This is a genomic window from Hymenobacter frigidus, from assembly GCF_014640435.1.
Lineage (GTDB): Bacteria > Bacteroidota > Bacteroidia > Cytophagales > Hymenobacteraceae > Hymenobacter > Hymenobacter frigidus.
The window spans coordinates 1-57,336 of sequence record NZ_BMGY01000006.1 but is presented as its reverse complement, the minus strand read 5'-3'; the positions used below and the strand labels follow the sequence as shown (position 1 = coordinate 57,336).

Below are 57,336 nucleotides of genomic sequence, written 5' to 3'. Positions count from 1 at the left end.
AAGTAGACCTGGCAAAGGGCTAAACAGGCTAGTCGGTTCATGCCCTCAGCGCTCAGTGTCCAGCGTCGACGGGAGCCTCGCCGGTGCTCAGGCCCAGCCTCCTGACCAGCGGCCCGATGCTCAGGCCCTGCACGATGATGCTGAAAATCACCACCACGTAGGTGACGCCCACAATCAGGTCGCGGGGCATGGACTCGGGCAAGAACAAGGCCAGGGCCACCGAAATGCCGCCCCGCAGCCCGCCCCAGGTCAGCGCCCGCAGGGTTTGGCGGTCGAAGGGGTAGCGGCGCTGGAGCAGCACCAGCGGCAGGCCCACCGACACCCAACGGGCCACGAGCACCAGCACAATGACCACCAGGCCCACCAGCTTTTTGAGCTTGTCGCGGCCCTGCAAGGGGGTGCTGCGCAGGGCAAAGCCACGCCCTTTTAAGTTCTGAAAACACACCTTAATCGTCCAGCGCTTGCGGTACAATTGGCTTAAAAACGCGGGCGTGGCCGTGCCGAAAAAACCAAGCGGTGAACCAGGAACAAAAAGGTGGCCCGTAACAGGCCGCCTTTTATGTCAGCTTTCAACCAGTTGATTAGCTGGCGGCCTTGGTTAGTGCTTGAGCAGCAGGTGTGGCAATGCGCCTGGCAGCTTCGAATTACGGGCTATTCAAGCCATGACGCGGGCGCGGCTCGTGATACTTGGTGGCTTGGAGCAACAGCGCCGCCGGCCCTGGTTAGAAAATTGGGCGTTGTTTAACAACTAAGGTTAAATCTCCAAGTCAGGCGTGCTCGTGATTGGGTTTGCAAATTAATGTATTGTAAAACAATGTGTTATGTGACAAATAGATAAAAAAATAGTGGCGTAATCTTTTGCTTGTGCTAATCCCTTTCAGCTGCCTCAAGGAAAGTGTAAGAATACCTTCTGACGATGCTTTGGCGGGGGTATAAGCACCTCACTACGAGCAGTCAAGTCGATTGGCTACAAAGTCGGAGGTTATCTCCTACTGTTCAATGATTTCCAACTTTAAAGTAGTCCCCCCGTTAAGCGAACTCATTCGTTGGAGTTGTGTAGCCTCCGCGCAGACCAGGCGATTGCCGCGGCCCGCGCCTGTTTTTTCATTTTTAACCGAAAATACCATGAGCTTTCTCTCCCCGCACACCCCGCTGGCCCTTGCCCCGCCGCCCGCCGCCCTGCTGCGCCGCTCCTTCCTCAAGTTTACCGGGCTCGGCTTCGCGGGGGTGGCGCTGGCTGCGGCCGGTTGCCGCATCAACAAAGACGAGGAGACGGACAGCGTGGAGGTGGGTAAGCATGATTTGGCCATCCTGAACTATGCCTATGCCCTGGAGCAGCTGGAAGGGGCCTACTATGAAAAGGTGGTGGCTGGGTTTTACACTGGGGCCACGGAAATGGAAAAAGACCTGCTCACCGACATCCGCAACGACGAAATCGCCCACCGCGAATGGTTTCGTCAGGTGCTGGTCTTGAAAAAGGTACCCAAGCTGGAGTTCGATTTTTCCTCCATCAATTTCACGGACCGCCGCAGCGTGCTCACCACGGCCCGCACGTTTGAAGACCTCGGGGTGTCGGCCTACAACGGAGCGGGCCAGCTGCTGGCCCTTTCGCCGTTTCTCAACCACGCCGGCAAGATTGTGTCGGTCGAAGCCCGCCACGCGGCCACCATCCGCAACCTGCTCGCCTTCGGCAGCTTCGCCGACAGCGACGTGGTGGATGCCAACGGCCTGGACGTGGTACGTACGCCGCCGCAAGTAATGGCCTTGGCCGATAAATACTTCGTGACCAAAGTAAAGGTTGACGAACTCCCCACCCACTAGTAGCCTCCAAACGCCATGAACCTGACCAATCTATTCGACGAAATTGCCCGCGTGGACCCCGAGGTGTACGACCGGGTGGATGCCCGCCGTGGTGTCATCAACCGCTTTGCTCGCGTGGGCTCGCGCCTGGCTGCCGCCGCCGTGCCCGTGGCCCTCGGGGGCTTGTTTAACAAAGCCTACGGCCAGAAGCTGCCCACCGACGTGTTGGAGGTACTTAATTTTGCCCTGACCCTGGAACATTTGGAAAGCCGGTTTTACCAAACCGCCGTGGGCACGCCCGGCCTATTGCCGGCCAAGGATAAAATCAACGTCATCCGCGACCACGAGATGAAACACGTGAAGTTTTTGCAGCAGGCCATTACCTCGGCCGGCGGCACGCCCGTAGCCGAAGGCAAGTACGATTTCACCGGCAAGGGCACCTTCCCGAACGTGTTCAGCGACTACAAGCAATTCCTGCAGGTGGCCCAAGCATTCGAAGATACCGGCGTGGGCGCTTACAAAGGCCAGGCCAGCGCGTTGAAGTCCTCGAACGCGATACTCACCTACGCCCTGCAGGTGCATTCCGTCGAAGCCCGCCACGCGGCCCATATCCGGTTTATCCGCATGGTGAACGGCTACGCCAAGGTGAAGCCTTGGATTGTGGGCGACGACAACACGAAAGGCACGCCAACGGAGCGCATCTACCAGCGCGAGTCTGACCACCGCCAGGTGCTCATCAACATTGAGGGCATTGGGGGCTACAATGTGGGCGATGCCGCCACCTCCAGCTTTGATGAGCCCCTGCACAAAGACGAAGTGCTGGCGATTATCAAACCCTTCTTGGCGTAACCCGGCGGGGTGGCCCGAGAAGTAGCACCGTCTGACAGGTTTGCATGGGTGCCCCCCCGGAAGCGGATGCCTCTCCCGGTACCGCGTCACCGACGGGAAATGAGCGAATGAAAATCCACACTGGAATGGCCAATCACCGGCAGCTAGCTCGCGATTGGCCATTTTTGTGCGAAGGAAATACGGCGTTCACGCGGACTTGCGATGAGTTATTTTAGCATCAGAATTATTCGTACTAAGGCATTCCGGTACCCACTATGAAAACCCAAGCGCAGGCGGCGCTTTGAGTGCTGGCGGGGCTGACACGCGCTGGGCCGTCGGCGCTGTTGATGGGTAGGTAGCGCTTGAGCCGGCGGGTGCCGGGGATGGTGGAATAATAAAAAGTCCGGGCCGTGCGAGCGGTTCGGCGCTACTGGAGAGGCCCCAGCGGCACCGGTGTCGGTGAAGCTTTCGAAGACTTGGGAGCCGGCGCGGGACGTGTTTCTATTTTGCTGCTACACGGGCTTGCGCTACTTTGTGAGCCCCCTGGTGCAGATGGACGCCACCGTGGGCCAGGGCTCGGCGGGGCGTGTGCCGGGGCGCATCATCGCCACTCGGTTCAGAAAGCTGGAAATTCCGCGTTAACGACCTTCGGCCACCCCGCTCCCGTGACCGAATAACTCTTGGCCCGGCAAGCCGGCCCTTTTACCTGGCTCGACATCGCCAACCCGAAAGTGGGCGAGCTACAGGCCGCGGCCACGCAGTATAACCTGCCCGACGCACTGGTGCGCGACTACCTGGAGGCCCACGTACCTGCCCAATTTTGAGGCCACCAACGGCCTGGACTTCGTAATTTTGCGGGTGTACGCCACGCCCCAAACGGCCGAAGCCGACACCATCCAAAAGCTAACTACCAAAATTGCGGTGTTTTACGCCGCTAAGTGCTTGTTCTAAATTAACTGTGCAATCAGAACGTCATGTTGAGCTTGTCGAAACATCTCTACCGCTTCGTCAGGGTCGTTCAACGAAGCGGTAGAGATGCTTCGACAAGCTCAGCATGACGCCCTAATACCTCGTTTAATTTTGTGCAGACACTTAACTACCTAATTACGTTGCACCGACGGGCGCCGAATCCACCACTTGGCTGCCGACCCGTTGATGGGCAAGCCTGTTTTATTAATCTAACCGCCCCCACCGTGAATCCCAATTCCCCTTCCGCCGCCCCCATCACCAACGCCGAGCGGGCCGCGCGCGGGCAAGCCTCCACGCTGCTGGGCATCGGGGCCAACGTGGCCCTGGTGCTGGGCAAGGGCACCGCCGGTGTGCTGGGCAACTCCTACGCCCTGATTGCCGACGCCATTGAGTCGGCCACCGACATCGTGAGTTCCGGCATCGTGTGGCTGGGGCTGCGCACCGCCGCCCGCGAGCCCGACGACAATCACCCCTACGGCCACGGCAAGGCCGAGCCCCTGGCGGCCCTGCTGGTGGCGGGCGCCCTGATGGCGGCCGCGGCCTACATTGCCTACGAGAGCCTGGTGCGCATCCAAACCCCGCACTCGTTGCCGGCTAAGTTTACGCTGGCGGTGCTGGCCGTCATCATTGCCCTCAAGGAAACACTCTACCGCCGGGTGCTGCGCGTGGGCAACGAGGTGGACAGCAGCGCCGTGAAGGCCGACGCCTGGCACCACCGCGCCGACGCCATCACCTCGGCCACCGCGTTTGTGGGCATCAGCATCGCCCTCATCGGTGGGCCTGGCTACGAGAGCGCCGACGATTGGGCCGCGCTGGTGGCCTGCGGCTTCATCCTCTACAACGCCTGGCACATCTTCCGGCCGGCTTTCGGCGAAATCATGGACGAAGCCCCGGGCGGTACTTGGGTGGCAGACATCCGCGCCCTGGCCGAAGCCGTGCCCGGCGTGGTGGCCACGGAGAAGTGCTTCGTGCGCAAGATGGGCTTTGAGTTCTTCGCTGACCTGCACATCGTGGTAGACGGCACCATCAGCGTGCGCGAAGGCCACGCCATTGCAGGGGCCGTGAAAGCCGCCATAAAGCGGGCCCGGCCGGCCGTGTACAACGTGCTGGTGCACGTGGAGCCCCATGACTAAGTGCTTGTTCTAAATTAGTTATGCAATCAGAACGTCATGCTCATCTGGCGTCCGCGGAATCGAAGTATCTCTCCCGCTTCGTTGCACCGGCTCAAGCGAAACGGTAGAGATGCTTCGACAAGCGGACGCCAGATGAGCATGACCGTTTCAGAATGATTTTAGCTAACCCAAACAGGAGCTTCTAAGCCTGACTCAGGCTGATTTCGGCCACTGCGGCGGTGCTGCCGCCCGCGTCGTCATCCGTCACCAGCACCAGCTCGAAGCGCCCGGGCGCCAAGTGTTGCCGCACGGCCAAGCCCTCCACCTTGCCCAGGTAAGCGCGGCCATCGGCCCAGGCCAGGCGGGCAAAATTGGCGGTGCCGGCCGGCACGTCCAGCACCCCCACGAACGAGCCGAGCACCTCGCCGTCGAGCACGGCATCGGCGGTGTTTTCCACCGATGCCGACACGAACAGGCAATTATCGACAAACGTGGCCCCGGAAAATCCCGCCGGACAGCCGTCAATCAGCGGAAGTTCAAAAACTAATTGGTGCGCAGCTGGCACCGGCGCATTTCCTTGCAAAAAGTCCAGCACCGCCGCCAGCGGCAGCACAAAGAGTAGCGCCGCATCGGCTCGCCCCACCGTGCGCTGAAACAGCAGCAGCTCGGTAGCAGTGGTGGCCGCAGCCTCCAGATTGAGGACGACGCAGCTGGGCAGCTGGGCTCGCAAGGCATCGTAGAGCGCCGTGAGGTCCACGGCCTCGGGCACCTGGGGGCTCTCGGTGGGCACGAACCAGCCGCGGGCGCGAGTGGGCAGGCTGCCCGAGCCGAGCAGCAGCAAGCCGGGCCGGCCATCGGGCCAGGTAAGGGCGACCAGGCACTCCAGGTCGGGTTTTTCGGGCTTGGGAATGCGGCCGGTGGCAAAGCCAGTGGCATCGAACAACGGCACCCGACCGGTGGACGCCAGCGTGGTCGCGTCGAGCTGGTAGAGGTAGGGCGAGTCGTCGCCGATGACGTAAGCAGTGTCGCCAATAATTTCGATTCCGGAGGCGGACGACAGGCCAGGCAGGATGATTTCGGAATGGATAGTAGCCATCATAGAAGAATGGGTAGGGCGGTTTTTTGTAATGCCCCGGCCGGGGCCGGCGATTCATCGCCAAAGCTCCGGACAAATAACAACCCGCTCTGCCAACTATCTTGCCGCCGCGCTCGTCCTGCGCTCCTTTCCCATGCCTCCTTACTCCCCCGGCCTGCACATTCTGGCCACGTTCACGGCTCCGCCCCTCTCCCTGTGCGACGCCGAAGCCTGCCGCGCCTTTTTCGATACCCAGGTAGTCGCCTTCGGGCTGGAAAAAGTGGGCGAAGCCTACCACTCCTTCCCAGCCGATACCAGTGGCGCGGGCGGCTTCACGGCCGTACTGGCCCTCACCGAGTCGCACCTGAGCATTCATACCTGGCCTGAGCACGGGCTGGCCACATTCGACGTGTTTCTATCGAATTTCCGACGGGATAACGCGGCTACCGTACGCGGCATTTACGCGGCTACGCTGGCGTTTTTCGGTGGCACCGAGCAAGCCAAAACCGAAGTGCGCCGATGAGTGACACCGCTACTCCCCGGCCCGAATCGGCCCAGCTGGCTTGCCCCGAATGCGGCACGCTCATCACCTATTACGATGTGGAAGGCAGCGAATACTACGCCTGTGCGAGCTGCCACGCCTATTTCAAGTACTCGGGTGAAAGCAAGCCCAAGGTGCTGGGCAACTACAAAAGCGTACCGCCCCCCGAGCTTGGCCTGCTGCCGATTGGTACCACGGGCACGTTGGCCGGTCAGCCCTGCCGGGTGGTGGGCCTGGTGGAGCGCGCCGAACTGGCCCGCAACGGCAAGCTGCAGTACCGCTGGCTCGAATATCAGATTTACCAGCCTGTCACTGACGACTACGCCCAACTGGCGGTGTTCAAGGGCCACTGGACGGTTATCCGGCCCGCCAAGCAGACTTTTAAAGTAAAATCGCCCAGCACCAGGCACGCGCGTGTCGAGGTTTCTGGAGAAACTTATAAAATCTACAACCGCTACCAGTCGCGGGTGGTGTGGGCCGTGGGCGAGTTCGACTGGAACATCGAAGGCGACGACCAACTCCGCTTCGCTGAGTACATCAGCCCGCCGACCATGCTCATTCAGGAGCGCAATAAGGACCGAGAAACCTGGTACCGAGCCGAGCATATTGAACCGCGTGCGGTGGCCGCTGCCTTCAACGTTAAACCGGGCGATATGCCCGCGCAAGACGGCGTGGGCGCAGTGCAGCCCGACGCCGTGCGCGCCACCATTCCGGCCCTGACCTTGCTTACTGGGCTGGCCCTGGGCTTGCTGCTGCTGGCGCAGGTACTGCTCATCAATCGGCATCCGCCCACGACGCTGCTATCGGAAAACCTGCAGGTGGTGGCCGACACGGCCGCCGCCCCCGGCACGGGCCGGGTTCTGGTGTCGCCCTCCTTCACCCTCGGCCACCAGGCCGCGCTGGAAATTGACCTGACCGCCACCCTCAGCAACCAGTGGCTGGAGCTGCCGGTGAGCCTCGTGAACGAGCAAACCGGCCAAGGCTTCGAATTCACTAAAAACATTGAATTCTACAGCGGAGTGGAGAGCGGCGAAAACTGGAGCGAAGGCAGCCGCGACGCTGATGCGGTGCTCGCCCAAGTACCCGCCGGCCGCTACCACCTCAACTTCTACCCCTTCACCGAGGCCGGACCTGCCGCCCCCGCCATTGTCGTGCGGGTGGTGGCCGACCCGGCGCTGTGGTCAAACTTTTTCGTTGTGTTTTGCCTGCTGCTGCTCTATCCCTTATACCAATACATCCGGCGCGCCAGCCACGAAACCCAGCGTTGGAATGAGAGCGACTACGGCCCCATCAACGCATAACTCTTCACGCTATGCTCGAACAACTCTGGAATTTCCTGCGCCCGGTGCGCCTCTACGCGCTGCTGCTGCTTTTGCCGCTGGGCTGGTTTGCCTGGGGGGCCACTACTAGCCGCCGCCTGCTCGGCGACGACAACGAAAGCACCGAAACCCTGAACGCTTCGTCGCCGGGGCACCGGGGCGGCGGCCATGCCCGTTTTTACCACAAGTAACCCTTTCGCTTTTGCTCATTCGGCCCGCGCGCGGCCTCTTTTCTTTCCGCTCATGGAATACCTCAACCCCAAAGCCTTCGCGGCTTCCATCGTGTACTCGCTGCTCGGCATCGTCATTCTGGTGGTCAGCTTTTACCTGTTTAATAAGCTGACGCCCGGCACCTTACGCAAGGAAATTATCGAAGACCACAACAACGCCCTGGCTATTCTCGGCGCGGCGTTCATGCTCTCGATGGCCCTCATTATCAGCGCCGCCATTCATGGCTGAGTTGCTGGAAGCCGGACCGGCACCGTCGCTCACCGCCGCGCCCGGCCCGCCCGCGCCCGATGCCCGGCTGCCCGGCCTGCTGCTGGCGGCGGTGGCCGTCATCGCCACCTGCGGGCTGATTTACGAGCTGATTGCCGGCACCCTGGCCTCCTACCTACTGGGCGATTCGGTGACGCAGTTCTCGACCATCATCGGGGCCTACCTCTTCGCGATGGGCATCGGCTCGTGGCTGTCCAAGTTTCTGGACGGGCCGCTGCTGCGCTGGTTTATCCGGCTCGAAATTCTGGTAGGCATCGTGGGCGGCTGCATGGCTCCGCTGTTGTTTCTGAGCTTCGAGTACGTGGCCTCGTTCCGGCTGTTGCTCTACACGCTGGTGGGCCTCACGGGCATTTTGGTGGGGCTCGAAATCCCGCTGCTGATGCGCATTCTGGAGCACCGCTACCCGTTTAAGGACCTGGTGGCGCGGGTATTCACCTTCGACTACATCGGGGCGCTGCTGGCTTCGCTGATTTTCCCGCTGGTGCTGGTGCCGCAGCTGGGGCTCATTCGCACTTCCCTGGTTTTCGGGGCCTTGAACCTGGCCGTGGCCGCCGTGGTGCTGGTCCGCTTTCCCGAAACGCGGCCTTACCGGCGGCGCTTCGGCGCGGGCATTGCGGCGGCGCTGCTGGGGCTGGGAGTGCTGTTTGTGTTCGCCAATAAGCTGCTGGCCTACACCGAAACCCTGGCGTTTCAGGGCCAGGTTATCTACTCGAAATCGACGCCTTACCAGCGCATTGTGCTCACCCGCAACCCGCGCGAGCTGCGCCTCTTTCTCAACGGCAACCTGCAGTTCAGCTCCGCCGACGAGTACCGCTACCACGAGGCCCTGGTGCACCCGCTATTGCAGGCGCTGCCCCAGGCCCGCCGCGTGCTGGTACTGGGCGGCGGCGACGGCTTGGCCGTGCGCGAGCTGCTGAAATACAAGCAATTGCAAAGCATTCGCCTGGTCGACCTCGACCCCGGTATGACCGAGCTGTTCCAGCACAACGAGTTACTACTAGCCCTGAACAAAGGCTCCTTGAACAACCCCAAAGTGCAGGTCCTCAACGCCGACGCCTACCAGTGGGTACGCCAGGACACCACGCGCTACGACGCCATCATCGTCGATTTTCCCGACCCTGGCAACTACTCCATTGGCAAGTTGTATTCGGCCGCGTTCTACACGGCGCTGGCCAAGCGGCTGGTTCCCGGCGGGCGCATGGTGGTGCAAAGCACCTCGCCCTATCTGGCCCGGCAGTCGTTTTGGTGCGTGGCGCATACGCTGGCGGCGGTGGGCCTGCACACCATTCCTTACCATTTATACGTGCCTTCCTTCGGCGAGTGGGGCTACGTGCTGGCTGGCCCCGACACCCACTGGCGCGGCGATGCCGGACCCTTGCCAGCGGGATTGCGCTACATCACCCCCGCCACCATTCACGACATGCTCCGCTTCCCACCCGATATGAGCGAGATTCCCACCGAGGTTAACCAATTGAATAACCAAGCCTTGGTGCGGTATTTCGAGGAAGATTGGGGGCCGTACGTGCATTGATGGGCAGTTGACAGCCAACATTGCAGCGTCATGCCGAGCGCAGCCGAGGCATCTCGCGTGCAGCAGTAAATCAATCGTGAGGACGAGGCGAGCGAGATGCCTCGGCTGCGCTCGGCATGACGTTCTTTTTTAATCACTGACCACTAATTCATTGGTTACTACCCCACGCGAGATGGTTCGGCTGCGCGGACGCCAGCCGCGCCAACCCGCTTTTTTAATTCTTAATTCTTAATTTTTAATTCCCTTGCCCACCCGTCGCTCCTTCCTGGCCCAAAGCGGCGCGGCGCTCACCAGTGCGTTGCTGCTCCCGGCCCTGCCCGGCTGCGCACCGACCAACCCGCTGGCCCACATCAAAGGCCAGCTGCTGGGCCCCGATGCTGCGACCGGCCACTTGCTGCGCGACCCCAGCCGCATTCCCACCCCTACCCACACCCTCGATACCGATGTGCTGATTATCGGCGGCGGCGTGGCGGGGTTGGCGGCCCGGCGCTGGCTGCACCGCCACGGCCAATCCAATACCCTGCTCGTGGAGCTGGCTGGCGAGGCGGGCGGCAATTCCAGCGCCGGCCACAATGCCGCATCGGCCTACCCCTGGGGCGCGCACTACCTCCCCGTACCCGACGTGCGCAACGTGGAGCTGCTGGCGTTTTTGCAGGAAGCCGGCACGCTCACCGGCTACGCGCCCGGCGGGCTGCCCATCTACAACGACTACCACCTCTGCCACGACCCCGAGGAACGGCTCAACATCCAGGGCCACTGGCAGGAAGGACTGGTACCCAGCCTGGGCCTGAGCGCTGCCGACCAAGCCCAGTTCGCCCGGTTTTTCAAGCTGATTGAGACGCTGAAAACGGCGCGGGGCCGCGATGGGCGCGACGCCTTCTGCATTCCCCTCGCCCACGCTTCGACCGATGAAGCCTACCGCCAGCTCGACCAATTGACCTTCGCCGCCTACCTCGACCGCGAGCAGTTCACCACGCCCGCCCTGCGCTGGTACCTCAACTACGCCTGCCGCGACGACTACGGCGCGACCGCCGCCCAGGTATCGGCCTGGGCCGGGCTGCACTACTTCGCCAGCCGTAAGGGCCGTGCCCACAACGCCGGCTCCGGCGATGTACTCACCTGGCCCGAGGGCAATAATTTCCTCGTCAAAAGCCTCATTGGCCAGGCCGACGCGCCCATTCAGCCCCACACGCTGGCCTACGCTTTGCGCGAAACCGCCACCGGCATCGAGGCCCTGACCTACAACGTGGCCACCCGCCAAAGCACCCGCGTGCGGGCCCGGCAAGTGCTGCTGGCCACGCCTCAGCACGTAGCGCACCGGTTGCTGACCGCCGTGCCCGGCCACCAGTTACCCCCACCCGATAGCCTGCACCACGCCCCCTGGCTCGTTGCCAACCTCACCGTGGCGGGCCTGCCCCAGGGCCCCGGCCGCCCCCTAAGCTGGGACAACGTGCGCTACGACAGTCCCTCGCTGGGCTACATCAACGCCACCCAGCAGTCGCTTAAGCAGGATGATAGCGGCCCTAAAGTAATCAGCCTCTACTGGCCGCTCACCGACGAGGCCCCCGCCCTGGCCCGCCGTCGTGCCTACCAAACGCCCTATGCCGAATGGCTGCCCCGCGTGGTAGCCGAGCTCGAAACCTACCACCCCGGCGTGACGCCCTACCTGCAGCAGGCCGACCTCTGGGTGTGGGGCCACGGCATGGTAGCCCCCACGCCCGGCCTGCTGTGGGGGGCGGCCCGGCAGGCCGCCATGCGCCCCGTGCGTAACCGAATTTTCTTTGCGCACACCGACTTCAGCGGCATCTCTATTTTTGAAGAAGGGTTTTACCAAGGGATTCGGGCGGCGAAAGAAATGCTAGCTGTCATCTGAGATGCTGCCCGTCAAGTCCCTGCCCCAACCCTGGATTCGCTCAGCCCGCTACGATGGCCTGCTCATTCTGGCCCCGCCGTTTCTGGCGCTGCTGGTGGTGCTGGTGCTGCCCGCCCCCTACCGCAGCACGGCCCAGATGCCGCTGCTGGCCTGGGTGGCGCTGGTAGTGCTCATCGACGTGGCCCACGTCTACGGCACGTTATTCCAAACGTATTTCGACCCGCTGAAACGGCGGCAGCGGCGCACGCTGCTATGGGTGGTGCCGGTAGCGTGCTACTTGGCGGGTGTGGCCTTGCACAGCTTGGGCGGGTTGGTGTTTTGGCGGGTGCTGACGTATCTGGCGGTTTTTCACTTCATTCGGCAGCAGTATGGCTTCCTGCGGATTTATGGGCGGCAGGAGGCGCCGGCTCCCGGCCGCTGGCTAGGCACGGCCCTCATCTACTACGCCACTATCTACCCGCTGCTGTACTGGCACCTATCGCCGGGCCGCAATTTCAACTGGTTTATCGACGGTGAATTCGTGCAAACCGACTGGCCCGCCGCCCGCACGGCCGCCACGGTGCTCTACGTCGGCCTGATTGCCGCCTACATCAGCCGCGAAGCCTGGTTCTGGTACCGCACCCGCCAACTTAACCTGCCGCGCAACCTGCTGCTGGGCGGCACGCTGGTATCGTGGTACGCAGGCATTGTGTGGTTCAACGGCGACTTGGCCTTCACGCTGCTCAACGTGGTGTCGCACGGCATTCCGTACCTGGCGCTGGTCTGGCATGGAGGCGCGGTCCGTTCGCAGACACCCGCGCCACCGCGTCGCGGAGCCTGGGCCGGGCGCTACGGGCTGGCCGTCTTTCTGGGCGCGGTGGTACTATTTGCTTTTCTGGAAGAAGGCCTTTGGGACGGGCTGGTGTGGCGCGAGCACGGCCGCGTGTTCACCTGGTTTCAGCACCTGCCAGCCGTGGCTAACCCGGCGCTGCTCATGTGGCTGGTGCCGCTGCTGGCCCTGCCACAGTCCACGCACTACGTGCTGGACGGCTTTATCTGGCGACGGCAGAAGTAGCCTGGACTCTGCGAGTCCGAGCGCGAGCAGAGCGAGCATACGGAACCAGACGAGTTTGGACGCGAGCTGCTCGCTACGCTCACCCTCGGACTCGCAGAGTCCAAGCTACTTCACAATTACCAGCTCCACGCGGCGGTTCAGGCGGCGGGTTTCCTCTCGCTCGTTGCCGTAGCGGGGCTTGGTACCGCCGAAGCCCACGGTGGCAATGCGCTTTTCGTCCACGCCCCGGCCTACCAGGTAGCGCTTCACCTCGGCCACCCGGTCTTCGGAAAGCTGCTGGTTTTTATCGGCGGGGCCCACGTTGTCGGTGTGGCCTTCGAGGCGGACTTCAATAGCGAAGTTGGCCTGCAGGGCAATGGCCAGGCGGTTTAGCTCGATGTAGGACGAGCCGAGCAGCGTGGCCTTGCCCTGGGTGAAAATGATGGCTAGCAAATCAACCTTGGCTCCCACGGCGGCGGGCAGCAGCAGCAGGTCGCGCCGGGGCGAGCCGGTGGCAATCAGCGTGTCGCCCATGGTCAGAAACCCGCCACCGAGCGCCGCCAGGTAGTACTTGCCCGGTAGCAGCGACATCTGGTAGTTGCCCGAGTTGTCGGCCTTGCTGGTGGCGTTGAACTGCGTGCCCACCTTACTTATCAGGTTGGCTTTCACCACCGCGCCGGGCACGGGCTGCTTGGTGCGGGCATCAAGTACCCGCCCACTCAGAAAAGCACGGCCGCTGCTTTCGCTCGCCTCGGCCACCACGGGCTTAGGTAGCGAATCGGCAGGTACGGGGCGGCCGGTGCGCCAGATGTCCTTGGTGCCGTTGGGCGTGGCCGAGGACGAGAAGTACGCCGTTTTGCCGTCGGGCGTCAGGCTCAGGAAAGCGTTGAAGCCGGGACCGTTGAGGGCCGGGCCCAGGTTGCGGGGCTCACTCCAGCGGGTCCAACTCTCGTCCAGCCGCTGGCTCACGAACATATCGGCCGAGCCGTAGCCCATGTGGCCGTAGGAGGCGAAATATAGCGTCTTGCCATCGGCGGATAACCAGGGTGCAAAGTCGAAACCGGGCGAATTCAGCACCGCCCCCAAGCTCTTAGGCTCTGAGTAGCCGCCGCTGCCATCGGGCCGGCTCAGGTAGATATCATTACCGCCTTCCGAGTCGCCGCGCTCGAGCGAGAGCAGCAGCGTCTGGCCATCCGGCGATATATAAAAGCCCGTGCCAGCCACGGCCGAATAGAAGTTGGCAATGCGCAGGGCCTCAGGCCGCACACTTTTGGGCGTGGCCCCGGCCGCTACGGCGGCCGCCTGCGCCACCCGGCTCAGGCCTTCGTCCCGGAAAGTACCGTCGCGCTCGTAGGTACCGCGCACCAGCAGCAGCTGGCCGCCGGTGCCCGTGGTGGCCTCCACAGCGTTGTTCTGCGGCGTATTCAGGCCGTCGAGGCGCGTGGGGGCGCTCCAGGTCTTGCCCTTATCCGGGCTCTGGCTCAGCCAGGCATCGCCGGAATCGGTGTTGCCCTCGGTGTTGCCGGCAAACTTAGTGCGGGCGAAGTACAGCGTGTTGCCATCCGGGCTAATCACGGGATGCACCTCGTTGCCGGGCGAATTCACGGCCCCGGCCAGCGGCTGCGGGGCACCAAACGGCGAAGCGCCTTCCAGCACGTTCAGCCGCAGCCGAAACAGCCGCCACTGCTGGCTGGCGCGCCCGTTGCCACTCTGGGCCAGGATGGGCGTCCCGTTGAATTTATCGGCCGACGCCAGGGCGGCTACCTTGGTTTCGCTCTTGTTTTCGAGCTGGTAGCTGCCGGCGGGGCCCGCTGGCACCAGCCGCCACTGCTGTTGCGCGCTGCCCTGAAACGGCCGCTGCACCAGGGCGGTATTGTCGCCCGCCTTGTCCACTGTGAGACACTGGCCGCTGTGCCGAACCTCGATACGGTAGTACTCGCTGCCAACGCGCACCGGCACAAAGCGCCACTGCTGGCTGGGGGCGTGCGTGAATTCCCACTGCACGGCGGCGGCCCCGCTGGCGGTGCTGGCCCCGGTCACATCCAGGCAGCGCCCGCTGCCCCGGTCAATCAGCCCGTAATACGCCCGCTCATCGGGCACAAAAGGCGTTTGGGCGGTGGCAAAAAACGGCAGCAGTAAGCACAGCGACAGGAATCGAAGCATCGGTGGGGGCGCGCCGAAAGGCAGCGCGCTTGGGTGAACAGTGCAAAAGAACGGCGGGAAAGCTGAAACGAGGCCCTGGAAACCCAATCGCCAACGCGACAATGCTCCCGATTCGTATCGGCGGAGCAGCGGGCGGTCCATTTCCGCAAACGCTGCGCGGGCCGCTTCCGGCAGCGCAGTGGTTGCCCGCAATGTAACGGTTAGGCACCATTGGCAGTAAACACCAGAAAGCTCCTTGTATTCACCCACATCCACTCTTCCGCCCCATGCGCAAAGGCACCAAAGTCACCTGGAAATACGGCACCGGCACCGCCACCGGCAAAATCGAATCGATGCACAAAGAAGCCGTAGCTCGCACCATTAAGGGCGCTGAAATTCACCGCAACGGCTCGGCCGAGGACCCAGCGCTGGTCATCGTGCAGGAAAACGGCGACCGGGTGCTCAAGCTCAAAAGCGAAGTGAAAGCGGCAAAATGACACCTTCTGGGGCATACCGCTTCATAGAAAGCCACTGAAGGCCCCGCTAACGGCGCAGAATGGTCACGGCGGCGTTGCCCTCGGCCACCACCGGGCTGCCATTGAGCCCAAACCGCCGCCGGGTGTTGATGGGGCAGGCGCAGCAGCCAAAAAGCCCCGCCGGTACCAACCGACGGGGCTTTGAACTACTGGCAAATGGCCGATTGACTGGCCTAGAAGTTGTCCTTATCAGGCTCAATGAAGGCTTGCTCGTCCATTTCGGTGGGTACCACCACGATGCCCTGCTGTAGCTTGGAATTGCGGCGGCCGTAGATAAAGTACACGATAAAGCCCAGCAGCATCCAGCCCACGGCCACTTGCAGCGTGAAGGTATCGAGGCCAATAATGAGCAGGATGCACACCAAAGCGCCCATAATGGGCACGAGCGGAAAGCTGGGCGATGAAAGCGGCGAACGGAACGGCCGGGGCTGGTCCGGGTCGGAGCGGCGCATAATCCACACACCAATACTCACCAGCACAAACGCCAGCAGCGTACCAAACGAAGTAAGGTCGCCGGCCAGCGAGCCGGGCACGAAAGCCGCGAACAAGCCCACGAACACCATCAGCATGAGGTTGGACTTGTAGGGCGTGTTGAACTTGGGGTGCAGCTCGGAAAAGGCTTTAGGCATGAGCCCGTCCTTGGCCATGGAGAAGAACACGCGGCTCTGGCCCATGAGCATCACCAGGATAACCGAGGTGAAGCCGAGCAGGATGCCCACCGTGACGGCCGTAGCCAGCCACTCGTAGCCGGGCATGTGCGCCCGAATGGCATACGCCACGCTCGCCTCGCCGCCCAGGGCGGGGTCGGCAAATTCACGCCAGTTGGCCACGCCCGTCAGTACGTGCCCGAACAGGATGTAGAGGACCGTGCAAATGGCCAACGAACCCAGAATGCCGATGGGCATGTCGCGCTTGGGGTTTTTAGCTTCCTGCGCGGCCGTGCTCACGGCGTCGAAGCCGATGAAGGCGAAGAACACAATACCCGCGCCGCCGATGATGCCGCCCAGGCCGTGCTTGTTCCAGTTTTCGTAGGTGCGCACCACCTCGCCAGCGGCGTTTTTCACCACGGCATCAGCCGGAATCAAGTAAGGCGTGTGGTTGGCGGGGTTCACAAACTGCCAACCCACGGCGATGAAGATAATGACAATCAACACCTTCAGCACCACCACCACGGCGTTGAACAGCGCCGACTCCTGCGTGCCTTTCACCAGTAGCAAGCTCAGGGCCACGATGACCAACAGGGCGGGCAGGTTGATGAGGCCGTGCGTGTCTACACCATTGACCAGAGCGTGCTCGAAAGGCGAATGGCTTAGGTTATATGGTATTCGGGTGCCGAAGACCTCCAGGAGCTTGTTCAGATACTCGCTCCAGGCAATGCTCACGGTGGCAGCCCCCAGGGCATATTCCATAATCAGGGCCCAGCCAATGACCCAAGCCACAAACTCGCCCATGGTGGTGTAGGCGTAGGTATAAGCCGAGCCCGCAATGGGAATCATAGCGGCAAACTCGGCGTAGCACAAGCCCGCGAACACGCAACCAAAAGCGGCCAGAATAAAAGCCAGCGTCACGCCGGGGCCCGAAGCCTGCGCCGCCGCGTTGGCGGTGCGCACAAACAGACCCGCGCCGATAATGGCGCCCACGCCGAGGGCCACCAGGTTGCCCGCGCCCAGCGTGCGCTTCAGCGCGCCGTGCCCGGAAGAATTGGCCTCACCCAAGAGAACAGCCAGGGGTTTTTTGGCGAAAATACTTGCCATGTGTTAGATGTAAAGAAGGAAGAAGTGTGAAATAAATAAGGGATGAAACGAGACCATCCGTTGTTACGGGCAATGAAATTGACCGCTGGCGTAGCTATGGGGCCGAAATATAGGCAGCAAATTCACTCCGTGGCCCAACGGCCACCATCTTTCCTCTTGTACTTTCCTCGCTTCCGCCTGCTGATATTGCCCTTAAACTTGAGCCACTACCCGGCATCCAAGCTGCGTTCACCTTCTATTTTATTTATGAAAAAGCTCCTGCTTATCGCTGCCTGCGCAGCCGTTACCACCGCCAGCCAGGCCCAGGCCCCAGCTGCTGCCATGCCAACTGCGCCCCCCACGGCCGGCCCCCAAAAAGGGAGCGACCCGCTGATTGAACGCCGGGTGCAGTACCTGGCCAAGGAACTCGGCCTGAGCGCCGACCAGCAAACCCGACTGCAACCCCTGCTGCTGGCCCAGCGCCAACAACTGCAGCTGCTACGCGAGCAGCGCACCACTGGCGGCCGCCGCCAAGGCACCGCCCAGGACCTCAAAGCCGCCCAGGCCAAGTCCGACGAGCAGCTTAAAATCGTGCTCACGCCCGCGCAGTACGCCAAGTTCGCCGCGATGCGGGACGAGCAGCGCGACAAGATGCGTGAGCGCCGGGCGGCCGGGGCCGCGCAGCCCGCCGGCCAGCCGGAATAAGCAGCCGCTTCATCCGCAAAAGCCGCCAGTTGGTCGTGTGCAAGGGAATAGCGCTGCCTGAAGGCGGTTTCCAGGTTAGTGTACAGGAATATTTGTAGGGGCGGGGCTTGCCCCCGCCCGCCGTTTGCGCTGGTTCAATGATAACCGTTTAACAACGGGCGGGGGCAAGCCCCGCCCCTACATCGTGCCGACCTGTACACTAACCTGGAAACTGCTCTAAAGGTGGTTCTGGCGCATCGCTTGTAAATATCCTGGCAAGTGTCGCCGCTGTTGCAGGCCCGGCCTTTCCCCCACCCTTCACTCACTTTCCCAATGAAAAAGACGCTGTTTCTGCTCGCCGCCCTGGCCCTGACCACCGTCGGCACCAGCTTCGCCCAGACTACGCCCGCGACTACCTCCATGGTGAAGGCACGTAAACAAGCCCCCAAATCACCCACCCAAAAAGCTGACCGCCACGCCGGCAAAATGGCCAAGGAACTTGGCCTAACCGCCGACCAGGAGGCCAAAGTGGAGCAACTGCTCCTGTCCCGCCAGCAGGAGAGTGCCGCGCTCAAGACCAAATACGGCACCAACAAAAAGGCCGGCCGCCCCGAAATGAAGGCCGCCCACGAGCGCTACGAGGCTCAGATGAAGACTATTCTCACGCCCGAGCAATTTGCTAAGCTTGGTCAGATGAAAGCCGACCACCACAACCACGGCAAAATGAAAGCCGGCGATAAAATGAAGATGAAAGCCTAATCGTTCGTTTTAACATAAAGCAAAGAGCCCCTTACTATTAGGTCGGGGCTCTTTGCTTTTAAAGTACTGCGCAAATCAGATGCAGATTTCTCCCTAATGGATTAATTCTGGTTGAGCTACTCTTTTAAAAAATTGGGCGGTGGTCTAAAGTGAGATGATTTTGAATCTGATGACATTAAAGCGGCTTTCGAAAAAGCGGCTTTTACTGCTCCCCAAAAGCGTGTTCTGCTTCTCGACTAATTGATTAAATTTTGGTTTTTATCCTGCTTTAGACCACCGCCCCTGGTCGTACGCGAGTACCGCAATGGCTATTGTGTTTTAGCTACTCGTAAACTTCGCGTCAGGCCAGTAGTAGCTGTTAAAACAAAGTGGTAGAGTCCTGCCGGCTGGCTTGACAAATCAATGATGCGGCGGGTGTCTGACACCTTCTCTTGCTGACACAAGCGCCCAACTCCATCATAAATCCGCACTTCTTCCTGTCCTTGCAGTCTTCCTTCTATCTGCACTGTCGCAGAAGTGGGGTTTGGATAAGCCCCGAGTGTGAATTCTGCTCCCAGCGGATTTTTCGCAGCCAGTGCAACACCGGTATAGCGCATTATCATCGGCTGATTGGGTGAACTATCTCCTAGGTCAGTTGCTGCCCATATATGGGTGGGGCTCGTTGCCATCAGACGTTTAATGGCCCCACTCGAGAAGTTCGTGTAGGAAACTTGCCAGGTTGAGCCGTAGTCACGGCTAATTGCCCCTCGCACCAACGCCAGGTTGCTTGCTCCAGGATACCTGAAGTCAGTGCTGATATAAGTACCAGGCAAGCCATGCACTGCGGTAATCGCCGTAAGCTCCGGCTGACCACTAAACGCTATGTCAGTCCACGACAGTCCCCCATCAGTTGTCCGCTTGAGCTTTGGAGTATACGGAACGGTAGAAGTATCGTATCCATAGGACATTCCGTGCAACCCATCCTCCTCAAAAGTGACTGCCCCCGAGCTGGGGGCAACCGTCCAGGTAAGGCCCATATCGGTGGTGCGCAGTAGGTTCATACCAACAGTTTGCCACAAAGTACTAGCAAATCCTGTTTTCGGCCCAAGGTGCAGGCCCAGCGTATTGACAACTGTGGCACCTAGTGAATTAGGTACCGCAACCCACGTGAAACCACCGTCCGTCGTTCTTTGAATCGGCCAAGTAATTGCGCCCGCTCGTACAGTAGTTATGGCAATGCCAACTGTGGAGTTAAAGAAGTGGATGCGAGCGAATCCAGCTGGTAATACATTAATGATGGGAGTAAAGCCTCCCGGACCAGTAGTGGTGCGCAGCAGCGAAGAGACACGATTATTAATATTATGTTTCAGAATCCAAGCGGTTTGAGCGTCTACGGCAGAAATTTCGGTTATGTAATTACCCGAAGCCGGCGTTGTATTTGTTGAGTTATTCCAGTTTGACATGGGGGCTTCTTGCCAGCTCAGGCCACTGTCACCCGTGCGAAACACTCTGTCATGGTAATAGGCTAGACCAGGACCCGCGTGAACCCTTTCGCGCGCCAGGCACCAAAGCGTGCTTGTTTGCGGCGAACTCCACTCCATCACATTGCCAGCCCACTGTTCCAATGAGTACACGGGTGTGCCAGGCATCGCTACCCACGGCACCTGCGCGAAGGTAATTTGCGGTGCTGCAATCGCCAGAATTAAAGTAATTAGTATCGTTTTCATCATTACATTTTTTCAGCAAATTTTGGATTGACCCTTGGAATGCGATAAGACTCTCACTTTTGCATATCATCCACTACGCTAAAGGTATGTGATGAAAAAACTATTTTTCATCACGGAAGATTTTCTCCCCCTTGGCCGCATGTATTGCCAGGGCTTTCCTGGATTCGTCCAAGCTTCATACCTTGGAATCACAACCGGTAGCTGACGCCTTGTGCCGTATCCCTTGGGCATGCTGGCGTATTGTCTCACCGGCAGAGCCAATTCGGCAATCGAGTGTTTGCTTATATTTGGCCGACCACCCGGTTTCCACTTTACGCAGCTTCCTCATGCCTCCCCTTCCCAGTAGCACGGCCTCGGCCGTGCAAATCCAACAGTTTTACGACAAAAGCCTGGCGCATGCCAGCTACGCCGTGCGCTGCGGCCGCCAGGTGGTCATCATCGACCCAAGCCGCGACCCGCAGCCCTACTACGACTTTGCCGACGAGCACGAGGCCCGCATCATCGCCGTGATTGAGACGCACCCGCACGCCGATTTCGTATCGTCGCACCTGGAAATTGCGGAGGAAACGGAGGCCACTATTTACTGCAGCAAGCTATTGGGGGCCAAGTACCCGCACCAGAATTTCGACGACGGCGACCGCATCAAGCTCGGCACCGTGGAGCTGCACGCCATCAACACCCCCGGCCACTCGCCCGACAGCATCAGCGTTCTACTGCTGGATGAGCTGGCCCAGAGCCGCGCCGTATTCACCGGCGACACGCTTTTTGTGGGCGACGTGGGCCGGCCCGACTTACGCGAGGAAGAAGCCGTGGGTGGCCACAAGCGCGAGGAATTAGCGGCCCAGCTCTACCGCAGCACCCGCAACAAGCTCATGACCCTGCCCGGCAGCACCAAGGTGTACCCCGCCCACGGCCCCGGCTCGCTCTGCGGCAAAACCACCAGCCTCGACCTCGACAGTACCATTGCCAAAGAGCTCAAGACCAACTACGCCCTGCAACCCATGTCGCAGGACGAGTTTATCCGGGTCCTGCTCAAAGACCAGCCCTTCGTGCCCAAATACTTCGGCCACAACGTGCGGCTGAACCGTCAGGGTGCCCCCAGCTTTGAGGACAGCATCCGGGCCGTGCCGCACCTGAGCAGCATCGACACGCTGGCCCCCGGCGTACTTCTCATCGACACCCGGCCCGCTGCCATGTTCCGCGCTGGCCACCTGCCCGGCGCCATTAATTTGCAGGATGACGGCAAGTTCGAAACCTGGCTGGGCTCCGTGATAGGCCCGAAAGAGCCGTTCTACTTGCTGGCCGACACCAAAATCGCCCTGGACGCCGTGGTGCGCAAAACGGCCAAAATCGGCTACGAAGGCAACATCAAAGGTGCCCTGCTGGCTCCGGCGGTCCTGCCCGCTACTGCTCCCATTGTGGATGTGGACCAAGTGCGCCAGCACCCCGAGCGGTTCACCATCGTGGACATCCGCAACCGCGCCGAGGCTAAAACCCCGGTGTTCGATAATGCCCTGCTCATCCCACTGCCCGAGCTGCGCGAGCGTACCCACGAAATCCCCACCGATAAGCCCGTGCTAATTCATTGCGCCGGCGGCTACCGCTCGGCGGCCGGGGCCAGCATCGTGCAAGCCGCACTACCGGGGACGGAAGTACTGGATTTGGGCGAGGCTGTGACGGAGTTTCAGAAGCAGGCGGTGCAGTAGCGAGTTGCGGCTAGCATACCGAATTGACTTGCTTGCCGCAACTCACTTGCGTATCATAGCCTGCTTTACGCAACTTGCACAAGCTGCGGGTTGCGTCAATCTAAATGTTGGCTGCTATATTGACCGACCCTAATTAAATAACAAAACTTATATGATTAAATTTTTGATAATTTTATCTATTGCTTTCTTATTGACAATTAAATCAAATGGACAAAGCATTGACAGTTTAAAACTTTCAGACAAAGAAATTCCGGAAGGTTACGCTCTGACGAAAGACAACAATTGTATTTCAATTCAAGCCTGTACGTTTTATGACAGTCCAGAAATGTACGGCGCATTAATAGGAAAATTAAAGAGTAAGCAAATTCAAAACTTCGACAGCAAAAAAGCCAAAGGCTGTATTATGTACTTTGAATTTGAAGACGGCTTTAAAGGAGATGGCTTTTTAGGTGGACTTTTATGGGGCGGCGACAAACCAACAAAAGAACATCCCGAAGAGTATTATGCAAAAGGCAATTTTTTAATTATTTGGAGCTTCAAGAAAGGCAGCGTTGTGACAACAATTTCTAAAGACAAAATCAAAGCAGCACTAAAGTGACAAAGAAATACAGCAGCCAACAAGAGTATTGCTGCAATTGGAGCTGGACGGAAGAGTAATCATCAGCAGTGCATATCCAAGCTTTGGTTCCGGCGGACGGAATTCTGCTCGTCGTTTGTTCTTAGCATCAACTTTTGATTATAAGTTTAGCTTCAGCGCCGGGCAGACAGTTGGTTAATTCCCTGACTGCAGCAATACTCGAACGTTAGCCTCCCTGCCTCCCCTTACATCCTGCTCCAGCCGGTACAACCGGGGCTTCTTGATTCTCCGCGCCCAAGGTATCTTTGAGATTCACTCTACCTTATGCGCGTCCTTCACACCGCCGACTGGCACCTCGGCCAGCACTTCCTCACGGGCCAGGAACGCACCACCGAGCAGCAGGCTTTTCTCGACTGGCTGCTGCTCACGGTGCAGGCCCAGGGCATTGATGCGTTGGTGATTGCCGGCGACATTTTCGATACCCAGTCGCCCTCCTACACGGCGCAGGAGCTGTACTACACTTTCCTGGTGAAAATGCAAAGCACCTGCTGCCGCGATATTGTGGTAGTGGGCGGCAACCACGACTCGCCCACTATGCTCAACGCCTCGCGGCAACTACTGCGGCAGCTGCGCATTCACGTGGTGGGTGGCGTGCCTACTGACCCCACTGAACAAGTGCTGCACCTGGCCGGACCCGACGGCCGGCCGGGACTGGTGGTGTGCGCCGTGCCGTTTCTGCGCGACCGTGACATTCGGCTGGCCGTGGCCGGCGAAAGCCCCGATGACCGCCAGATTCGCATCCGGCAGAGCATAGCGGGCCACTACGCCGCCTTGGCCGAGTTGGACGTGGTGCGCCGCCTGCGCGAGCAGGACGTGCCCGTGCTGGCTACCGGTCACCTCTACGCTGCCGGCGGCGAAGCCCGCGAAGGGGCCGAGCGCGATGTGCACATCGGTGGGCTGGGGCTGGTGGGGGCCGAGCATTTCCCCACGGCGTTCGACTACGTGGCGCTGGGCCACCTGCACCGCCCGCAGGTGGTGGGCGGCCGGGCGCACATCCGTTACTCGGGCTCGCCGGTGCCGTTGTCCTTCACCGAGGCCGATGACAAACAGCAGGTGCTGCTATTGGAATTCAAGGGAGCCGGCGCGCCCACCATCACGCTCGTGCCCGTGCCGGTGGCGCGGCGCTTGCAGCGTTTCCATGGCACGCTCGACGAGGTGGAGGCCGATATCCTGGCCTACGACAACGCGGCGTTTCCGCTGGTGGCCTGGGCCGACGTGCTGGTGCGCTCCGATGAAGCGCCCGCCGAAGTACAGCGCCGCATCCAGGCCGTGCTGCAGCTGCAAAAGGCCCAGGTGCTGGCCCCGCGCGGCGTGCGCCACCAGCGCGCCACCGAACTACCCGACTTAGCGGCCGACTTGGCCCCGCTGGCGCTCCTGCACGAATTGACGGTGGAAGAAGTGTTCAGCCGCCGGGTGGCGGGCCTGCCGCCGGAGCGGGCTGCCGCCCTCACGGCCACCTTTGGCGAGCTGCGCCAGCTGCTGGCCGAGGCTGACCCGCAGGCCCGGGACGGCCAGCAGTAGCGGACCATGCAAATGCGGAGACGCGATAATTGGCATCTCTGCATTTGCCTCCGAGCTTTATTTCTTTTTCAACAGCCAGAGGGCACCGAAAACCAGTGCCGCTACCCCCGCCGCTACGGCTACCTTAGAAGCGGGCTTGCTTCTGGTTGCTTTTGAAGCCCGCTGGGCAATTTCGGCATCGCTGAAATCATGTCCGGCGGTGGCCGCCAGAATCAGGCGGGTAGCTTCGGCCGGCTGGTCCCACTGCGGAAAGTGGCCGCACTGGTCAAACCAATAGAGGCGGGCATCGGGAAATTTTTCGAGGGCCAGTTTCGATTGGCTGGGCAGGCACACGTAGTCCTGCCGGCCCCAGCCGATAACCAACGGTGCGCTGATGCTGCCTTGGCGCGCGCCCTGCTGCACTTTGCCGTAGGCCAGGTCGTTCAGCAGCTCATCGAACGACGGGGCTTGGGCGAAGCTGCGCATCTCGTCGAGCGCCACGTGGGCCGGCACTTTCCACGGATGGGCCGAAAACTGCGCGAGCAGCAGCGTGCGCGTGACGGGGTTGCCGGTGACGGCGGGCATTACGGGCTGCAGGGCCCGCACCAGTTTGGTCGAAAGCGCCACGCTGTGGTAGAACACCGGGATTTCCCAGCCCTGCCAGAACCCGCCAGGGTCGAGCGATACCACCGCGCCCAGCACACCCCCGCGCCGGGCCAGCTCCAACACCAGACGGGCGCCCATCGAGCTCCCCACGGCATCGATGCCCAGCAGGTCGTGCTCCTTCAGAAAGTCCGTCACGGCATCGGCCAGCGTGGCCATGGTGACCGGCCCGACCAGCGGCGGCGTGTTGCCAAAGCCGGGCAAATCCACGGCAATAACGTCGCGCTGAGCGGCTAGGTCGTCGAGGATGGTCTGCCAGGAGCGCCAGCTCCCACCAATACCGTGCAGCAAAAGAAGCGGTTTGCCCGCCCCGCGTCGAACGTAGTTCATAGTTGGTGTCTGTTTGATTTTGAAATAATTGAGGAACCGCTGCCAGAGGCCGGTGGGCAGCCAGCGGCACGTTGTTTCTCTTACCGGATTACGCTGTTCGGGGTTGTGGCGGACCCGGCGGCAGGCCGGTAACCAAGGGGGTATCTAAACCGGCATTCTCACTTTTCCGGGGCAGTTCCGAGCCAGGGTCGTCGTATCTTCGGGGCGTATTTTGGGAGAATTGTTTGCATGAAAATTATCAGCGTCCGCTTCGCTAACCTGAACTCACTGCCCGGTCCGTTTCTGATTCGCTTCGATGAAACGCCCTTGGCCGACACGGGCCTATTTGCCATCACGGGTCCCACGGGCTCGGGCAAAAGCACCCTGCTCGACGCTATTTCGGTGGGCCTCTACGGCCGGGTGCCACGCCACGACCGGCAAGTGGGCGAAATGGTGAGCCGCCACGCCAAGGACGCTTTTTCGGAGGTTGAATTCGAAGTGCACGAAACCAACCCCGACACCGGCGCCGTAGACCGCGTGCGCTACCGCTCGCGCTGGGAGGTGAAACGCAAGACCCGCGGCGACGACAAGGGCGGCCTCGGCCAGGATGCCATGACGCTGGTATTCAGTCCATCCGGCGTGGCCGTGACCTCGGGCAAAGAAGCCGTACCGACGCGGGTAAGCGAACTGTCGGGGCTGGACTTTGGGCAGTTTGAGCAGTCGGTACTGCTGAGCCAGGGCAAATTTGCCCGGTTTCTGCACGCGCCCGAAAAAGAGCGCAGCGCCCTTCTGGAGAAGATGACCAACGTGGGTATTTACTCACGGCTATCGGTAGCGGCGTTTGAAAAGGCTCGGGGCGAAGAGCTGAAAACCAAGCTGCTGCGCGCCAAGCTGGATGCCACCCGGCTGCTGTCGGAAGAAGAGCGCACGGTGCTGGAAACGCAGCTCGACGTGCTGCACCAGCAGGCCGAACAGCATTACGAAGAGCAGCAGGAGCTGACGGTGTGCCTGACCTGGCGCACCATTCTGGACCAGCTCGACCGGCAGCTGTCTGACACGGCCCGCGAGGTGGAACGCCTGCGCCACGACGACGAAACCCTGCAACCCGAGTTTGCCCGGCTCGACGGCCATACCCGCGCTGCCGCCCTGGCCAAGCCTTTGGCCCTGGTAGCCGCGGCCCAACTGGAACTCGACGCTGACACCACGCAACTGCGCGAGTTGGAACAGGCCCTGCCGCCCCTGGTATTGGCGACAAAAACGGCCGGTGAGGCACACGCGCTTGCCACTACGGCGCACGCTGGCGCGCTGGCCGAGGAAACCCGCCTGCGCCCCGTGCTCAGCCAGGCCCTGGAGCACGACGCCGCCATTGCCGCCGCGCAGCAACAGCTCACCAAAAATACCACCACGCACGCCCAATTCCTGCGGGAATATGAGCGAGGGCAAAGCGCCTGGCAGCTCCAAAAGCAGGAACTGGACGGCCTGCAAACTCAGCAAACTACCCTCGACAGCTGGCTCATTAGCCACGGCCACGAGGTTGAGTTGAAGGGCCAGATTATTGCGCTGGACCGCGAAATCATCGACTTGCAGGGCGCGCAAAAAGAGGTGGCTACCCGGGAGGCCCGCCGCGAGGAGCTGCGCAAAAACCAGCACGCTGCCGTGGCCGACCTGGAGCGTCAACGCCGCCTCGAAACCGAGGCCGGCACCCGGCAGCAGGTCGTGAAAGATGAGGGCCAGCCTTGCCGCGTGGGGCGCGATATGCTCCTGCAAGACACCACCGCCGCCGAGTTGGCGCAACGCGCCGACGACCTCACCACGCAATTACAAGGCCTTCAGCAGTTGCTTCCCAAAGCCGAAGCTGCCAAGGAGCAGCAGGCCCGAACCGAAACCCTGGATGCCCAGATTGAGGGCGAGGCGGCCCCGCTGGCCACGGTCGAAACAGCCCTTGGACACCTGGAAATCCGGCGCGGCGACGGTCTGCGGCTGCTCGAAAGCTACCGCCGGGAGCTGCGCACTCAGCAAGCTTTGGCCGACCTCAACGCCCACCGCCACCAACTGGAGCCCGGCCAGCCGTGTCCGCTTTGCGGGGCTCTTGAACACGCCTACGCGGCTGATTTTGCCGCCGAGGCCGACGAGCAGGAGTTGCGCGTTGCGGAGCAGCAAAAGGCCCTGACGGCTTTGGATGATGAATTGCGTGGCCTGGCAAAAGACCTGACCCGCCGCCAAACCGAGCAGCGCCAACGCCAGCAGCTGCGCCAGGAAGCCGCTGAAGCAGCGGAGATTTTCCGGCGCCAGGCGCACGAAATAGCAACGACTTTGGTGCCGATGCCCGCCAACCTGACTGACCCCGCAGCGGTGCGTGAGCTACTGGCGGCCACGGCCACCGCGCAGGCTACCGCTGTAGCAAACCGCCGCCAGCTGGCTATTCTGGATGAGAAGCTGGCCGCGTTGCGCGAAAAATACCTGGAAGCTGGGGCTGCCGCCACCGCCGCCCAGGGAGAAATACGGCTGCTTCTGCAGCGCCAAACCGCGGTTGAAACCGATTTAGCGCAACTGGCTTTCGAGCTGGGGGAGCATCAGGAACAAGCTGCTATTTATCAAAGCACGATTCAGGATATTTTGCGTCCGCATCAGCTGACCCTGCCGGCTAAGCCGCCTTACGATGGGTTACTGGCCACTTTGGCGGAGCGGGCCGGGCACTACGAAGCCCAGCGCAACGCCCTGAAAACGGTCAGCGACTCGTTGGTGGAGCGCCACGCCCAACACAAGGCGCGCACCGAGGAGCTGGCCCGGCAACAAGTGCAGCTGGATGCCGCTGCCGCCGCACTCGAAGCCGAGCAACTGGCTCTCAGCCAGCAGCAGGCCACCCGCCAAGCCCATTACACCGGTACCAATCCCAGTGCTGAAACGGAGCTGTTGCGCCAAGCCACCCAAAAGCTGGCCGAGGGGCAAACCGACGCGCAGAACCAGCTGGCGCGTCAGCAGCAGGAGTTAGCCATTAAGCAAAGTCGGTACGAAGCCTTGCAAATGCAGCTGGCCACGCACCGCACCGCCCACACCCACCGCCAAACCGAGCTGACCGCCGCGCTCGCTACGGCGGGCATAGCCACGGCGGCCGAAGCGCAGGCCCTGCTCCTACCCGCTGCTGACGCCGAACGCCTAACCCAGCGCCGGCAAGACCACCTCACCAACCAGGCCGCCGCCGCCCGCCGCGCCACCGACCTCACCGCCGAGCTCAACCACCACGCCGAAGTCGGCCTCACGCCCCATTCGGCGGCAGCGCTCACGGCGCTGCTCAACACGCTTTCGGCGGCCGATGACATTTTGCAGCAGCAGTTGGGCGCGGTGGGCAACCAGCTAAAGCAGGACGATGACGCCCGGCAGCTGCTGGCCGCGGGCCTGCACGAGCTGACGGTGCGCCAGCAGGAAGAGCAGCGCTGGCAGGACCTGAGCGAGCAGATTGGTTCGGCGCGGGGCGACAAGTTCAGCCAGTTTGCCCAGGGCCTGACGCTCTCGCACCTGGCGCGGCTGGCCAACCTGCGCCTACGGCAGCTCACGGGCCGCTACACCATCCTCAAAACGCCAAACCGCAACCTGGAGCTGCAAATCATCGACCACGACCAGGCCGACACCGTGCGGCCCATGGCCTCGCTTTCGGGTGGCGAGAGCTTTTTGGTGAGCCTGGCGCTGGCCCTGGGCCTGAGCGAGTTGGCCGGCCACAAGGCCCGCATCGAGTCGCTGTTTATCGACGAAGGCTTCGGCACGCTCGACCCCGATGCCCTGAACACGGCCCTCGATGCGCTGGAGCGCCTGCAGCACTCGGGTAAGATGATTGGCATTATTTCCCACGTATCCGACCTCAAGGACCGCATCGGCACCCAGATTCGGGTGCGGCCCGGCGCGGGCGGCAATAGCAGCGTGCACATTGTGGATATGCGCGGCGACGAAACCGACTGCGCGGCGTAGAGTCGCGATGCAGCCGAAGGGCTACTGGCCGGCGGCTTTCACTTCGGCCCAGCTCCAGTATTTACGGGGCTTAATGCCAGCGTAGCCAGCTCTGAAAAATGCCGCTACCTCGTGCTCCATTACTTCCGGGTCAATTGAGGAAGCGTAAATTAGTCGGCCATCGGGGTCGGCGTAGCGCTCGGCTTTGCTGAGCTTTCGGCCGGTGAGGCGCAGCAGCGGGCCGGTATCGGTGATGCCATCGGTGTCCCAGGCTTGGCCACTGGTTTCCAATTCATTCAGCCGGGCTACTAGCGGCCCGAGGGCCAGGCGTGGCAGGGTGGGGCGGCTTTCCAGGTCAATCCAAGTGGTGTATTTGTACTCCAGCTCGTAGCGGTTGCCTTCATACAAACTCAGCACAATATCAAAGCCTACCGTGGGACCGAATAGCGCGTAGTACGGTGCCGGCGCGGGCGTTGCCACCACCACCAAGCCGATTGCCGGGTAGTGCCGACGCTGCGTGGGGGGCTGTTGCAGCAGGGCAGCGGCGTGGGTTACCCGTTCGTATTCGGGCTGCCAGGCGGCGCGGCCGGTTTCGGGGTTTTGCAGCACCTCGGCAAAACGGGGCAGGAACCACGCGAATTTGTCCGCCGAGGCTTCGTCTTCCCGTCGGCGGCGGGCGGGTGCCCCGAATGGTTCGTAGAACCGCGCCTTTTCCTCCGCATTGAGCCAGCACACCAGCTGCAGCGCCGCATCGGCGAGCGGATTGGCAAAGTCGATTTCCCGAAAATCGCCTAGCTTGGCCACCAGGCGCAGCAGTACCTCCTGCTGCAGCGCCAATTCCGGATGCAGCAGGGCCCACACGCCGATAAAACCATCAATGTCGAAGTGGTTGGCAGTCACGGCCTGGGCTTCGAGACCTGGCGTAGCGGCATGGTGCAGTGCCCGCAGCGCCGAGCCGGCGCTGGTATCATCGCGCAGCGCGGGCGGCGTGGGGGCCCCGCGCCAGTGGGCCAGCGTGAGAGTGGCCCCGTTCCCAACGCTATCGACCAGAATGGTGGGCTGCTGCCGAAGCTGCGCGAAAGGCACGAAAAAGCGGTTCATGAGACAAAGCTGCGTCAAAATCGGCGGTTAAGGGCTACGGTCTAACGCCGTGCGCGCCGATTGCTGATGCGCTCGACGCGCTGCTTGCGAATCCAGTGCAGATAGGCTTGCAGCTCCTCGGCGGTGCGCAGGGCTTCGACCGAGGAGTAGCGCCGGGCCAGGTCGCGGTTGGTCAGGAAACGATGTATGCTACTGTGGCAGGGCTGGCAGAGGTCGACGGTGGGGCCGAGCTTGCCGCCTTCTTCGCGCGGTACCAGGTGGTGGCGCGAGGTGGCTTGCACTTCGCGTTCGCATAAACCACACCGAATGGCGGAAGCCCTCTTAACATCCATAAACGGCCTACCAAGTCGCTGCCGGGACATAATTTATTAGACGAGAGTCAACCATAGCTTACCCCTACAGACCAATATTGCTTCCCTGAAGTTGCGACTTTCTTGAAAACGTATTACATTAGCTTACATTATGCTTATCAGCATCACCCTGGTCTTTATTAAATAGTATTTTCAGCCATTTGTTTCAGCCAACCATGAAAACAACTGTACCTTCTTTTTCTACGCCCAAACGTCTATCATTGGCCGGACGGGTGGCGGGTGCGCTCGTGGCCCTGTTCCTGCTGGGGGTGGCACCATCGGCCCACGCCCAAACCTGGATGGTGAGCACCACCGCCCAAATAAAGCTGGGTGTACTAGATAAATACGGCCAGATTGGGCCTTACACCGCCACTTTTATCGTACACAATGAGCGCACCGGCAAAGACTATTTCCTGGTGAAAGAGCTGGTCAAAGGCCAGACTGGGGTTGACGTGCTGTTTCCCACCGAACCATCGGACCCGACATACTTCAAAAGCGAAACCGGCGAAGCCGCCAACCCCGTCCCCGGCCGCTACACCTGGGAGTGCCGGGTGAAGGGCGTGAAGGCCGTTGGCGGCCGGTTCACGTTTCCCGAAGTCGGCAATGACGTGACGGTGGTAAGCTCCGGCAAGTAAGCCCGCACCGGCAGAACGCCCTTTCCTTATCGAAATCAAGAAAAGCCTGGCCGTGCGCTGGGCTTTTTCGTTTAAGTCCCACGCCCCGGCTGGTCGGGACACCCGGCGGTGGCCGGGCTCACTTCTTCTACTTTCATCGTGCCTCGCAAGTCTTTTTCAGAACTCATCAACAGCCCGGGCATGCCGGTGCTGGTCGATTTTTACGCCACCTGGTGCGGCCCTTGCAAAACCATGGCCCCTATCCTGGAGCAAGTGGCCACCCAGCACGGCGGCAAGGTGCGCATCATCAAGATTGATGTGGACCGCAACGCCGCCGTGGCCCAACAATTCCGGGTGCAGAGCATCCCCACGCTGATTCTGTTTCACCAGGGCAAACCGGTGTGGCGACAGGCGGGCGTGGTGCCGGCTGCCCAGATTGCGCAGGCCCTGCAGGCGTACGTGAGCTAGCCCGTCCGCTGTCAGTTTGGCGCAAACTATCTGGCAGGTATGGGCGTTGGAGAGGGCATTACCTTTGTGCTCTTCCTGAATTTTACGGTATGCTATTCCGCTCCGCTTCGTTCTACCTTTTCGTATTTCTGCTGGTGGGGCTGGCTTGGCCGGAGCAAGTGTTGGCCCAAAACGTGGCCCAGTACATCCTGAGTGGAACCATTCGCGGCAGCCGGGGTGAGGCCCTGCCCGGAGCCAGCGTGGCCGTGCCCGCGCTCAATACCGGAGCGGCGGCCGACTCAGTGGGGCACTTTGTCCTGCGCCTGCCAGCGGGCCGGCACCGGATAGTAGTTGCTTTTGTGGGATATGAGCAAATGACCCGTGAGGTAAATCTCAGCAAGAACCAGCGCCTAAGCCTGGATTTGGTGGAAAGCGGCAACGAGCTGGGCGAAGTGGTGGTGGAAGGCTCCGTGACCTTGGAGGAGAAACTCAAAACCACGCAGATGGGGGTTGAGCACATCAGCATCCGGGAAGCGAAACTGTTGCCCGCTTTGTTTGGCGAGGTCGATATTTTGAAAACGCTGCAGCTAAAGCCCGGCGTACAAAGCGGCGGCGAGGGCACCAGCGGCCTGTTTGTGCGCGGCGGCTCCTCGGACCAGAACCTGGTGCTCGTTGATAATACGGTGGTGTACAACCCCAACCATTTGTTCGGGCTGTTTTCGGTGTTCAACTCCGATGCGGTGCAGAGCGTGGACTTGTATAAATCGGGCTTTCCGGCGCAGTTTGGCGGGCGGCTGTCGTCGGTGGTGGATGTGAAGCTGCGCGAGGGCGACCGGCAGCACTACGTGGCCACCGGCGGCGTGGGCCTGATTTCGTCGCGCCTCACCTACGAAGGGCCCATCAACCGGGGCGGCGGGGCGAGACCAGCCAAAGGCTCCTTCATCGTGTCGGGCCGTCGCACGTACTTCGACGTTTTTACGCGGGCGCTGAACAAGGCCAACGAGAAAAAAGTAAACTACAGCCCCATTCCCGACTACTACTTCTATGACTTTAACGCCAAGGCCAACTACACGCTGGGCGAAAAAGACCAGCTGTTTCTAACCGGCTACCTGGGCCGCGACGTGTTCGGGTTCAGCAGCACGGGCGGCTTCAACTTCGACTTTAGCTGGGGCAACACCGTGGGCGCGCTGCGCTGGAACCATGTGTTTTCGCCCCGGCTGTTTGTGAACACGACGGTGTCGGTGTCGGATTACAAGTACAACCTGACCAACCGGCTCGACCAGTTCAGCTTCGGGCTGGGCTCGCGGATTACGGACTACACCGGGCGCACCGACTTCGAGTACACGCCCAACGACCGGCACCTGCTCAAGGCCGGGGCGATGCTCATTCAGCACCGGTTTGGCGTGGGCCGGCTCGATGCCAACTCCAGCGACGGCCGCATCAACTTCGGCTCCGACATCGCCTATTTTGGCCAGGAGGGCGCGCTCTACGCCTCCGACAACTACCGGGCCACCGACAAGCTGCAGCTCGAAGGCGGCCTGCGCCTGACCGGCTTTCGGAGCGGCAGCAATCAGTACGGCGGCCTGGAGCCCCGCGCCGCGGCCCGCTACGCGCTCAACGACCGCACGTCGTTCAAGCTCAACTACGCCCTGATGTACCAGTACGTACACTTGGTGACCAACTCCGGGGCCACGCTGCCGACGGATATCTGGTACCCGTCGCGGGAGTCGGTGAAGCCGCAACGCTCGCAGCAGGCCAGCACCGGGGCCAGCTTCTTGCTGGGCAAGGGCAAGTACTTGCTCACCAACGAGGTGTATTACAAGTGGGGCCAGAACCAGATTGATTTCAAGGACGGCGCGCAGCTGTTCGTGAACCCCGAGCTGGACTCGGAGTTTATTTTCGGCAAGAGCTGGAGCTACGGCAACGAGGTGTACCTGGAAAAGAAAACCGGCAAAACCACCGGCTGGATTGGCTACACCCTGGCCTGGAGCTGGCGCAACTTCCAGCCCCAGCGCGGCACCAACGGCGTGAACAACGGGGCCGATTTCCGCCCCAACTACGACCGCCGCCACAACCTGACGGTCGTGGTTATTCACCAGCTCAACGCCCGCCTCAGCTTCACGGGCAGCTTCGTGTTCTCGTCGGGCAACCTGACCACGCTGCCGCTGGGTCGGTTCGGCGTGCAGGACATTCCGGGCTCCAGCACCAGCATCGACCCGCGCCCCGTGCCCATCTACCCCAACCGCAACACCTACCAGCTCATCCCCTACCACCGCCTCGATTTGGGCGCGGTCTACAAAATCGGCAGCCGGCGCAACCAGGACCTGACCCTAAGCATCTACAACGCCTACAACCGCCGCAACGCCTACTTCGTGTTTTTCGACACCGTGCGGGACCCCGTCACCGACCGCACCACCGGCTTCCGGGCCCAGCAGGTGTCGCTGTTTCCGGTCATCCCCTCGCTCACGTATAACTTCCGCTTCTAAATCGCTGATTATCTTTGATTAATCGTGATTTTGCTGGTTTTTCTTTTTCTTAACGCTGATTTTATGTTGGATTTCACGGGTAAGTTAGCGAAATATGCTGTGTTGGCGGGGGGCATTGGCGGGCTGGGCGGGTGCGGCGCGCTGCAGAACGACATCGACGTGCCGCTGCCTTTTTACGCCTCCGAGCTGGTGGTGGAGTGCTACCTGGAGCCGGGCAAGGTGCCCAGCCTGGCCGTTACGACCTCGGTGCCTTACCTGGGCGTGGTGCTGCCCCAGGTGCCCACCGACGTAACCGTGACCCTCACCCTGCCCAACGGCACGGCGGTGCCCCTGACCTTCGCGCCCAACTTCCGGGCGCTGGTGGACACCACGGGCGAGAAGTTTCACTCCCATATCGGGCGCACCCCGCTGGTGGCCCGCCCCGGCGACGTGTTCAAGCTGGATGTGCGCGACACCCAGGGCCGGCGCGTGACGGGCACCACCACCATGCTCGTGCCCGTTGCCATCGACTCGGTCGAGCACAAGTTCAACGACAAGACCGGGGCCGAGCGCAAGGCGTACTTCCTCACCAACTTTCGTGACCCCAGCACGCCCAATGACTACTACCGCCTCCAGCTGCACCGCGGCAACCCCGCCCGCGGGGCCCTGCGACGGCGGCCCGAAGTTGACTACACGGCGCAGGACCGCCTCAACAACGGCCGGGCTTTTACCCTGGGCACGAGCTACCGCTTTTCGGCCAACGACACCATCACAGCCACGCTCTACCGCATCGACGAGTCGTTCTATCGATTCCAGCAATCGGTGCGCGATGCCCGCAATGCCAACGGCAATCCTTTCGGACAGCCCTCCGCCATCTTCAGCAACGTGCAGGGCGGCATCGGCATTTTCACCGTGCTCAGTGGAACCAGCGCCACCAAAGTTATTCCCCGGTAGCCAGCCGCGGCAATTAAACGGACTCGCAAGCAACCCTGACTTGGCAATCGTTCTCTTCAACGTATCCATTCACTCTCACGCCTCTTTCCAATGTTTACCTTCCGTTTGCCATTTCTGGCCCTGACCCTGGCCCTGGCCGCGCCCGCCCTCAGCAGCTGCAGTAAAAGCGACCACGGGCCCCGCGCCACCACGGCCTCGCCGCAGCAGCAGCAACTGACTACCGGCAGCTGGCGCCTTGACCAGATTAAGGAAGCCGGCCAAATAACCAGCTCCGGCGCGGGCATTAAGGACCAATACTCGCTCACGTTCCGCGCCGATGGCAGCTACACTCAAAAGCTGCTGGCCGACAACACTACCTACAACGGCACCTGGATGCTGATGAGCAACAACACTGTGCTCCATCTCACTGACCATAAAGGCGATTCCAACCAGTACACGCTGGCCAGCCTCACGGCCACCGGGCTGCGTTACGCCTTCACCAACAAAACCGGCCAGGCCGAAGAGCGCACCTTCTCAGCGCAGCCGTAGCCCGAACCAACGTATTTAGCCAACAGAAAGGCCGTCGCTATCCAGCAACGGCCTTTCTGTTTACCCACGAACATGAGCTGAAACGTGTGCTACAGCTCCGCTACCACAGCCTTGACCAACGCCGTGAGACGGGGCTCGGCTTGGGCGGCAGCGGCAAAAATATCGGCCAGCACCACTGGCTTGAGGTGGCCGGGCGCGCACAGGTCGGTGATGACCGACACGGCCAGTACCGGCAGGTTGAGGTGGCGGGCAGCGATTACTTCGGGCACAGTGCTCATGCCCACGGCATCGGCCCCGATGGTACGCAGGTAGCGGTACTCGGCCGGAGTTTCGAGCATGGGACCCGGCACGCTGGCGTACACGCCGCGCCGGGTGGTGCCGGCTTGGCCCAGGGCCCGGGCAGCGGCTTCGGCCCGAGCCAGCAGGCCGGCATCGTAGGGCGCAAACATATCGGGAAAGCGCGGGCCCAGCTCGTCCAGGTTCGCCCCGATGAGCGGGTTGCCGGGCTGTAGGTTAATGTGGTCGTCAATGAGCATCAGGTCGGCCATGTTGAAGTCGGGGTTCAGCCCACCGGCCGCGTTACTCACCACCAGCTGACTGATGCCCAGCAGCTTGAGCACCCGCACGGGCATAGCCACCTGCTGCATGGTGTAGCCCTCGTAGTAGTGGAAACGGCCCTGCAGCACGGCTACTTTCTTGCCGGCCATGCGGCCCAGCAACAACCGGCCGGCGTGGCTTTCCACGGTGCTGAGTGGGAAATGCGGAATGTCGGCGTAGTTGATTTCGTGTTCTACTTCCACTTCCCGGGCCAGCGCGCCCAGACCGGTACCGAGGATGATACCGGTTTCGGGCAGGAAATTATCAGAATGGGCTTGAATGTAGGCGGCGGCTTCGCGGAGTTGGTTCAGCATGAGAAAGTAAAAATTCGCACAGAGTTTAGGAGAGGTAAAAGGAGTTTCACAGGGGAATGCACCCCCGTGAAACTCCTTTTACCTCCCCTAAACTCTGTGCGGAATCAGTTATTTAATATCCAGTACATACGGCATTTTGGCCTGCACACCGCGCATGGTCATCAGCTGCTGGTACTGGGCGTAGGCCGGGTAGAGCGGACCCAACTCGGATTTGAGAGCCTCCGCTTTGGCTTCCTCCTTGTCACCCCCGCCAAACATCGAGAGGAAGTTTTCCAGCTCCGACTTGCGGCGGGGCAGGCGCTGCACCTCGTAGTCGTCGGCCTTGAGGCGGGCGCGGGCGGCGGCAATCTTCAGGGCATCCTGGTAGTCGCCCAGCACGTCGACGAGGCCGTTGCTTTTGGCTTCGAGGCCGCTCCAGACGCGGCCCGAGGCCAGGCGGCGCAGGCGCTCCACGGGCATGTGGCGGCCCTGGGCGGCCTTGGTGGTGAAGTCGGCGTAGATGTTATCGACCTCGCGCTGCAAGTTGCGCTTCTCGAAGTCCGACAGCGGCCGGGTGATGGTGGGCAGGTCGGAGAACTTGCCGGTGGTCACACGGTCCACGGTGATGCCGAGCTTATCGCCAAGCAGCTTCTGGATGTTGGGCAGCACGCCAAACACGCCGATGGAGCCCGTAATCGTATTCGGGTGGGCCACGATGGTATCGCAGGCCATGGCAATGTAGTAGCCGCCCGAAGCTGCCACGTCGCTCATGCTGGCGATAATCGGCTTCACCTTCTTGGTCAGCAGCACTTCGCGGTAGATGATGTCCGAAGCCAGCGACGAGCCACCGGGCGAGTTGATGCGCAGCACCACGGCCTTCACCTTCTTGTCGAGCCGGGCCTTGCGGATGGCTTCGGCAAACTTGGTGCTGCCAATGTTGTCGTCCGAACCTTTGCCGGTTACGATGTCGCCCTCGGCATAAATCACGGCAATGCGGTTGCCGCTGGTGTTGCCTTCCTTTTCGTCCACTTCCTTGTCGTCGGTGTAGTCGCCCAGGCTTATCAAGCTCGGCTTTTTGTCCTTGGCCAGGCCCAGCTTGCCGCGCAGGTAGTCCTGCACCTCATCGAAGTAGCCGAGCTTGGTCACCAGTTGAAGGCGCAGGGCGTCGGGGGCGTTGTGCACCAGCATCGAATCGGAAATGACCTGGAGGCGGGCCGGGGCAATGCCACGGGTTTTGGCCACTTGGCTAATCATGTAGCCGTTGATGGAGTTCAGGAACGACACCGTTTGGTAGCGGGCCGAATCGGAGAAGCTCTCGCGAAAAAACGGTTCCACGGCGCTCTTGAACGAGCCCACGCGGAAAATATAAGGCTCAATACCGGCCTTGTCGAACAGGCGTTTGTAGAACAGTACCTCCGAGCTCAGGCCGTTGAATTCGAGCGTGCCCTGCGGGTGCAGGTAAATTTCATCGGCCACCGATGAGAGGTAGAAACTCTTCTCGGAGCAAATTTCGTGGTAGGCCACCACGAATTTGCCCGATTTCTTAAAGTCCAGCAGCGCGTCACGCACTTCCTCCAGGGAGGCCATGCCGCCCTGCACCAGCTCCAGATTGAGCAGAATACCTTTGATTTCGGAGTCGCCCTTGGCCCGACCAATGGCTTCCTTCAGGTTGACCAGCCCGGTAGCCGACGCGTTGCCCCCAAAGCTGAACTTGCTGTCGCGGCCGCGCTCGGTGAGCGGCTCGTTCAGCTTCAGCTCCAACACTGAATTAGAGGCGGTTTCCTTGCGGTCACCGGCACTTTTGGCGGCACCAATAATGCCGGCCAGAATCAAAAAGCCCAGAAAACTGAAGGCCAGCAGGCCCACGATGGTGGCAAGCACGTATTTAAAAAACTGACGCATAAAAGCAGTTGGTAAATTGACAGGGTAAATGTAGGCCGGACTCAACAAAAAGACGGGTCAAGCGCACCGTTACTTCATTGCTCGTCGCAATCACGTTTTCATTACAGCCGCCGGACTCTAAAGATTGGGCCAACCAGCCTGCCGGACTGTTAGTAACCGTATTTCTCGCCCCACCAGCCGCGCAGGCGCTCCTGAATCTTCTGCTCGCTGGCGTTGTGCCCGGGCGCGTAGTAGCGGGTGCCGCTGAGCGCATCGGGCAGAAACTCCTGGGCTTCGAAGTTGCCTTCGCCGTTGTGTGAATAGGCGTACTCCTGGCCGTAGCCGAGCTGCTTCAGCAGGCGCGTGGGGGCGTTGCGTAGCGGCACGGGCACGGGGTACACGCCGTTGGCTTTCACTTCGGCCTGCGCCGCCCGAATAGCGAGGTAGGCCGCGTTGCTTTTCGCGGAAGTAGCCAGGTAGATGACCGTCTGGGCCAAAATCAAATCTGATTCGGGCAGGCCGATAACGGTGCAGGCCTGGAAGCAGCTGGTGGCCAGCATCAGGGCGTTGGGGTTGGCGTTGCCAATATCCTCCGAGGCCAGGATGAGCATGCGGCGGGCGATGAACTTCACGTCCTCGCCGCCCTCCAGCATCACGGCCAGGTAGTAGAGCGCGGCGTTGGGGTCGGAGCCGCGCATACTTTTGATGAAGGCCGAAATGACGTCGTAGTGCATTTCACCGCCCTTGTCGTAGCGCGCCAGCGGGCGCTGGGCCACCTGCTGCACCACGGCATCCGTGATTTGGATGACGCCCTTTTTATCGGGCGGCGTACTCTGCACCACTATTTCGAGCAGGTTGAGCAGCTTGCGGGCGTCACCGCCGCTCAGGGCCAGCAGGGCGTGGTCTTCTTTGAGGACGACCTTTTTCTGTTGCAAAGCGGCGTCTTCGGTCAGGGCCTTTTGCACCAAGCCACGCAGAGTATCCGCGCTCAACGGTTCCAGCACGTACACCTGGCAGCGCGAGAGCAAGGCCGGAATCACCTCAAACGAGGGATTCTCGGTAGTAGCCCCAATCAGCGTCACGGTCCCGTTCTCCACCGCGCCCAACAGCGCATCCTGCTGCGCCTTGCTGAAGCGGTGGATTTCATCGATAAAAAGTACCGTGCCGCGCTGCCGCTTGGCTTTGTCAATGACTTCGCGCACGTCCTTAACCCCCGCATTGATGGCGCTCAAGGCCGAAAATGGCTGTTTCAGCTCGCTGGCCAGCAGGTGGGCCAAAGTGGTTTTGCCCACGCCGGGCGGCCCCCAGAGAATGAGGCTGGGCAGCCGCCCAGAGTTGAGGTAGCGGCGCAGCACGCCGGTTTCGCCCACCAGGTGCTGCTGGCCGGCATAGTCGGCTAGGCGGCGCGGGCGCTGGCGCTCGGCCAGGGGCGCATCGGGGCCGGGACCGGGGAGCGGGGTGAAGGCGGTGGGTTCGTCGGGAAATAAAGAAGTCATGAGTAGCGAAGTAGCGCGAACTTTGTAGTGCGCATCCCCGCGCCGTTTGCAATCGTCGAAACGGCGCGGGGATGCGCACTACAAAGTTCGCGCTACCATGACCAATCAATTCCGCGTGCACGCGGCTCTCTTCTTTGTCGCCGTTATCTACGCGGCCAATTATTCACTGTCTAAAGACGTGATGCCGCGCTACATGGGGCCATTCGGCATCGTCACGCTACGCATAGTGGGAGCCGTGCTGTTTTTCTCGTTGGTAAAATATTTTGTGGCACCGCAGGATAAAATCATTGGCCGAGCCGACAACATGCGGTCCATCCTGTGCGGCGTGTGTGGCATCGGCGTCAACCAGCTGCTGTTTTTTTCGGGCCTGAACCTGACCTCGCCCATCAGCGCTTCGCTGCTGCAAACCATCGCGCCCATTGTGGTCGTCATCGCCTCGGCCATCCTGCTGAGCGAGAAAATTACGCTGCCGCGGGTGCTGGGCATTGCCGTAGGCGCGGCGGGTGCGGCCTCGCTCATTCTCAGCCGCAACGCGCAAGCGGCCATCTACCCGCACGCCACGCTGGGCAATCTGTTCATTCTGGCCAATGCCACAGTGTTCGGCCTTTACTTAGTACTGGTGCAGCCGCTCATGCGCAAGTACCACGCCTTCACGGTGCTGTCGCGCATATTTTTGGTGGGCGCGTTTATTGCCGTGCCCTTCGGCTGGCGCGAAGCCCTCACGGCTGATTACGCCAGCTTTCCACTCTACATCTGGCTCGAAATCGGCTACATGGTCATCTTCCTCACCATTCTGGCCTATTTGCTCAATAACTGGGCGTTGAAATATGCCTCCCCCGCCCTGCTGGGCGTGTACATCTATCTCCAGCCGGTGCTGGCCGTGCTCATCGCCGTGAGCCTAGGCCGCGACACGCTCTCTTGGGGCAAAGCCGGACAGGCCGCGCTCATCTTCTTGGGGGTGTGGCTGGTGAGCCAGAAACCGAAAGGCGCACCCGAGCCGGAAGTGCCGCTGGAAGCAGTGATAGACTGACCCATCCTTTCCTAGCTCGCCTTCTTTCTCTTTATTCGCAGCATGCAGAAATTTTTCGCCGCGCTGGTTGGATTACTACTACTGACTTCGTCTAGCAGCGCCCAAACCGCGCCGGTCGCCGACTCTACTCGGCCGGAAACCTATACTTACACCGAGAAGATGCCGATTTTCCCGGTACTGGCCCCCGGCGACAGCGCCGTGCCGTCCAATCAGCGGTTTCTGCAGTTTCTACGGGACAGCCTGCGGGTGCTGCCCCAGCTGACCCGCGACGGCGTAAGAGGCCGGGCGTCTTTTTCCTTCACCATCAACGCCCAGGGCCGTACCGAGAACATCAAGCTGGTGAAAGGGCTGCGCGCTGATGCCGACGCGGAAGTGCTCCGCAGTGCCCACCGCCTCGACCGGATTCAGTGGCAGCCCGGTACGCAGAACGGCCGGCCGGTCAGCGTGTCTTTCACGGTGCCCATCAGTTTCAACCTGTCAGCAAAACCGGCTTTACCTGATTCGCTGCAAACGTCAGCTTACAACACAGGAACTGTGCCGGTTCAAGCCTGGGGCGCCAACTGGCGGATATTCCCCTCAAACCAAGGAGTGGTATACGGCAGCTGCATTCAGCGCCGAGGCTTCGAGAGCAGCAGCTTCAGGCAGTACGTCCGGCTTGCGAATCTGACGACCGGCAAGCCGGTCGTGATTGAAGTAAAACCAGCCCGGCATTCCCGCAAGCAAAACGCCTTTTGCTTCGCCCTGCCCCCCGGTCGGTACGCGTTGTACAAATACGAATTCACTGCCAATAAATGGTATGGCGGCCAGCTGCACGAAGAGAATCTTCGCAAGGCCCCCAGCCCCGACCCCGCTGGCGGCCATCTAAGCGCCACCCGCTACCTGTTCACGGTGGCGGCCGGCCAGCTGCACTACCTCGGCACCTGGAATCTGGAACAGGAAAACGCGCCGGTTTTTCTCAACGAAAAAGCCCAATTGGACGCGCAGTTGCTGCCCCTCTTCAAAAATCTAAGCTTCGATGCAGCAATGGTGGCTCTGCCCCAGTAATGTATTTTCCAGAATTAAGGGCTTGGCTAATTATTCTAGTTATCAGGCTCACTGCCAGCGTTATCATCGTGGCCTTGTTTTCCGACTTGCTTGCTCTCGGCAATGAGCAGTGTGGGGGCTACCAGCGCGTTGTCAGCCAGCCGGCGCATGCCGTCGGGGGCGCGAGTTGTGAATCCAGGGCGAGGTAATGAGTTGGCATTCCCCAATAAAAGCAAAGAGGCCCGGCTGAATCAGCCGGGCCTCTTTGCTTTTATTTCCTTGCTCGAAATACTACAGGTGAATCACCTCGCCGTACGCCGCGGCGGCCGCTTCCATAATGGCTTCCGACATGGTGGGGTGCGGATGCACCGACTTGATGATTTCGTGGCCAGTGGTTTCCAGCTTGCGGGCCACCACTACTTCGGCAATCAGTTCGGTCACGTTGGCGCCAATCATGTGGGCCCCGAGCCACTCGCCGTACTTCTTATCGAAGATGACCTTCACGAAACCGTCTTTTACGCCGGCGGCGCTGGCTTTGCCCGAAGCTGAGAACGGAAACTTGCCCACCAGCACGTCGTAGCCTTTTTCCTTGGCTTCGGCTTCGGTGTAGCCCACGCTGGCGATTTCGGGCGAGGCGTAGGTGCAGCCAGGGATGTTCTGGTAGTTGAGCGGCTCGGGGTGGTGGCCGGCGATTTTCTCGACGCAGATGATGCCTTCGGCCGAGGCCACATGGGCCAGCGCGGGGCCGGGCGTGATGTCGCCAATGGCATAGACGCCGGGCACGTTGGTCTGGTAGAAGTCATCGACCACCAAGCGGCCGCGCTCCACTTTGATGCCCAGCTCTTCAATGCCGATATTCTCGAGGTTGGTGGTTACGCCCACGGCGCTCAGCACCACGTCGCAGTCAATCACCTGCTCGCCCTTGGCGGTTTTGATGGTCACTTTGCAGCCTTCGCCGTTGGTGTCCACGTTGGTTACTTCGGCGCTGGTGAGAACATTAACGCCGATTTTACGGAACGACTTCTCCATCTGGCGCGAGATTTCCTCGTCCTCCACCGGCACAATGCGGGGCAGGAACTCCACCAGGGTCACTTCCGAGCCCATGGTGCGGTAGAAGTAGGCAAACTCGACGCCGATGGCACCGGAGCCCACCACCACGAGGCGCTTGGGCAACCGCTCCATGGTCATGGCCTTGCGGTAGCCGATGATTTTTACGTCGTCAATCGGCATCGTCGGCAGTTGGCGGGCGCGGGTGCCGGTGGCCAGGATGATGCTCTTGGCTTCCACCAGCTCGGTGGTGCCGTCGGCCCTGGTTACCTCGACTTTGCCGGGAGCCAGCACCTTACCGGTGCCCATCACGGTTTCAATTTTATTCTTTTTGAACAGGAATGTGATGCCCTTGCTCATGCCGTCGGCCACGCCGCGACTACGACCGATAACGGCCCCGAAGTCGTAGCCCACGTTTTCGGCTTTCAGACCGTAGTCGGCGGCGTGGTTCAGGTACTCGAACACCTGCGCCGATTTCAGCAGGGCTTTGGTGGGAATGCAGCCCCAGTTAAGGCAGATACCGCCCAACGATTCGCGCTCAATCACGCCCACTTTCAAACCCAACTGCGAGGCCCGAATGGCGGCCACATACCCGCCGGGGCCACTGCCGACCACGACCAAATCAAATTGCAATGCCATAAAATGCGCTGGAAGATAAAAATATACCGGGCCCGGCTGGGGGACCCTCCCATTTGAAGCAGTAAAGATAGCCGCGCCTCCGCGCCGCGCCGCTACCTGTAGGGCCGCGGGCTTAACTTGCGGGTAACAACTACTTGGCGCGGTCTGTGCCAGCAGCCAATCTTCTCACGTTACCGTATAAGCCCCGGTCAAGGCACAGCCAGCCCGAACCCTACTCATTTTTGAATTCCATGAAACCACATTTCCGCTTTCCTTTGGCAGCCTTCGGACTGCTGGCTTTTCTGACCAACTGCGCGACCACCGTTACCGAAAAGGAGAAGCCCAGCAACAGCAGCCAGCCCATGTCCATGCCAATGGCCACCGATGCCCGCCGCCCTGACTCTGCGGGTGCCGCCGCCTCAGCCAGCGACACGCGCATCATCGCCGAGGCCAACGTTAATGCCGCTACGCCCCCCACCGCTGGGGCCTCGGATGCGGCCTCGGCCGCCGCGCTGGCCGCCGACCGGCCCGACCCCAACGCCCTTTCGGCCACGGCCGCATCGGCGGAGCGGGAAAAGGAGAAGAAAATGACCGTGGCCGACTACCGCGTGATGCTCACGGAGGCCGAAACCAACCTCAAAACCAAACCCAGAGACGCAATGGCCCTGCTGCAGCGGGCCAAAGCCAAGAGCTACCTGAAGCAATACCCGGAAGCATTGGTCGACTATACGGCCGCCATTCGCTACCAGCGCAACAACCCCGACGCCTACTACAACCGCGGCGTAAACCGCTTGATGATGAAGCAGTATAAAGCCGCTTCAACAGATTTTTCCGGGGCCATCAAGTATCGTCCTAATGACAAGGAATCGTTCTTCGGCCGGGGCGTAGCCAAGATGCAGATGTACCAGTACAAGCCCGCCGTGGCCGATTTCACGAAAGCTATTCAGCTCGATTCGACCTACGCCGACGCCTGGGAATACCGCGGCATCAGTTTCTCGTCGTTTGATAAAATGTCGGAAGCCCGCCGTGACCTGCAGCGGGCCGCTAAGCTTAACCCCGAAGCGGCCAAGAGCCTGCGCCGCTACGTGGGCAACGCCGATGGGCTCGCCCCCGTCAAGCCTACTCCCGCGCCCCGTACCCCGCGCCCGATGCCAGCGAAAAAGTAAACCGGCTGCTCAGTTATCATTGAGAACGTCATGCCGAGCGTAGTCGAGGCATCTCGCGTGGGGCACTAATTCAATCGTTCGCCGATTTAGTTACTGGCCCCGAGCGAGATGCCTCGGCTGCGCTCGGCATGACGTTCTTTTTTCTTTCATTACCCGCCCTCCCCTATTTCCCGCCAAACAGCAGCTTGAAGTAGAAGCTGGGCTGCCGCAACCGCTCGCGCAAATCCAAATCCATGAACATCATGGACAAGGTTTCGGCCAGCGTAGCGTTTTTCACGGCGCGGTTGGCCACGATGTTGAACAGGCTGGGGAAGTTGAGCAGCCGCTGCATCACCCGGCTCAGGCGCAGCTCCTGGCCGAGGCGGTTGTACACAGCTTTGTCGTAGCTTTTGAGAAATGAGGGGCTGAAATCGTTGTTTTTCACAGCTTCGGCGGCCCAGATGGCCGCGTGGCGGCCGCTCACCATAGCGTGCGAAATGCCCTCGCCTGAGAATGGGTCGATGAGCGAGCCGGCATCGCCGAGCAGGAAATAGCCGGCCCCCGACAACGCCCGCCGCTTCGAGCCCAGCGGCAGGCCGAAGCCGCGCACTGGCCCCAGCCGCTGCGCCCCGGCAAAGCGCGGGGCCAGCGCCGGGTGCGTGGCCAGAATCTCATCGAGCCGCTGGCGCAGGTTGATTTTCTTGGCCGCCACGGTTTTTGAAAGCATGCCTACGCCCACATTGGCTTGGCCGTTGGGCAAGGGAAACACCCACAGGTAGCCCGGCAGAAAGTCTTTGATGAAGTGCAGCTCGATAAAATTATCGGGGCTGAGGCCGTCCACTTTATCGTAGTACGCGCGCAGGCCGGCGCAGTGGTGGTCGGGCTCCAGGGCGTGGCCGGCCACTTTGCGGGCAAAGTCGGATTGTGCACCATTGGCCACCAGCAGCAGGCGGCAGGTGGCGATTTCCTGGCCGGCTTTGTCGAATAATTGCCAGCCCTCGGGCGTGCGCTCGGTGCGGGCCACGTCCACGTTTTCGCGGAAGTCGATTTCGGGCCGCTGGCGCACTTCCTCCACCAAAAAATTATCAAAGTCGATGCGCTTGGCGACGTGGCCAGCGGTGTGGTCGGTGGCTTTGTCGAACTTCGGCTTAAAGGGAATGCCCAGTTTGCGACCGTTGGGTGCAAAAAAGTCGATACCCCAGCTGGGAACCTGGATGGGCGAGGCGGCCAGCTTGGTATGAAGCCCGGCATCTATTCGCTTCAACTCGTTGATAACCTTGCCGCTGAGGGCATCGCCACAGGTTTTATCGCGCGGGAAGGCGGCGCGGTCGAGGAGCAGGCAGCAGTGGCCGGCGTTGGCGAGGTGCAGGGCAGCGGTGGCCCCGCCGGGACCCGCGCCCAGAATGCAGATGTCGTGATGGAGCATAATCTGAGACGAAGTTAACCTGATGTAGCGCGCACTTTTAGTTCGCGGGCGGGAACGGCGCGGACGCGGGCTGAAAGTCCGCGCTACTTACCTTCGCCCCATGACCAACACACTGACCGGAAAAGTGGCCCTCATCACGGGTGCTTCCAAAGGAATTGGCCGCGCAATCGCGGTACATTTTGCCCAGCTCGGCGCCGACGTCGCCTTCACGTACCTGTCATCCGTTGAGAAGGGCCAGGCACTGGAAACCGAATTGGCCGCCCACGGCTCCAAGGTAAAAGGCTACCGCTCCGACGCTTCCGACTACGCCCAGGCCGAAAAGCTGATTGAAGACGTAATCACCGATTTTGGTAAACTCGATATTCTCGTCAACAACGCCGGCATTACGCAGGACGGCCTGCTCATGCGCATGAGCGAGCAGCAGTGGGACAACGTGCTGAACGTGAACCTCAAATCCGTCTTCAACCTCACCAAAGCGGCCACCAAGCCGATGATGCGCGCCAAGGCCGGCTCTATTATCAACATGACCAGCGTGGTCGGCATCAAGGGCAACGCCGGGCAAGCCAACTACGCTGCCAGCAAGGCCGGCATCATCGGCTTCACCAAATCGGTGGCCCTGGAGCTGGGCTCGCGCAACATCCGCTGCAACGCCGTGGCTCCGGGCTTCATCGAAACCGAAATGACCGACGCCCTCGACCCCAAGCAGGTGGATGAATGGCGCAAGGCCATCCCGCTCAAACGCGGCGGCCGGCCTGAGGACGTGGCCAAAGCCACGGCGTTTCTGGCGTCGGATGATTCGGCGTACATCACCGGGCAAGTGCTGCAAGTGGACGGCGGCATGCTGACTTAGGGAAGAGCGAACGAGAAATCAGTCCAGCAAAGCCATCGATGAAGCAACCCGTTGCGCAACTTGATTGGGTTAAACGGGTTGCTCCGCCGGAACAGCCTTACAAGTAAAAACCAATCCGTAAGCCTGCGCCCTGGTACTGTATTTTTCCATCATTGACGTTGCTGGATAGCTCCTGTCCTTTTTCGAAGTACAACTCTCCGACCAAGGTGCGGTCACCCGCCTTCCACCGCACGCCTATTCCGGCTTGTCCGCCCAGGCTGGGGATAATGCCCGCAGACTCATAATCTCCCAGGTCCAGTACCTCGGAACCTTGCGCGGGCAAAAATTGCCCCGGTACAAATATGTTGGCGGCAACTTCCTGCGTGGAAGTATTTCTTATGTTGGTGCCCAGCACAGGTCCTATGGTCGCAAAAAATTGGGTGCCGCCGGCAGGAATGGTAACGTATTGCGCGAGCAAAGGCACCTGCACCGACCACACGGCCAGCTTCTGGCGGAAGGTGATGCTTGCGCCCTGGTTCGCGTAGCTGCTCGGCACCGTTCGGGTGGCCAGCGCCTGCCCGCTGCGCGAGGTCAGGTATAAACCCGACACCACGCCCCAATGGCCTTTGCCCTGGCCCTGGCAGCTGATTCCGACCGTCCAGTTGAGCGCGGCCTCGTCGGCGGACTCGTATTCGCTGGGGGAATACTTAGCTGTTCCCAACGCAACGCCTCCACTCACCCCGAAGGTGCCGAAGCGACGACTGGCTGGCCGTGCCTGGCGGGCAGCCAAATGCAGCACTTTGGGCTGCTCATAGCCGGTCCCGCATGCTGTGTTGTAGGCTTGCACGACCTGCGCCAGGGCCTCAATCGCGAAGCGGGTGTCGCGGATGGGACTTTCTGCTGCCGGACAGGCGGTTAATTGTTCGCGCAGTACGCCGCGAAAAGTGGCCTCGCGCAAACGCATCATTGCTCTCCTTGGCACTTGCAGGTAGATAAAAGACGACTCGAATTCCGTGTATTCCAATGGGTTACGCTCAGCATTGAGATGGTAATCGAGCAAGTACAATCGAGCTTTTCCTGTTGCCACCACTTGCAGGAATACCGGAATTGAATCCAACGCCTGGACCCGGGCTACGGCCCCCCGGGCACGCAGTTCCTGATTTTCGAAGCTGAGAAACTGGCGCTCGAAACGCCGGCCGTCGGCAGTTCCAAACCCCCGGCTCTGTGCGGCCGTGAACCTGCGCGCCAGGGTATTGGCGCCGGTTTCCAGTAATACCCCGCGCTCCGTGATGAAGCGCGTGAGCAGTAGCTTGCCGCGGAGGGTGTCGCCGGCATCGGTTACAAGGTAGTCGGAGCCCACCCAATCTTGGCTTCGGGCTGGATTAATAGTGGCAAACAAGGTGAAAAACAGCAGCAGGTAGCGAAACAACATGGAAAGTGGGCTGGCAGATGAAATTAATTGAACCGTGAGCCAGGGCATCCGCTGGTGCTCAGGCCACAAAAGTATGGGCTTGGAGGGCTATTAAAAGCGAAGGCCAACCCTTACCCGGCCTGCTCGCAGGTGGCATTCTCGCTTGCTGCGGCTTGCGTGCTACTGTTTCGCTTACTGCCTCCGGCTGTGCGCAGGTCGAGTCGGCTTACAGCAAGCGCCGGGGTGTATAACCTGAATTGCGCTAACCCGTCCGTCTCAATCGGACACAAACAGCCGCTTAGCCGTTATCCGCAGTTGGTAATGACCGTAATTTCACCGGTCAGCATCTTCAACAGCCCCGAACTGGTTACCGTGCTCAACCGTTGAATCCCCATCGATTGCAACCTTAGCGGCCGGTGCCGACCTTTAGCGCTGATTCTATCCGATTTTCGTTTGCTGACCACTCAATATTCTTCCTGGTTTGTCCTGCTCTGCCTGCTGGTGGGAGCGGGCTACGCGGCCCTTCAGTACTCGGCCAAAGCGCCGTGGAGCAAGCGGTTGAACTACGCACTGGCGGCGCTGCGCTTCGCCGTGGTCAGCTTCCTGTGCTACCTATTGCTGGCCCCGTTCATCAAAACCACCACTACGCGCACCGAGCAGCCCACGCTGGTCCTGGCCGTCGATAACTCGCAGTCGGTGGCACTGTTCACGCCCAAAGCCGTGCTCGGCCAGGCCACCACCGGCCTCGCCCGCCTCGCCGAAACCTTACGCGGCAAGGGCTTCACCGTCGAAACCCGCACCCTAACGCCCGCGCCCACGCCTGCCGCGGCCCGGCCCGATTCGCTGCGCTTCGGCGCGACCACCACCGACCTCGACCAGCTGCTCAGCGGCACCCGCGAGGCCTACGATGGCCGTAACCTGGCCGGCGTGGTGCTCCTGAGCGACGGCCTCGTGAACCAGGGCCGCAGCCCCGCCTACTCCGATTTCAACTTCCCGATTTACAGTGTGGCCGTGGGCGACACCGTGCCCAAGCGCGACCTGCGCCTGACCGGCCTCACCTACAACCGCGTGGCCTTCAGCGGCAATAAATTCCCCATTGAAGCCGAGATAGGCTTTGAAGGCTACGCAGGCGGCGCGGCCACCGTGGAACTGCGTGAAGGCAGCCGCGTGCTCGACAGCCGCCGCGTGGTGCTGCCGGCCGGCCGTCGCCGGGTGCGCACCACCTTCCAAATCACGGCGCCCGCGCCCGGCAAACGCCGCTACGCCGTACGCATCACGCCCCAGGCCGGCGAGTTTACGGAGTTAAACAACGCCCGCACGGCGTTCGTCGAAATTGTGAAAGGCAAGCTGCGCGTGCTGCTGGCCGGCGCCGCCCCGCACCCCGACCTCAAGGCGCTGCGGGCCGCCATCCTGGCCAACGACAACTTCGACCTTACGCTGGCCCTGCCCGGTGTGACCCCGCTCAAGGCCAATGCTGATTTCGATGTGGCCATTCTGCACCAGCTCCCGGCGCAGGGCGGGCTGGGCAATGAGATTCTGGCCCAGGTGAAAGCCAGGCGCACGCCGGCATTTTACATCATTGGCGCGCAGTCCGATTTAGGGACTTATAACCAGCTCGGTACCGGCCTTACCATACAGCCGCGCGGGGCGCAGACCGATGAGGTGACGCCGCTGCCGAATCCCGGTTTCGCCCGGTTTGCTACTGATGAGGAATCGACCCGCCGCTTCGCGCAGTACCCGCCCGCATCGGTGCCGTTCGGCGATTTGCGCCTGGGCGCGGGGGCCGAGGCGGCGCTCTGGCAGCAGGTGGGCCGCGTGCCCACCCAAAAGCCGCTGCTCGTATTCGGTGGTTCGACGGACCGCCGTCAGGCTACGCTGCTCACCGATGGCAGCTGGCAGTGGCGCCTTCAGGAAGCCGTGGAGCACGACGACAAGCCCGAAGCCTACGACCGGCTCATCATCCGCACGCTTCAGCTCCTGACCCAAAATGCCAACAAAAAGCGCCTCGACGTGTACCCCACGCAGGACGCCTTCGGCACGCAGGACGACGTGACGCTGGGGGCCGAAACCTACAACGCCGTTTTCGAGCGCCTCTACAACCAGAAAATTGACCTCACCCTAACCGACGAGAAAAAGCAAAGCCGTCGCTTCAACTTCGCCAACGCCGAGGACGGCTCCCCGCTGCACCTGGGCCCGCTGCCGGCGGGCCTCTACCGCTACCAAGCCCGCGCCACGCTGGGCGGCCAGCCGCAGCAAGACGCCGGGCAGCTGCTGGTGCAGTCGCAGCCCCTGGAGGCGTTAGAATCAAAAGCCGACCACAATTTACTGGCGCAATTGTCGCGTCGCAGCGGCTCGCGGCTCTATTACCCGGCGCAGTTGGACCAGCTGGCGCAGGACATTATTAAGTCTAATTACAAGCCGGTTATCTCTTCGGAAGAAGACTTGAAGGACTTAATAAATCTGAAATGGATTTTCTTCGTGATTCTGGCCTTTTTGACGGTGGAGTGGGCCGTGCGAAAGTATTCGGGCAGCGTGTAGCAACGGCCTGCTTTGCGCCGCTACAACTGAACACCGGCGCAAAAAATCAGCCCTTGGTAAAGTAGAACCGCCCCCCGTTCGTCCTCCCTCCTACTTTACCGAATCAATATGAGCATACGAGCCATCCTCACCGGGGCCACCGGCATGGTGGGCGCGGGCGTCCTTCACGAATGCCTGCAAAACCCAGCGGTCGAGCACATTTTGGTACTCAGCCGCAGAGCCAGCGGCGTTAAGCACCCGAAAGTCACGGAGCTGCTGCACGCCGATTTGCATAATCTCAGCCCCATCGAAAGCCAGCTGACGGGCTACAACGCCTGCTTTTTCTGCGCGGGCATTTCGTCGGTGGGTGTTTCCAAGGACGAGTACGAGCGCATCACCCACGACCTGACACTGGCCTTTGCCCAAACCCTGCTGCGCCTAAACCCCAACCTGACGTTCACCTACGTGACCGGGGCCGGCACCGATAGCTCCGAAAAAGGCCGTAGCCACTGGGCCCGCGTGAAGGGCCGCACCGAAAACGAGCTGTTGGCGCTGCCCTTCCAACACGCTTACATGTTCCGGCCAGGCTACATGCACCCAACGCCCGGCCAGGCCAACGTGCCCGAGGCGTACCGCTATTTCGGCTGGCTCTACCCCATTGCCCGCCGGCTCACGCCCGGTTTCGTGAGCACCATGCAGGAATTGGCCCTGGCCATGATAAAATCGGTGAGCAACGGATACCCCAAGCGCGTGCTTGAAGTGCGCGACATCGTGGCCCTGGCCCACGGCAACGCCGCGCCGCGTTCCTGAAGCATGCGCCAACTATTAAATCCCTTTCTCATGACTACTGGCGGTATTCTCGGCACCCTGCTCCTCGCGGCGGCTTTCTGCGGCATCAGCCCGCAGCTGGGCGGCACGCCTACCAAGGCGGATAAGCAGGTTTATGCCAAATCGGGCCATTACCAGGACGGTGAATTCGTGAACCTATTGCCCACCAAGGTACTCACGGGCAGCAGCACGGCCGCCGTAATGTGGCAGTTCCTGTTTCACAAAGACCCCACCGCTACGCCGCCCGGTCCGCTGCCCACGCAGCCGCTCGATTCACTCGCCATCACCCAAAAAACACCGGAACTGGTGCGCGTGACGTGGTTCGGCCACTCGGCCAGCCTGGTGGAGCTGGCCGGCCAGAACATCCTGCTCGACCCCATGCTCAGCATTGAGATGGGGCCGGTGAGCTGGGCCACGCCCAACCGCTACAACCGCAGCCTGGCCATCACGCCCGAAAAGCTGCCGCCCATCGCCGCCGTACTCATTTCGCACGACCATTACGACCACCTCGACTACGAGACCATCCGCAAAATCAAGGACAAAGTGGGGCATTTTTACGTGCCGCTGGGCATCGGGCCGCACCTGCGCCGCTGGGGCGTGGCCCCGGAACGCATCGTCGAAATGAACTGGGGCGACAGCGCCCGGCTGCCCGGCCTCACGGTGCGCTGCACACCCAGCCGCCACTTTTCGGGCCGCGGCGTTGCCAACCGCAACTCCACGCTGTGGAGCTCCTGGGTGATGGAATCGGCCACGAAACGCATTTTCTACACCGGCGATGGCGGCTATGGCCCGCATTTCGCCGCCATCGGGGCCGCCTACGGGCCGTTTGATTTGGCGCTGGTCGAGTGTGGGCAATACAACGAGGGCTGGGCCGAAATCCACATGCGCCCCGAACAGAGCGTGCAAGCCGCCCGCGACGTGCGCGCCGCCGTGATGTTGCCCGTGCACTGGGGCGCTTTCACCGAAGCCCTCCACCCCTGGAATGAGCCCGTGAAGCGCGCCACCGCCGAAGCCGCCCGGCTGGGGCAGGTGATAACGACACCGCGTTTGGGCGAGCCCGTAACGTTGGGCACCGCGCTGCCGAATTCACGGTGGTGGGAGTAAAACTGTAGCGTGGACTCTGCGAGTCCGCGCATTGCTCAGCCTGTTCTACCAACGCGCGGACTCGCAGAGTCCACGCTACACCCACCCATGCGCTACATCCTCCTCAACAAGCCTTACGAAGTCCTCACCCAGTTCACCGACGAGCACGGCCGCGCCACGCTCAAGGACTATGTGCCCGTGCCCGACGTGTACCCAGTCGGCCGACTCGATTTCGACAGCGAGGGCCTGCTCCTGCTCACCGACGATAAGCAGCTCCAGCACCGCCTCAGCAACCCCAAATTCAAAGTCTCGAAAACCTACTGGTCGCAGGTCGAAGGCCAGGTCGCTGAAACCGCGCTGCGGCAGCTCCGCCAGGGCGTGCAAATAAAGGAGGGCCTCACCGCCCCCGGCGAAGCACTCGAATTACCGGAGCCCGCCCACCTTTGGCCACGCAACCCGCCCATCCGTTACCGCGCCAGCATCCCCACCAGTTGGCTGGAAATCAAGATTTCGCAGGGCATGAACCGCCAGGTGCGCAAGATGTGCGCGGCTGTGGGCCTGCCCTGCCTGCGCCTGGTGCGGGCGGCAATCGGTGGCTTGACCTTAGGCGAGTTGCAGCCCGGCCAATGGCGCGACCTTACGGCAACCGAAATAGCTGAGCTACGGAAAATAAGTAGCGCAGCACGGCGTTAACCTCACGCCCCATGAAGCGACGCCTGACCATCTTCCTTCTAATCAATGGCTTCGTGGCGATGAACGCCGTGGCCTTCTTCCACGCCTGGCGCTTTACGCATTTCTCCAACGAGCCCGGCCTGCACTCCCCCAACCCCGAGCAGCCCAAACCCAGCCAGAAGCTCTGGCTGCTGCTTACCGGCATCCGTAACCCCAAGCCCCAGAACGGCCCCAAACCCAGCTTCCCGGTCGAAACCGTCAGCATCGCCAGCCCCAACGGCGCGCTCGAAGCCTGGTACGCCCGCCCCGATAGCGCCCGCGCCCGCGGCACCGTAGCCCTGTTTCACGGCTACACCAGCAGCAAGTCGCACCTCACCCACGAGGCCGGCTACTTCCGCCGCTTGGGCTACAACGTGCTGCTCGTGGACCAAACCGGCAACGGCAACTCGACCGGCTTCCAGACCACCGTGGGCTACCGCGAGGCCGACGATGTGGCCGCCGCCATGCGCTGGCTACAGGATTCGACCAATGTTTCGCTTGGCTCCCCCTCTTCACGGGAGAGGAGGCTGGGAGGTAAGGTTCGCGAGGGTGAGGTTATCCTCTACGGCGTGAGCATGGGGGCCGTGGCCATCCTGCGCGCCGAGGCCGAATTAGGCGTGCGTCCCAGCGCCAACATCCTGGAGTGCCCTTACGGCAACATGCGCCAAACGGCCTACAACCGCTTCGAATCCATGCACGTCCCCGGTTTCCCGATGGCCGATTTGCTGGTGTTTTGGGGCGGCGTGCAAAACGGTTTCTGGGCCTATGGCCTCAACGCCGAGCATTACGCCACCCAAATCCACACGCCTACCCTCCTGCTCTGGGGCACTGCCGACCCGCGCGTGACCCGCGCCGAAACCGATGCTATCTTCACCCACCTCGCCGGTCCTAAAGCCCGGCACGACTTCCCCGGCGTGGGCCACGAGCCGTACTGGAAACGCTATCCAGCGGATTGGGAGCGGCAGGTGCGGGGGTTTCTGAGACCAATAAGCTTACAGTTTATTAGCCCCGGTCGCAGGTAGCGAGGCCATAAATATTGGCCGGCATATGCGCAGCAGAATTTTGAGTGAGTCACGAGGAGGATGTTTACAAAGATTTCAGTGCAAATCTTCTCTCTGCTTTTAACAAGTAGATGGCAAACGCTAAAATGGCTAGCCCAATAATTAAAAAGAGTGGAGGCAAACTTTTCTCTCTGAGGTCATCTATGATTGCTTCCTCGGGTGAATCACTGATAAACATCACTCCTACCTTTTGATTAAGATGGTATCTATTATCAATTGTCCGACTATCGTTGTGGATTTCATAGTCTTTGCCGTTATAATCAAACTTCACTTTAAAGACTAAAGCATCAGTGTCAGTACTGATTTCGTGCTCAATATCATACACAGTACCTGTTCTGGAAATCCCAGTTTGGCGAATATGGTATCTACTGTAAATGCTGGATACTGATGTTCCTATTGCTACTGTTGCAATGAGGAACAGGAAATAAACCGCTGCGAGTTTACCGAAATGGTCGCCCGGTGTTTGGTTATTCTGAGTCATTTTACTGCGGGTTTATTTTTGGCTTGCTCCTAATGGACACGCCAAGTCGGCTGGAATGTTAAGGTAGAAACCGTAAGAATTTGCGCACTCAAATTGCAGTATCACATTGGCTTCAAAGAGGCGAAAAAGCCATTCACGCCGGATATTTTGCTGGCAAGACAGGGAATGTCTGCACCCCTGTCAGGAAAAACCCCGCTGCCCAAAACAAACCCGGCCACCGCGTCGCACAACCCTGACCCTTGCCGCTAATCGGTGACAATCTGTCACCAAAAGCACGCTGGTACGTTGCTTGTAAACGTCGGGGAGCGGCCTAAAAACCACTTTTAACCTGACAATTCCACTCCAAATAACCAACACACACCCAACATGGGCAAAATAATCGGCATTGACCTCGGCACCACCAATTCGTGCGTGTCCGTGATGGAAGGCAACGAACCCGTTGTGATTCCCAACAGCGAAGGCCGCCGCACCACCCCCAGCATCGTCGCCTTCCTCGACGGGGGCAAGGGCGAGCGCAAAGTGGGCGACCCGGCCAAGCGCCAGGCCGTGACCAACCCCAAGAATACCATTGCCAGCATCAAGCGCTTCATGGGCCGTCAGTTTTCGGAAGTTCAGTCCGAAAGCCGCTACGTGGCCTATGACTTGACGCCCGGCGCCAACAATACGGTAGCCGTGAAAATTGGTGACCGCAACTACACCCCGCAGGAAATCTCGGCCATGGTGCTTCAAAAAATGAAGCAAACCGCAGAGGATTACCTCGGCCAGCCTGTGACCGAAGCCGTTATCACGGTGCCCGCGTACTTCAACGATGCCCAGCGCCAGGCCACCAAAGAAGCCGGTGCCATCGCCGGCCTCGACGTGAAGCGCATCATCAACGAGCCCACCGCTGCCGCTTTGGCTTACGGCCTCGACAAGAAGCACAAGGACCAGAAAATCGCCGTGTACGACCTCGGTGGTGGCACGTTTGATATCTCCATTCTGGAGTTGGGCGACGGTGTGTTTGAAGTACTGAGCACCAACGGTGACACCCACCTCGGCGGCGACGACTTCGACCAGGTCATCATCAACTTCCTGGCTGACCAGTTCAAGTCGGACAACGAAGGCCTCGACCTGCGCAACGACCCCATGGCCCTTCAGCGCCTCAAGGAAGCCGCTGAGAAAGCCAAGGTAGAGCTCTCCAGCTCGACCGAAACCGAAATCAACCTGCCCTACATCACCGCCACGGCCTCGGGCCCGAAGCACTTGGTGGTGAAGCTGAGCCGCGCCAAATTTGAGCAGCTTGCCGACGACCTCGTGCGCCGCTCGATGGAGCCCGTGAAAAAGGCCCTGAAAGATGCCAACCTGTCGACTTCCGACATTGATGAGGTTATCCTCGTGGGTGGCTCGACCCGCATTCCCCGCATCCAAGAGGAAGTGGAGAAGTTCTTTGGCAAAAAGCCTTCGAAAGGCGTGAACCCCGACGAAGTGGTAGCCATCGGCGCGGCCATCCAGGGCGGCGTTCTCACCGGTGAGGTGAAGGACGTGCTGTTGCTCGACGTGACCCCGCTTTCGCTGGGCATTGAGACCATGGGCGGCGTGATGACCAAGCTCATCGAGTCGAACACGACCATCCCGACCAAGAAATCGGAGACGTTCTCGACGGCTTCGGACAACCAGCCTTCGGTAGAAATCCACGTGCTGCAAGGCGAGCGGCCGCTGGCCAGCCAGAACCGCACCATCGGCAAGTTCCACCTCGACAGCATCCCGCCTGCCCCCCGCGGCGTGCCGCAAGTTGAGGTCATCTTCGACATCGACGCCAACGGCATCCTGAACGTAACCGCCAAGGACAAAGGCACCGGCAAAGAGCAAAAAATCCGCATCGAAGCCAGCAGCGGCCTGACTGACGACGACATCAAGCGCATGCGCGACGAAGCCGCCGCCAACGCGGAGTCGGACAAAGCCGAGACCGAGCGCATCAGCAAGGTGAACGCCGCCGACTCAATGATTTTCCAAACCGAGAAGCAGCTGAAAGAGTACGGCGATAAGCTGAGCGGTGGCAATAAAACCGCCGTTGAAGGCGCGCTGGCTGACCTCAAATCGGCGCACGAAAGCAAAGACCTGGCCCGCATCGACACGGCCATGGAGGCCATCAACGCCGCCTGGCAGGCTGCCTCGCAGGAGATGTACGCCGCCGGTGGAGCCGAAGGCGGCCAGCCCGAGGGCGGCGGTTTCCCCGGTGCCGACGGCCAGCCGCAGGGCGGCAACGGCCAGCCCGCCGGTGACCAAGTGACCGACGTGGACTACGAAGAAGTGGACGGCAAAGACGCTAAGTAAGCGGCCATTTGCAGCCAATAAAAAGGCCGGAAGCACAGTGCTTTCGGCCTTTTTTGTGCTCGATTAGGTGCTGAAGCTGTTCAGTGATTTGTCAGTCGGTCATGCCGAGCATGTGGCACATTAAGCCCAGACTAAACACATTTAGCATTGGGCGTAAATTTGGGCCTTTGCCCGCATGTCGCTGCTCACTC

Annotated in this window: 50 protein-coding genes; 34 read left to right on the top strand and 16 right to left on the bottom strand. The window is 60.9% G+C overall.

The features are described 5' to 3' along the window. Window positions 1-52 precede the first annotated feature (52 nt). Window positions 53-472, bottom strand: coding sequence for a cation:proton antiporter domain-containing protein (locus IEW17_RS04635; protein WP_188560857.1), 420 nt, complete (start codon window positions 470-472; stop codon window positions 53-55). 653 nt (window positions 473-1,125) lie between these two features. Between IEW17_RS04635 and IEW17_RS04630 the strand changes: the two genes are divergently transcribed. From IEW17_RS04630 to IEW17_RS04615, 5 genes are all read left to right on the top strand, one after another. Next, on the top strand, window positions 1,126-1,821 hold the full coding sequence (locus IEW17_RS04630) for a ferritin-like domain-containing protein (protein WP_188560856.1): 696 nt from the start codon (window positions 1,126-1,128) through the stop codon (window positions 1,819-1,821). A 15-nt stretch (window positions 1,822-1,836) separates the two neighbouring features. Then, entirely contained in the window at window positions 1,837-2,649 is an 813-nt protein-coding gene (locus IEW17_RS04625; protein WP_188560855.1) for a ferritin-like domain-containing protein, read from the top strand. Window positions 2,650-3,087: 438 nt separating this feature from the next. Next, window positions 3,088-3,270 carry a hypothetical protein gene (locus IEW17_RS20820; RefSeq protein ID WP_229748815.1) on the top strand — a complete coding sequence of 61 codons (183 nt, stop codon included), beginning with the start codon at window positions 3,088-3,090 and terminating at the stop codon, window positions 3,268-3,270. Window positions 3,271-3,308: 38 nt separating this feature from the next. Next, window positions 3,309-3,452 carry a hypothetical protein gene (locus tag IEW17_RS04620; protein WP_188560854.1) on the top strand — a complete coding sequence of 48 codons (144 nt, stop codon included), beginning with the start codon at window positions 3,309-3,311 and terminating at the stop codon, window positions 3,450-3,452. A 369-nt stretch (window positions 3,453-3,821) separates the two neighbouring features. After that, on the top strand, window positions 3,822-4,730 hold the full coding sequence (locus IEW17_RS04615; protein ID WP_229748814.1) for a cation diffusion facilitator family transporter: 909 nt from the start codon (window positions 3,822-3,824) through the stop codon (window positions 4,728-4,730). A 181-nt stretch (window positions 4,731-4,911) separates the two neighbouring features. On the opposite strand, the gene IEW17_RS04610 is transcribed toward IEW17_RS04615, so the two are convergent. Continuing rightward, on the bottom strand, window positions 4,912-5,808 hold the full coding sequence (locus IEW17_RS04610) for a DUF6929 family protein (protein WP_188560853.1): 897 nt from the start codon (window positions 5,806-5,808) through the stop codon (window positions 4,912-4,914). 130 nt (window positions 5,809-5,938) lie between these two features. Here IEW17_RS04610 and IEW17_RS04605 point away from each other — a divergent pair, with 130 nt between their 5' ends. The 7 genes from IEW17_RS04605 to IEW17_RS04575 all read left to right on the top strand — a co-directional run bounded on the left by IEW17_RS04605 (window position 5,939) and on the right by IEW17_RS04575 (window position 12,600). Beyond that, entirely contained in the window at window positions 5,939-6,307 is a 369-nt protein-coding gene (locus tag IEW17_RS04605) for an S-adenosylmethionine decarboxylase family protein (protein ID WP_188560852.1), read from the top strand. After that, window positions 6,304-7,626, top strand: coding sequence for a DUF4178 domain-containing protein (locus IEW17_RS04600; protein ID WP_188560851.1), 1,323 nt, complete (start codon window positions 6,304-6,306; stop codon window positions 7,624-7,626). Before IEW17_RS04605 ends, IEW17_RS04600 begins: the two co-directional genes overlap by 4 nt. 11 nt (window positions 7,627-7,637) lie before the next feature. After that, window positions 7,638-7,835 carry a hypothetical protein gene (locus IEW17_RS04595; protein ID WP_188560850.1) on the top strand — a complete coding sequence of 66 codons (198 nt, stop codon included), beginning with the start codon at window positions 7,638-7,640 and terminating at the stop codon, window positions 7,833-7,835. A gap of 52 nt (window positions 7,836-7,887) precedes the next feature. Continuing rightward, window positions 7,888-8,103 carry a DUF350 domain-containing protein gene (locus IEW17_RS04590; protein ID WP_188560849.1) on the top strand — a complete coding sequence of 72 codons (216 nt, stop codon included), beginning with the start codon at window positions 7,888-7,890 and terminating at the stop codon, window positions 8,101-8,103. Continuing rightward, window positions 8,096-9,673 carry a polyamine aminopropyltransferase gene (locus IEW17_RS04585; RefSeq protein WP_188560848.1) on the top strand — a complete coding sequence of 526 codons (1,578 nt, stop codon included), beginning with the start codon at window positions 8,096-8,098 and terminating at the stop codon, window positions 9,671-9,673. Before IEW17_RS04590 ends, IEW17_RS04585 begins: the two co-directional genes overlap by 8 nt. A 244-nt stretch (window positions 9,674-9,917) precedes the next feature. Continuing rightward, on the top strand, window positions 9,918-11,546 hold the full coding sequence (locus tag IEW17_RS04580; protein WP_229748813.1) for an NAD(P)-binding protein: 1,629 nt from the start codon (window positions 9,918-9,920) through the stop codon (window positions 11,544-11,546). Window position 11,547: 1 nt separating this feature from the next. Beyond that, window positions 11,548-12,600, top strand: coding sequence for a hypothetical protein (locus IEW17_RS04575; RefSeq protein ID WP_229748812.1), 1,053 nt, complete (start codon window positions 11,548-11,550; stop codon window positions 12,598-12,600). A gap of 105 nt (window positions 12,601-12,705) precedes the next feature. Here IEW17_RS04575 and IEW17_RS04570 read toward each other — a convergent pair whose 3' ends face one another. Further along, window positions 12,706-14,742, bottom strand: coding sequence for an RICIN domain-containing protein (locus tag IEW17_RS04570; RefSeq protein WP_188560847.1), 2,037 nt, complete (start codon window positions 14,740-14,742; stop codon window positions 12,706-12,708). A gap of 266 nt (window positions 14,743-15,008) precedes the next feature. On the opposite strand from IEW17_RS04570, the gene IEW17_RS04565 reads away from it, so the two are divergent. Beyond that, complete coding sequence (locus IEW17_RS04565; RefSeq protein WP_188560846.1) at window positions 15,009-15,218, top strand: hypervirulence associated TUDOR domain-containing protein; 210 nt, start codon at window positions 15,009-15,011, stop codon at window positions 15,216-15,218. A gap of 46 nt (window positions 15,219-15,264) precedes the next feature. Here the strand turns inward: IEW17_RS04565 and IEW17_RS21220 are convergent, their stop codons facing one another. After that, entirely contained in the window at window positions 15,265-15,387 is a 123-nt protein-coding gene (locus tag IEW17_RS21220; RefSeq protein WP_262891821.1) for a hypothetical protein, read from the bottom strand. 43 nt (window positions 15,388-15,430) lie between these two features. Next, complete coding sequence (locus IEW17_RS04560; protein ID WP_188560845.1) at window positions 15,431-17,011, bottom strand: amino acid permease; 1,581 nt, start codon at window positions 17,009-17,011, stop codon at window positions 15,431-15,433. A 246-nt stretch (window positions 17,012-17,257) separates the two neighbouring features. Here IEW17_RS04560 and IEW17_RS04555 point away from each other — a divergent pair, with 246 nt between their 5' ends. Next, window positions 17,258-17,695: a DUF4890 domain-containing protein gene (locus tag IEW17_RS04555; RefSeq protein ID WP_188560844.1), complete on the top strand. Its 438-nt coding sequence runs from the start codon at window positions 17,258-17,260 to the stop codon at window positions 17,693-17,695. Window positions 17,696-18,007: 312 nt separating this feature from the next. Continuing rightward, window positions 18,008-18,433 carry a DUF4890 domain-containing protein gene (locus IEW17_RS04550; RefSeq protein ID WP_188560843.1) on the top strand — a complete coding sequence of 142 codons (426 nt, stop codon included), beginning with the start codon at window positions 18,008-18,010 and terminating at the stop codon, window positions 18,431-18,433. A gap of 308 nt (window positions 18,434-18,741) precedes the next feature. On the opposite strand, the gene IEW17_RS04545 is transcribed toward IEW17_RS04550, so the two are convergent. Next, on the bottom strand, window positions 18,742-20,142 hold the full coding sequence (locus IEW17_RS04545; protein ID WP_188560842.1) for a T9SS type A sorting domain-containing protein: 1,401 nt from the start codon (window positions 20,140-20,142) through the stop codon (window positions 18,742-18,744). 323 nt (window positions 20,143-20,465) lie between these two features. On the opposite strand from IEW17_RS04545, the gene IEW17_RS04540 reads away from it, so the two are divergent. The 3 genes from IEW17_RS04540 to IEW17_RS04530 all read left to right on the top strand — a co-directional run bounded on the left by IEW17_RS04540 (window position 20,466) and on the right by IEW17_RS04530 (window position 24,003). After that, a complete protein-coding gene (locus IEW17_RS04540; protein ID WP_229748811.1) occupies window positions 20,466-21,845 on the top strand; it encodes an MBL fold metallo-hydrolase in 1,380 nt (459 codons plus the stop codon). Between the two features lie 151 nt (window positions 21,846-21,996). Next, window positions 21,997-22,443: a hypothetical protein gene (locus IEW17_RS04535; RefSeq protein WP_229748810.1), complete on the top strand. Its 447-nt coding sequence runs from the start codon at window positions 21,997-21,999 to the stop codon at window positions 22,441-22,443. 303 nt (window positions 22,444-22,746) lie between these two features. Further along, window positions 22,747-24,003, top strand: coding sequence for an exonuclease SbcCD subunit D C-terminal domain-containing protein (locus tag IEW17_RS04530; RefSeq protein WP_188560841.1), 1,257 nt, complete (start codon window positions 22,747-22,749; stop codon window positions 24,001-24,003). Between the two features lie 57 nt (window positions 24,004-24,060). Here IEW17_RS04530 and IEW17_RS04525 read toward each other — a convergent pair whose 3' ends face one another. Further along, on the bottom strand, window positions 24,061-24,975 hold the full coding sequence (locus tag IEW17_RS04525; RefSeq protein WP_188560840.1) for an alpha/beta fold hydrolase: 915 nt from the start codon (window positions 24,973-24,975) through the stop codon (window positions 24,061-24,063). Window positions 24,976-25,203: 228 nt separating this feature from the next. Here IEW17_RS04525 and IEW17_RS04520 point away from each other — a divergent pair, with 228 nt between their 5' ends. Further along, on the top strand, window positions 25,204-28,917 hold the full coding sequence (locus IEW17_RS04520; protein WP_188560839.1) for an AAA family ATPase: 3,714 nt from the start codon (window positions 25,204-25,206) through the stop codon (window positions 28,915-28,917). 21 nt (window positions 28,918-28,938) lie between these two features. On the opposite strand, the gene IEW17_RS04515 is transcribed toward IEW17_RS04520, so the two are convergent. Further along, window positions 28,939-29,997: a DUF6687 family protein gene (locus tag IEW17_RS04515; protein WP_188560838.1), complete on the bottom strand. Its 1,059-nt coding sequence runs from the start codon at window positions 29,995-29,997 to the stop codon at window positions 28,939-28,941. 41 nt (window positions 29,998-30,038) lie between these two features. Beyond that, the gene (locus tag IEW17_RS04510) at window positions 30,039-30,278 is read right to left on the bottom strand and encodes an HNH endonuclease (protein WP_229748809.1); all 240 of its coding nucleotides are present in this window, start codon (window positions 30,276-30,278) and stop codon (window positions 30,039-30,041) included. A gap of 245 nt (window positions 30,279-30,523) precedes the next feature. On the opposite strand from IEW17_RS04510, the gene IEW17_RS04505 reads away from it, so the two are divergent. The 5 genes from IEW17_RS04505 (at window position 30,524) to IEW17_RS04485 (ending at window position 35,355) form a co-directional block, all read left to right on the top strand. Beyond that, window positions 30,524-30,982 (top strand): hypothetical protein, encoded by a 459-nt coding sequence (locus tag IEW17_RS04505; RefSeq protein ID WP_188560837.1) that lies wholly within the window; start codon window positions 30,524-30,526, stop codon window positions 30,980-30,982. 138 nt (window positions 30,983-31,120) lie between these two features. Further along, window positions 31,121-31,429, top strand: a complete 309-nt coding sequence (gene trxA / locus IEW17_RS04500; protein WP_188560836.1) for a thioredoxin — start codon at window positions 31,121-31,123, stop codon at window positions 31,427-31,429. A gap of 89 nt (window positions 31,430-31,518) precedes the next feature. Further along, on the top strand, window positions 31,519-33,894 hold the full coding sequence (locus IEW17_RS04495) for a TonB-dependent receptor (protein ID WP_188560835.1): 2,376 nt from the start codon (window positions 31,519-31,521) through the stop codon (window positions 33,892-33,894). A gap of 63 nt (window positions 33,895-33,957) precedes the next feature. Then, entirely contained in the window at window positions 33,958-34,827 is an 870-nt protein-coding gene (locus IEW17_RS04490; RefSeq protein ID WP_188560834.1) for a DUF4249 domain-containing protein, read from the top strand. A gap of 90 nt (window positions 34,828-34,917) precedes the next feature. Then, window positions 34,918-35,355 (top strand): lipocalin family protein, encoded by a 438-nt coding sequence (locus IEW17_RS04485; RefSeq protein ID WP_188560833.1) that lies wholly within the window; start codon window positions 34,918-34,920, stop codon window positions 35,353-35,355. Between the two features lie 89 nt (window positions 35,356-35,444). On the opposite strand, the gene IEW17_RS04480 is transcribed toward IEW17_RS04485, so the two are convergent. From IEW17_RS04480 to IEW17_RS04470, 3 genes are all read right to left on the bottom strand, one after another. Then, window positions 35,445-36,266, bottom strand: coding sequence for a purine-nucleoside phosphorylase (locus IEW17_RS04480; protein ID WP_188560832.1), 822 nt, complete (start codon window positions 36,264-36,266; stop codon window positions 35,445-35,447). A 108-nt stretch (window positions 36,267-36,374) separates the two neighbouring features. Continuing rightward, window positions 36,375-38,147 (bottom strand): signal peptide peptidase SppA, encoded by a 1,773-nt coding sequence (gene sppA / locus IEW17_RS04475; RefSeq protein ID WP_188560831.1) that lies wholly within the window; start codon window positions 38,145-38,147, stop codon window positions 36,375-36,377. 149 nt (window positions 38,148-38,296) lie between these two features. Then, window positions 38,297-39,622 (bottom strand): replication-associated recombination protein A, encoded by a 1,326-nt coding sequence (locus IEW17_RS04470; protein ID WP_188560830.1) that lies wholly within the window; start codon window positions 39,620-39,622, stop codon window positions 38,297-38,299. Between the two features lie 97 nt (window positions 39,623-39,719). Here IEW17_RS04470 and IEW17_RS04465 point away from each other — a divergent pair, with 97 nt between their 5' ends. Next, a complete protein-coding gene (locus IEW17_RS04465; RefSeq protein WP_188560829.1) occupies window positions 39,720-40,652 on the top strand; it encodes a DMT family transporter in 933 nt (310 codons plus the stop codon). Window positions 40,653-40,694: 42 nt separating this feature from the next. Further along, a complete protein-coding gene (locus IEW17_RS04460; protein ID WP_188560828.1) occupies window positions 40,695-41,696 on the top strand; it encodes an energy transducer TonB in 1,002 nt (333 codons plus the stop codon). Between the two features lie 270 nt (window positions 41,697-41,966). Here the strand turns inward: IEW17_RS04460 and lpdA are convergent, their stop codons facing one another. After that, window positions 41,967-43,361, bottom strand: coding sequence for a dihydrolipoyl dehydrogenase (lpdA, locus tag IEW17_RS04455; protein ID WP_188560827.1), 1,395 nt, complete (start codon window positions 43,359-43,361; stop codon window positions 41,967-41,969). 230 nt (window positions 43,362-43,591) lie between these two features. Here lpdA and IEW17_RS04450 point away from each other — a divergent pair, with 230 nt between their 5' ends. Then, on the top strand, window positions 43,592-44,506 hold the full coding sequence (locus IEW17_RS04450; RefSeq protein WP_188560826.1) for a tetratricopeptide repeat protein: 915 nt from the start codon (window positions 43,592-43,594) through the stop codon (window positions 44,504-44,506). Between the two features lie 163 nt (window positions 44,507-44,669). Here the strand turns inward: IEW17_RS04450 and IEW17_RS04445 are convergent, their stop codons facing one another. Continuing rightward, window positions 44,670-45,911 (bottom strand): NAD(P)/FAD-dependent oxidoreductase, encoded by a 1,242-nt coding sequence (locus tag IEW17_RS04445; RefSeq protein WP_188560825.1) that lies wholly within the window; start codon window positions 45,909-45,911, stop codon window positions 44,670-44,672. 100 nt (window positions 45,912-46,011) lie between these two features. On the opposite strand from IEW17_RS04445, the gene fabG reads away from it, so the two are divergent. Then, on the top strand, window positions 46,012-46,761 hold the full coding sequence (gene fabG, locus IEW17_RS04440) for a 3-oxoacyl-[acyl-carrier-protein] reductase (RefSeq protein WP_188560824.1): 750 nt from the start codon (window positions 46,012-46,014) through the stop codon (window positions 46,759-46,761). Between the two features lie 97 nt (window positions 46,762-46,858). Here the strand turns inward: fabG and IEW17_RS04435 are convergent, their stop codons facing one another. Then, complete coding sequence (locus tag IEW17_RS04435) at window positions 46,859-48,172, bottom strand: outer membrane beta-barrel protein (RefSeq protein WP_188560823.1); 1,314 nt, start codon at window positions 48,170-48,172, stop codon at window positions 46,859-46,861. A gap of 432 nt (window positions 48,173-48,604) precedes the next feature. Here IEW17_RS04435 and IEW17_RS04430 point away from each other — a divergent pair, with 432 nt between their 5' ends. The 5 genes from IEW17_RS04430 to IEW17_RS04410 all read left to right on the top strand — a co-directional run bounded on the left by IEW17_RS04430 (window position 48,605) and on the right by IEW17_RS04410 (window position 54,312). Then, window positions 48,605-50,689 carry a VWA domain-containing protein gene (locus tag IEW17_RS04430; protein ID WP_229748808.1) on the top strand — a complete coding sequence of 695 codons (2,085 nt, stop codon included), beginning with the start codon at window positions 48,605-48,607 and terminating at the stop codon, window positions 50,687-50,689. Between the two features lie 108 nt (window positions 50,690-50,797). Continuing rightward, window positions 50,798-51,478 carry an NAD-dependent epimerase/dehydratase family protein gene (locus IEW17_RS04425; protein ID WP_188560822.1) on the top strand — a complete coding sequence of 227 codons (681 nt, stop codon included), beginning with the start codon at window positions 50,798-50,800 and terminating at the stop codon, window positions 51,476-51,478. A gap of 30 nt (window positions 51,479-51,508) precedes the next feature. Continuing rightward, window positions 51,509-52,600, top strand: a complete 1,092-nt coding sequence (locus tag IEW17_RS04420; protein ID WP_188560821.1) for an MBL fold metallo-hydrolase — start codon at window positions 51,509-51,511, stop codon at window positions 52,598-52,600. An 87-nt stretch (window positions 52,601-52,687) separates the two neighbouring features. Continuing rightward, window positions 52,688-53,272, top strand: a complete 585-nt coding sequence (locus IEW17_RS04415) for a pseudouridine synthase (protein WP_188560820.1) — start codon at window positions 52,688-52,690, stop codon at window positions 53,270-53,272. A gap of 11 nt (window positions 53,273-53,283) precedes the next feature. Then, window positions 53,284-54,312 (top strand): alpha/beta hydrolase, encoded by a 1,029-nt coding sequence (locus IEW17_RS04410; RefSeq protein WP_188560819.1) that lies wholly within the window; start codon window positions 53,284-53,286, stop codon window positions 54,310-54,312. 64 nt (window positions 54,313-54,376) lie between these two features. Here IEW17_RS04410 and IEW17_RS04405 read toward each other — a convergent pair whose 3' ends face one another. After that, window positions 54,377-54,832: a DUF3592 domain-containing protein gene (locus IEW17_RS04405; RefSeq protein WP_188560818.1), complete on the bottom strand. Its 456-nt coding sequence runs from the start codon at window positions 54,830-54,832 to the stop codon at window positions 54,377-54,379. Window positions 54,833-55,198: 366 nt separating this feature from the next. Here IEW17_RS04405 and dnaK point away from each other — a divergent pair, with 366 nt between their 5' ends. Further along, window positions 55,199-57,145: a molecular chaperone DnaK gene (gene dnaK, locus IEW17_RS04400; RefSeq protein ID WP_188560817.1), complete on the top strand. Its 1,947-nt coding sequence runs from the start codon at window positions 55,199-55,201 to the stop codon at window positions 57,143-57,145. Window positions 57,146-57,336 lie beyond the last annotated feature (191 nt).

What these genes read in the sequence shown, in the direction of transcription:
- IEW17_RS04630 (WP_188560856.1), top strand. Translation starts at nt 1,126, where the DNA reads ATGAGCTTTCTCTCCCCGCACACCCCGCTGGCCCTTGCCCCGCCGCCC.
- IEW17_RS04625 (WP_188560855.1), top strand. Translation starts at nt 1,837, where the DNA reads ATGAACCTGACCAATCTATTCGACGAAATTGCCCGCGTGGACCCCGAG.
- IEW17_RS04610 (WP_188560853.1), bottom strand. Translation starts at nt 5,808, where the DNA reads ATGATGGCTACTATCCATTCCGAAATCATCCTGCCTGGCCTGTCGTCC.
- IEW17_RS04605 (WP_188560852.1), top strand. Translation starts at nt 5,939, where the DNA reads ATGCCTCCTTACTCCCCCGGCCTGCACATTCTGGCCACGTTCACGGCT.
- IEW17_RS04600 (WP_188560851.1), top strand. Translation starts at nt 6,304, where the DNA reads ATGAGTGACACCGCTACTCCCCGGCCCGAATCGGCCCAGCTGGCTTGC.
- IEW17_RS04595 (WP_188560850.1), top strand. Translation starts at nt 7,638, where the DNA reads ATGCTCGAACAACTCTGGAATTTCCTGCGCCCGGTGCGCCTCTACGCG.
- IEW17_RS04590 (WP_188560849.1), top strand. Translation starts at nt 7,888, where the DNA reads ATGGAATACCTCAACCCCAAAGCCTTCGCGGCTTCCATCGTGTACTCG.
- IEW17_RS04585 (WP_188560848.1), top strand. Translation starts at nt 8,096, where the DNA reads ATGGCTGAGTTGCTGGAAGCCGGACCGGCACCGTCGCTCACCGCCGCG.
- IEW17_RS04575 (WP_229748812.1), top strand. Translation starts at nt 11,548, where the DNA reads ATGCTGCCCGTCAAGTCCCTGCCCCAACCCTGGATTCGCTCAGCCCGC.
- IEW17_RS04570 (WP_188560847.1), bottom strand. Translation starts at nt 14,742, where the DNA reads ATGCTTCGATTCCTGTCGCTGTGCTTACTGCTGCCGTTTTTTGCCACC.
- IEW17_RS04565 (WP_188560846.1), top strand. Translation starts at nt 15,009, where the DNA reads ATGCGCAAAGGCACCAAAGTCACCTGGAAATACGGCACCGGCACCGCC.
- IEW17_RS04560 (WP_188560845.1), bottom strand. Translation starts at nt 17,011, where the DNA reads ATGGCAAGTATTTTCGCCAAAAAACCCCTGGCTGTTCTCTTGGGTGAG.
- IEW17_RS04555 (WP_188560844.1), top strand. Translation starts at nt 17,258, where the DNA reads ATGAAAAAGCTCCTGCTTATCGCTGCCTGCGCAGCCGTTACCACCGCC.
- IEW17_RS04550 (WP_188560843.1), top strand. Translation starts at nt 18,008, where the DNA reads ATGAAAAAGACGCTGTTTCTGCTCGCCGCCCTGGCCCTGACCACCGTC.
- IEW17_RS04545 (WP_188560842.1), bottom strand. Translation starts at nt 20,142, where the DNA reads ATGATGAAAACGATACTAATTACTTTAATTCTGGCGATTGCAGCACCG.
- IEW17_RS04540 (WP_229748811.1), top strand. Translation starts at nt 20,466, where the DNA reads ATGCCTCCCCTTCCCAGTAGCACGGCCTCGGCCGTGCAAATCCAACAG.
- IEW17_RS04535 (WP_229748810.1), top strand. Translation starts at nt 21,997, where the DNA reads ATGATTAAATTTTTGATAATTTTATCTATTGCTTTCTTATTGACAATT.
- IEW17_RS04530 (WP_188560841.1), top strand. Translation starts at nt 22,747, where the DNA reads ATGCGCGTCCTTCACACCGCCGACTGGCACCTCGGCCAGCACTTCCTC.
- IEW17_RS04525 (WP_188560840.1), bottom strand. Translation starts at nt 24,975, where the DNA reads ATGAACTACGTTCGACGCGGGGCGGGCAAACCGCTTCTTTTGCTGCAC.
- IEW17_RS04520 (WP_188560839.1), top strand. Translation starts at nt 25,204, where the DNA reads ATGAAAATTATCAGCGTCCGCTTCGCTAACCTGAACTCACTGCCCGGT.
- IEW17_RS04515 (WP_188560838.1), bottom strand. Translation starts at nt 29,997, where the DNA reads ATGAACCGCTTTTTCGTGCCTTTCGCGCAGCTTCGGCAGCAGCCCACC.
- IEW17_RS04505 (WP_188560837.1), top strand. Translation starts at nt 30,524, where the DNA reads ATGAAAACAACTGTACCTTCTTTTTCTACGCCCAAACGTCTATCATTG.
- IEW17_RS04495 (WP_188560835.1), top strand. Translation starts at nt 31,519, where the DNA reads ATGCTATTCCGCTCCGCTTCGTTCTACCTTTTCGTATTTCTGCTGGTG.
- IEW17_RS04490 (WP_188560834.1), top strand. Translation starts at nt 33,958, where the DNA reads ATGTTGGATTTCACGGGTAAGTTAGCGAAATATGCTGTGTTGGCGGGG.
- IEW17_RS04485 (WP_188560833.1), top strand. Translation starts at nt 34,918, where the DNA reads ATGTTTACCTTCCGTTTGCCATTTCTGGCCCTGACCCTGGCCCTGGCC.
- IEW17_RS04480 (WP_188560832.1), bottom strand. Translation starts at nt 36,266, where the DNA reads ATGCTGAACCAACTCCGCGAAGCCGCCGCCTACATTCAAGCCCATTCT.
- sppA (WP_188560831.1), bottom strand. Translation starts at nt 38,147, where the DNA reads ATGCGTCAGTTTTTTAAATACGTGCTTGCCACCATCGTGGGCCTGCTG.
- IEW17_RS04470 (WP_188560830.1), bottom strand. Translation starts at nt 39,622, where the DNA reads ATGACTTCTTTATTTCCCGACGAACCCACCGCCTTCACCCCGCTCCCC.
- IEW17_RS04465 (WP_188560829.1), top strand. Translation starts at nt 39,720, where the DNA reads ATGACCAATCAATTCCGCGTGCACGCGGCTCTCTTCTTTGTCGCCGTT.
- IEW17_RS04460 (WP_188560828.1), top strand. Translation starts at nt 40,695, where the DNA reads ATGCAGAAATTTTTCGCCGCGCTGGTTGGATTACTACTACTGACTTCG.
- lpdA (WP_188560827.1), bottom strand. Translation starts at nt 43,361, where the DNA reads ATGGCATTGCAATTTGATTTGGTCGTGGTCGGCAGTGGCCCCGGCGGG.
- IEW17_RS04450 (WP_188560826.1), top strand. Translation starts at nt 43,592, where the DNA reads ATGAAACCACATTTCCGCTTTCCTTTGGCAGCCTTCGGACTGCTGGCT.
- IEW17_RS04445 (WP_188560825.1), bottom strand. Translation starts at nt 45,911, where the DNA reads ATGCTCCATCACGACATCTGCATTCTGGGCGCGGGTCCCGGCGGGGCC.
- fabG (WP_188560824.1), top strand. Translation starts at nt 46,012, where the DNA reads ATGACCAACACACTGACCGGAAAAGTGGCCCTCATCACGGGTGCTTCC.
- IEW17_RS04435 (WP_188560823.1), bottom strand. Translation starts at nt 48,172, where the DNA reads ATGTTGTTTCGCTACCTGCTGCTGTTTTTCACCTTGTTTGCCACTATT.
- IEW17_RS04425 (WP_188560822.1), top strand. Translation starts at nt 50,798, where the DNA reads ATGAGCATACGAGCCATCCTCACCGGGGCCACCGGCATGGTGGGCGCG.
- IEW17_RS04420 (WP_188560821.1), top strand. Translation starts at nt 51,509, where the DNA reads ATGACTACTGGCGGTATTCTCGGCACCCTGCTCCTCGCGGCGGCTTTC.
- IEW17_RS04415 (WP_188560820.1), top strand. Translation starts at nt 52,688, where the DNA reads ATGCGCTACATCCTCCTCAACAAGCCTTACGAAGTCCTCACCCAGTTC.
- IEW17_RS04410 (WP_188560819.1), top strand. Translation starts at nt 53,284, where the DNA reads ATGAAGCGACGCCTGACCATCTTCCTTCTAATCAATGGCTTCGTGGCG.
- IEW17_RS04405 (WP_188560818.1), bottom strand. Translation starts at nt 54,832, where the DNA reads ATGACTCAGAATAACCAAACACCGGGCGACCATTTCGGTAAACTCGCA.
- dnaK (WP_188560817.1), top strand. Translation starts at nt 55,199, where the DNA reads ATGGGCAAAATAATCGGCATTGACCTCGGCACCACCAATTCGTGCGTG.